Source organism: Marinomonas vaga, from assembly GCF_055388305.1.
The window spans coordinates 3,112,913-3,169,092 of the sequence record NZ_AP043903.1 but is presented as its reverse complement, the minus strand read 5'-3'; the positions used below and the strand labels follow the sequence as shown (position 1 = coordinate 3,169,092).

Genomic DNA, 56,180 nt, shown 5'->3' with positions numbered 1-56,180 from the left:
TGTTTGGCCATGAACGCTGACAAACTAGGACAAGGTGAGCACTGTGCATCAACGTCTAACCGTAACTTCGAAGGTCGCCAAGGTTTTGGTGGTCGTACGCACTTAGTAAGCCCAGCCATGGCTGCCGCTGCAGCGATTGCCGGTCACTTTGTTGACGTAAACGAATTGGTTAAACAATAGGAGTCTAGAATGCGCCCATTTACGAAACACACAGGTATCGCAGCGCCGCTAGATTTGGCCAACGTCGACACCGACATGATCATTCCAAAGCAGTTCTTGAAATCCATCAAGCGTACTGGCTTCGGTAAAAATTTATTTGACGAGTTACGTTACGAAGACGAAGGCCAGCCTGACCAAGAATGCACTGGTCGCCCATTGCGCCAAGACTTCGTATTGAACTTGCCTCGTTACCAAGGTACCAGTGTTTTACTGGCCCGTAACAACTTTGGTTGTGGCTCTAGCCGTGAGCACGCGCCTTGGGCACTGGATGATTACGGTATCCGTGCTGTGATCGCCCCGAGTTTTGCAGACATTTTCTACAATAACTGCTTTAAAAACGGTCTATTGCCGATTGTTTTGAAGGAAGAAGAAGTGGATCAGCTATTCAAAGAAGTGGCTGCATCCGAAGGATACGAGTTAACCGTAGACTTAGAGTCACAAAAAGTTGTCACCCCAAGTGGCACCGAATTTGAATTTGAAGTAGATGCTTTCCGTAAGCACTGCTTGCTTAACGGCCTAGATGACATCGGCTTGACGTTACAAGAGTCTGATGCGATCCACGCCTACGAAGAAAAACGCATGAAACAAGCGCCTTGGTTGTTCGAAGCGCGCTCATTGTAAGGAATGAACATGTCTAAACAAGTATTAGTTTTGCCGGGTGACGGTATTGGTCCAGAGATCGTAGAGCAGGCGGTACGCGTATTGGACGCCGTAAACGCTTCATTTAACTTGGACATTGAGCACTCATCTGCTTTGGTGGGGGGTTCTGCTTATGACGAAACGGGCTCGCCACTTCCAGAAGAAACCCTTACTAAAGCGAAAGCAGCAGATGCCATCTTGCTTGGCGCAGTAGGCGGCCCGAAATGGGATGGTCTGGATATGTCTGTACGTCCAGAAAAAGGCCTACTAGGCTTGCGTTCTAACCTAGAGTTATTCGCTAACCTACGTCCTGCAATCCTTTACCCACAATTGGCAGATGCGTCCAGCTTGAAGCCAGAAATCGTAGCGGGCTTGGATATCCTGATCGTACGTGAATTGACAGGTGGTATTTACTTCGGTCAACCACGTGGTATTCGCACCCTAGAAAATGGCGAGCGAGAAGGCTTCAACACTTACGTGTACAGCGAATCTGAAATCCGCCGTATTGCACGCTCTGCATTCGAAGCAGCACGTCAGCGTGGCAAACGTGTTTGTTCAATCGATAAATCCAACGTACTGGAAGTCACCGTGCTTTGGAAAGAAGTGATGGAAGAAGTCGCTAAAGAATACCCAGACGTAGAGCTTTCTCACATGTTGGTGGACAACGCAGCAATGCAATTGGTCCGCGCACCGAAACAATTTGACGTCATGGTGACCGGTAATATGTTCGGCGATATCCTATCTGACGCCGCTGCCATGTTGACAGGTTCTATCGGTATGTTACCTTCTGCATCACTTAACGCAGAAGGTCGCGGTATGTACGAGCCTTGTCATGGCTCTGCACCAGACATTGCAGGGAAGGGCATCGCTAATCCATTGGCGACAATCCTTTCTGTTGCTATGATGTTGCGTTACTCGCTGGACGCTAAAGACGCAGCTGATGCGATCGAAAAAGCGGTGAGCGATGTATTAGACCAAGGTCTACGTACAGCAGATATTGCTTCACAGGGAAGCAAACCAGTAAGCACGTCCCAAATGGGTGACGCTGTGCTTGCTGCATTAAAAGCCTAAAATAGGCATTAACTCGGGATACTGCTCTTGGTATGAGTGGGCCCACCCAAAAAAAGGTAAAATAACCATGTCAAAACAAACTGTAGGTTTAGTCGGCTGGCGCGGAATGGTTGGTTCTGTGCTGATGAAACGTATGCGTGATGAGAACGACTTTGATCATATTGATCCGGTGTTTTTCTCCACGTCCCAAACGGGCCAAGCGGGCCCAGATATTGGTAAGGACATTCCGCTTCTTCAAGACGCAATGGACATTGAGTCATTAAAGAAGATGGACGTCATTATTACGTGTCAAGGTGGTGACTACACCAAAGCGGTCTACCCACAGTTGCGTGAGGCTGGTTGGAATGGTTACTGGATCGACGCGGCGTCTTCACTTCGTATGGACAAAGACGCCATCATCGTACTGGATCCAGTAAACCAAAACGTTATCAAGCAAGGTCTAAAAGATGGCGTTAAAACCTACGTGGGTGGTAACTGTACTGTTTCATTGATGCTTCTTGCGCTTGGTGGCCTGTTTGAAAAAGGTCACATTGAGTGGATGACTTCCATGACATACCAAGCAGCGTCTGGTGGCGGTGCCCGTCACATGCGTGAGCTACTGAACCAATTTGGTTTGCTTAACGCAGAAGTGGCAAACGAGCTTGCTGACCCAGCCAGTGCGATCCTGGATATCGACCGTAAAGTGGCAGAGAAAATGCGCTCTGGTACGCTTCCGACTGATCAGTTCGGCGTACCACTAGCAGGCTCTTTGATCCCATACATCGACAGCCAACTTGATAACGGCCAAAGCCGTGAAGAGTGGAAAGCACAGGCTGAATGTAACAAGATCCTAGGTATCGACGGCAACCCAATCCCAGTTGATGGTCTATGTGTTCGTATCGGTGCAATGCGTTGTCACAGTCAGGCGTACACCATCAAGCTAAACAAAGACATCCCAGTAGCGGATATCGAAGGCTTGCTTGCTGAGCACAACCAATGGGTAGACGTAGTGCCAAACGACAAAGAAGCAACAATGCAGCGTCTAACGCCAACTGTTGCGACTGGTACTCTAAACATCCCAGTGGGTCGTATCCGTAAACTGAACATGGGGCCTGAGTACATCAGCGCCTTCTCAGTAGGTGACCAACTACTTTGGGGGGCTGCAGAGCCACTTCGTCGTATGTTGCGTATTTTGATCGAAGACTAATTACCAATAGTCTTGAAACAAACACCAAAGCCCGCTTAACCAAGCGGGCTTTTTTGTGCAATCTAAAAACCTAACAACCAACTACAGTGGGAAATAAGATGGACTCGCCCTCCTAACTATGTGCCATGCTTAGTGTGCAAACAAAAGCCTGTTCGGCATCTAAGTTAAAAGGAGCGAGTCCTATGAAGAACATTAGCATCTTAAGCATCGATTTGGCGAAAAATGTTTTCCAATTGCATGGTCAGAATAAGCAAGGGAAACAGGTTTTAAAGAAAAGGCTGCGACGGGAAGAGCTTGGAAATTCAGTCGCTAATCTGTCTCCTTGTTTAATCGCCATGGAAGCCTGCATTGGTGCTCATGCATGGGCACGACAATTTATGGCGATGGGGCATCAAGTTAAACTGATCTCCCCTCAATATGTAAAACCCTTTGTTCAGGTTAATAAGAATGATCAGCGAGATGCTGCCGCAATCGCTTTAGCAGCTTCACTGCCATCGATTCCATCTGTCTCGGTTAAAAGTGAGGAGCAATTAGATCTGCAAGCGATTCATCGAGTGCGAGAGCGGCTGGTTCGTGAGCGGGTGGCAACCAGTAATGAAATACGTGGTTTGCTAGCAGATATGGGCGTCGTCATCCCAACCGGCGAAGCCGCAATCAAGAATTTACTTCCTGCTTTGTTGGAAGATGCTGAGCAGCCTATTACCTATCGAGGGCGATTGTTATTGGCTGACTTACGATCACAATGGTTAGAAAAAGAAGCACATGTTAAGCGTTATGACCAGATTTTGAAGGAGTACTCAAAAGACAGTACGGAGTGTCAGAAACTCATGGCAGTTCCTGGATTAGGAGTAATCAATGCTTCATTGCTATGGTGCTATATCGGTGATCCAAAGCGTTTTGCTAGTGGCCGTCACGTGGCCGCTTCACTAGGCCTAGTCCCCAAGCAAGCATCGAGTGGTGAAAAAGAGCGTTTAAATGGCATAAGTAAGCAAGGCAATAAACACCTGAGAAAGCAGTTGGTGCACGGTGCTAGAGCGGCCTATCGGGTTTTACTGAAGGAAGAATCCACGGGTCGCCTAGCTGACTGGGTGAAACGCATGAAAAGCAATGGAAAACACCCAAATAAGATAGTCGTTGCGTTGGCCAATAAGCTTGCAAGAATTGCATGGCGCTTACTGAGCAGCTCTGAATCACAGTATCAAAGTTAACAATTGAATAACGAGTTAAGAAACATAAACCGTTTGTAACAGGCACACCCAAAGCGTTGCGCAGACTATTAAAACAAAGCAGATAAAATCGACTCACTTACCCTAGGCAATTCGATGGCTCATTGAAGCCGAGTGGGAGTTCAGAGGAAGTGAGTGCACATCTTTTAATGGCCGAGCAGATATGCTCAATTAAAGTAGGCCGAATATAAGCGTGCAACTTTATTCTGTGACGTCTAGATAGCTTGCAACAGTCGGGCGGGTCCATATAAGCGAATTTCATTCGCGACAAGACTAGCAACCCAGATGCCAGCCAGAAGCACCAAACAGACTATCATTTGTAGGTCGAACTTTAGCTCGACAGAGTTGGTGCTCTGAGACTACTGTTGGTGGCGCTATCCCATGTACTTCAATTGGCTTGCGCCTGTCTCTTCTCGAGCCACGAATCAGACAATTACCAATTAAAAAGTGCGCCAACTAAACACATGGCACATCGCTATTTAGCCATCTAAGGCTAATTTCTGTCATTCTGCTGCTTCTGATCCTCTTCCGCATCCTGTTTAACTTTCTCAGCTGCTTCATGGGTCACTAGGTTAAGCGACCGAGCGTGTTCTACGGCATCTCCCGCATCTCGGATAAAAGCGAAGGGGACTTGGTAATCAGCATATTCAGACACCGCTGCCATCATTTTTTCAGAGCGGTTATCAGGTGTTAGGTCACGGATGTAGACGGCCAAGATACGGTCGGGGAAATCTTTTGCTACCTGAAGGTAGGCGTATACGTCTTTTTGCCCAGAGTCGCCAATCAACACCAGTTTGAGACTAGGGTAGGTCTTTAATATGGCTTCAATACGGCCTGTTTTGTAACTCTCGTGGCCGCTCTTGAACCAGCGATCTTCACGCAAACCAAAGTCTTTTAGTAGGACTGGGCCTTTGGGTAAACCATTTAGATGGATGAATTCGGCAATCAGGTCGTAGATGTTCCAAGGACTACTGGAGACATAATAAAAAGGGTTGTTCGCTTTCCCAGAGACACCTTTTTGAAGGGCTTTGTAGAACTCAGAAGTGCCGGGAAGCAAGACACGGCTGTGGGCATTGTTAAGTAATACGGTTTTGGCGTGACGCAGAAAGCTGGTTGCGCCGGTTTGCATGATAGTGTCGTCCACATCGCTGACAACACCAAATTCTACGTTGTCATTAGGTACGGACACTTCCGCAATGGTATAGGGTTGAGCTTTGGCGATTTCAGCATCCGTTGGCTGTAGCATCAGCTCCGTCCATGGCTGCTTGACGCTGTCTTTCGCTGGTCTTTTCCAATGGTAGTGGAAATAGCCGTGGGCATCGGTTTTCGCCGAATGTACTTCACCTTCAAGTGTGATATTGATCCGGGTGAAGGGGATTTCGCTACTGCGGTAGCGGCGCATCATGTGGAGGAAGTTTTTCCAGTTGCTGTCTTCGATGTGCCCTTGAATGCCTTTCGCTTCGAGGAGCCTGCCAGCTACCCAAAGTTCTTCAGAGGTGCCGTAGGTCATATAAGGCTGAACAGTCACAGGAGAATAACCACGCCAACGTTTGTAGCGATGTATGAGGGTGGCGCAACGTCTAAGGGAACGATACAGCAACCTTCGAGTCGTCTTTTGCATTGTGGGCCTTATATCAGTCTCAGTGCTATCTGAATGCTTAGTGCGGTCTGGAAAATGGGATTGTATCAGAGGCTTATAGGGTATTCTAACATCTCATCCCCGCGATTATTCTTTTGCTAAATATCATTGGAATGATGCATGACTTGTGCCGCCATGAAACAACCTTAGCTATAATTCAGAAAACCGCTTCAAGAGTAGGAATCATGGAACATAAAGCGCTAAATGATTTGATTGGCAAACATGTTATCGGTGTGCTGGGCACATATCAGGACAGTATGTTTGGAATGGATGTTTACATCTGTGGTGTGGAAATTCTTGATGATGTGCATCTAAAAGTGCGTTTCGCTAATGGTCATGCTTTATCGGTAGAGCAAGCGGTAACTCTTCATCTGGATAATCGCACAGGTGTTTCTGAATACGATGCTGATCTGTCGGTTTATCGTTCATCTTTTAAAGGAACTGTTCAGTCAGTGAGTGAACGAGAGGTAATCGTTAAGGCGTTGGATTATCAAGTCTATTACGGCGTCTCTGTTGTTAAGGAAATTACCGAGGACGGTTACCAATTTCCAGAAGATGACAGAGAGTTGAAGCCACTACCGATTTCTCCTCTGACTAAGGCGCCAGTTATGGATTTAGAAGAGCAGGAGAATAAGATCGGTGTTCTACTAACCTATGCTAATGGTCAGCCTCACTCTACGGTCATGGCTTTTTTATCCTCCGTAGACGACGATATCTTTTTCATAACTTTACCTAGTACATTTAAAGGGCAGTTACTGCAAAAGGATAATCGCTGTTATTTCGCGATAGACGGTCGCTCAACATTTACTTTTGAACATGCCATTGAATGGAATTACAGTATTGTGCGTGGTCAGGCGTATCAAATCCCCAAGCAGTCACCTGTATTCACCCAAATCCAAGAGTTGTTTATTGCTAAGAATCCGTGGGAGATGGGATTCTTTAGCCATCCAGAAATCGAGATGTATCACGTCAAAGCTGGACAGGTGGTGTGCCCGAAAAACGCTGAGCTTTAAACCACTAAGTGACTCTTTGACTTCCATGGAAGTCAGGCGAGCATTATTCAATGAAAAAGGGAGCCAAATATGGCTCCCTTTTGTTTTTCATTTGTATGTATTAGTCCGTTACCGTGTTCCAAGGCAATTGCCCTGGTGCGGCATCAACGAAATTGAAGTATTGCTCAAGCTGATCAATGAGGTCACGGATGACTTCATCTTTACTACAGCCAAACAACTCGTAGCCTAAGGCACCATTACGGATATAGACGTCTGCTTGCCAGTGAGTGTCATATTTAGAGTGATCACTGTGGGCTTCCGGTATTTCATGCTCGGTGGCAACGACCTGGTAGAAAAAGTCCAATTTCTCATCACGCTCAAGCTGAAAGGTCACGCCTTTTTCTTCTCGTGTGATATTGGCATTCCAGCCATGTACTGCCAGTTCCTTTTGTACTTCTTCCATAGCAGGCTCTACCACTTCCTTAATGAAGTGAGTGACCTTGGCTTCCCCTGGGAATTTAAACAAAGTGCTAAGACGCTTGCGCCAGTTACCGTCATTACTGAAGGCTCTGGCTGGTGTGGCAGCGGCTTCCACTGCAGCACCTCGGTGTCCTTCGATGACTAAAGCACGCCAAAGTCCAACCGCAGAAATCAGCATTATGATGGCAAATGGTAGGGCGGCAAGGATACTCATGGTCTGTAAGGCGCTTAAACCGCCAGCCAAAAGTAGGGTTGCAGCAATTGCACCTTCTAAAGATGCCCAAAATACTCGTTGCCACACTGGTGTTTCTAGAGCACCCCCTGAGGCCAAAGAATCCACGACCAAGGAACCTGAGTCCGATGAGGTAACAAAGAAAGTGATGATCAAGAACACTGTTACCACAGACAAGAAGCTTGACCAAGGTAGCAAATCATAAAACTGGAACAGGGCCACAGAATGGTCTGCTTGCACTTCGCCTATTAAGACATCTTTACCTTCCGACATGATGAGGTGTAAAGCAGTGTCACCAAAGATGGAGAACCATAAAAACGTAAAAATGGTCGGCACAGCCAAAACACCAAAGATAAATTGGCGAATAGTGCGACCACGGCTGATTTTAGCGATAAAAAGACCAACAAACGGTGCCCATGCAATGGTCCAAGCAAAGATAAATAGGGTCCAATTACCGATCCAATCACTTTGGGTATAGGCTTGTAAGTTGAATGTGCGCTCAACAATATTGCTTAAGTAAGAGCCTGTGTTTTGTACGAAGGCATCCAAGATATGAATACTTGGCCCGACTAAAAACACTATGGTCATGATGAAGACTGCTAACACCATGTTTAAGATGGATAGGTTTTTGACCCCTTTATCCATACCGGCAACGACTGAACCAATGGCTGCAATAGTGATTAGAACGATGGACGTTATCTGAACTGTGGTACTGATTGGTATGTCTTCCCACAAATAGTGTAAGCCAGCGTTGATCTGAGTAACGGATAGGCCAAGAGTGGTAGCCAAGCCAAAAAGGGTACCCAAGATGGCGAAAATATCCACAACATGGCCAATAGGGCCGTAAATGCGGTCACCAATAAGGGGATAAAGGGCTGAACGAACCGATAAGGGTAAACCATGACGGAAGGTGAAATAGGCCAGCACCAGCCCCATCAGTCCATAGATGCCCCAAATATGAAGCCCCCAATGGAAGTAGGCGATTTGCATGGCTTCCCGGGCAGCGCCAATGGTTTCTGGTACCGCATTAGGGGGTTGAGAGAAATGTAATACTGGTTCAGCGACGCCAAAGAAAAGTAAGGCGATGCCGTAACCGGCAGAAAACAGCATGGCAAACCAAGCAGGGAAGCTGTAGTCCGGGTCGGCGTGATCCGGCCCCAACCGGATGTTGCCCCAGCTACTAAAGCCGATACAAATTAGGAATACTAAGAATATGGCGGTTGCTAGCATGTAGAACCAACCAAAAGTATTCGTTATCCATGCGAGAGCACTTTGAAATGCTTGTCCAGCGAGTTCTGGATTACTTAGAGTTCCAATGATTAAAAGTAGTGTCACAATGGCCGTGGGAACAAATACTGGTAGTAGCATTGCCCCTATCCTTGCCTGCTTGAAATGGGTCATAAACGATCCTCCTTTTTGACATGACTGTCACAAAAGAACAGATAATTATCAAGCCCAAGACTGAGTAAATAATTAGATATCTAAGTAATTTTTGAAATAGTAGGGTATCTCAAATGAAAGGTAAGGGATTTGTAATCAGGGGGGAATCCATAGTGAGGTGACATGTTCTGGTGGCCGTGTTCTGTCCAATTGAGAGAACACGGCCTACCAAATACCTCGGAGAATTCTGCTTACTTAGCGGGGATGCCATCAGTGTTTACGTAAGGCTTGTTGATCTTTGCAATGAAAAACCAAGACAAAGCACCAAGGGCATAACATGTCAAAACGACGATAGACATAGAAATTAAACTGGTACCGTTAATCCCCGTTAAAGGAGATGAAACTCCACCAAAGGCGAACATTGTCGCCCCAAGGACAGCTGAACCCACCCCAGCGTTTTTGTGGAGTTTCTGCATGGCCTTGGAGTTGATGAGGGTTGCCAATGCGCTGGTAAAAGCAATGGTTACAAGCAGAACAGGCACAACCAATAACAAAGGGGAGTCAAGCAAACTCACAGCAAACAGACAGGCAGCACTTAATACAGCAAGAGAGATTGTGTAGTTAATGACAGACGTTTCCCCATGATGGCGTGCCAGTTTGGCGACGATACCTGCCGAAATGATCATACCAAAGCCATTTAATCCGAAGACATAACTATAGGCTTGAGGTGACAACTCAAACTGCTCTTGAAACACGTAGGACGATGCCGCAATGTAAGCGAACATGCCTGCAAACACAAAACCTTGGGCGAGGCTCATCCCAATAAAAGAACGGTTACTTAAAACTTCTTTTATCCCCTTAGCCATAGATTGCTGGCTGATATGCTCTGGTTTAAGAGTTTCTTTAAGGCCCACTGTAGATACGAGCGCAAGACCCCCTGCAATAACGGCTAGGCTAATAAATAATCCCTGCCATGGGGTGTACTCTAATTGAAAGCCACCAATGATAGGGGCGGCAATCGGAGCTAAGCCATTCACTGCCATGAGTAGTGCGAAAAAGCGTGTTAAATCTGCTCCTGAATACAAGTCCCGAGCGATGGCGCGTGATAATACTGCTCCTCCAGATCCTGCTAAACCTTGTATGAAGCGAGCAATAATCAGTTGCTGCATATCTGTTGCCAGAGCACACCAAATAGAAGCGCCAACAAACAGCAGTAGTGACATTAAAAGAGGGATTTTACGCCCAAATTTGTCACTTAATGGACCAAAGACTAATTGCCCGATACCCAGCCCAAAAAGGGCTGTCGTCAGAGTAAATTGCGAAGTCGCTGTGGTGCTGCCTAACTCAGAGGTGATATTGGGTAATGCTGGCAAGTAAAGGTCGGTACACAATGGACCTAAGCCTGCAAGTAGCCCGAGAAGTATGATTAAAAAGCCGTGATATTTGTTCATAGATGTCCGTTTTTAGTTAACTGGTTGATAAAGTCAACTATATATCCATTTTAAAGTCTATGTAAGCCATAACATGGGGAATAATCGTGGTTAATTCCAAACTTCGACTAGAAAACAGCACTATCAGCGAGTTGTGCAACAAAAGACCTAAGAGTAAGATTCAGATTACTTTTTAATCAAGGAAGATACTATGGTTACTCCTATCTATGCTGCATTGCTGGCATTGCTTTATATATTCTTGAGTCTTCGTGTAATTCGATTACGCATCGCATTTAAAGTAGGGATCGGTGATGGAGAGCAAAAGCAATTAACCCGGGCCATTCGTGTACAGGGAAATTTTGGTGAATACGTTCCATTTGCGCTTTTGTTGTTGTGGATGTATGAAACCATGAATGGCGCACCACTGTTGGTTCATATCCTCGGAGTTCTATTGTGTCTAGGTCGTGTACTTCACGCTTATGGCGTTAGTCAACGTAGAGAAACGCTGGCTTTTCGTCAAACAGGCATGGTAATGACTTTTTTAGTTATGCTCATCTGCTCAGCTTGTATCCTAATAAAATATTTTCTGTAGCCGTATAGGACTTATAGATAAAAAGGGGCTCGTAAAGAGCCCTTAAATTTATTAAAGGGTTCTCAAATGACAAATCAGAATTTAATGCGGGTTCCCATCATATAGCCCAATTCTGAATCGTCAGCATCTGAATTAGAAAGCTCCCCAAAGACTCTAACATTTTTAAATTTGCTGAATTCGTAGGTGACGTTGGCGTACCACTCATTGGTTTCTTTATCGTCAGTAGGCTTATTGTTAACAAAACCAATGGCCATGCGAGTTCGGTCTGCCACATCAAATAAGCTCACCACGTTATACACCTCGAGTTCGTCTTCTGCTTCAGAATAATCCGCTGCAAAGGTAGCAAACCCTGCATCAAAGGCTGCACTGATACCATAGGCGTGCTTTTCGTCACCATGCAGGGATTGCTCTCTTTTTTGGTAGGCAACGGCTAATTCAAAGACATCTGTTCCGTAGGAAGCAAACAGGTCAAATGACTGCTCGTCCTCACTGTCTTCCTCTTCTGCTCTGAGTTCTGTGGACAATACGATATTGAGGCGGTTTAGATCGATATCCAGCGCCAAGACATCATCGCCTTTAGTTTTCCCAAATGCGACGTCTTCAGATGACATTTCATAGTCTTCGGCAATACCAAAGTGGTCCGATGCATAATCCTGCTTACCAATGGTAGCGGTAGTGTTGTGGTACTTAAAACCTAAGAAGGCTTCATCAAGGTCTGAGGTTTTACCTTTTTTATCATTGGCTGAATCTTTAAAGTCAAATTTGATGCGACCTAAAGCCGTTAGGTGGTCATCAAGTTGGTAGGAGATTTTATTATCGAACTCTACATCATCAAAGTTAACGTATAGGTGTTTATCGTCACCGTTATCTTTTTGGAGTTGTACCTGCAAATCGCCATTTAACTCATATTTGAAGCCATCTTTTTCAGCGATGGTCGCCGCCGAAGCCGATGTACCCGTTAGCGCTGTCATGATACTCGAGGCAATAAGCGTCTTTTTCATATTAAAATTCCCTTTTCAATTTGAAGTTTGGCAAATCAGAATTTCCACATCCTATAGAAACTCTCTGGTTCGCTTTGCTTAGTTAGGTGATCTCTTTCAAGATCGATATTGTCCTTCTATGGAAGGGTCAATTCTTCGCTGTAGCACTGCTCTAATTCCGTCAGACTGTAATAAAACTGAGTGCCGGGGACCGGCTGACAATCACTTTTAAAGAGGGTCTCTTTTTCGTTGTAGAGCATTTTGACTAATGCTTGGCCACTTATGGGGTTGCGGTACAAATCCCATTGTATGTTGGCGGAATAAGGGGTGACCCAATCACCTCGCCATGGGTTGTTTTCTTGGCTGTAGAGCTCATCGGGGTGAGCGGGTTGTTGGCTGCCATTCACTTTTAGCAAGGCTGCTAGGGGCATGATTTGTTCCGCGTGGGCAAAGCGTAGTTTAGCGAGCTTTTTAGGTTGGCCTTCATTATCGAGTGCGCGCTTCATTTCACTAAACATGTCTGCAAGCAAAGGCTTGGCAATATTGAAAGTTACCCCGTTATTATCTGAAAAACTTGGGCCTTTTTCGTAAAAGTCTTCAGCATCAGAAAGGTAGGAAAACCATGCGGATTCTTCAGGTGTGATGAACTGCTCTAGATTCCAGATATTACCTTGCTGTTGAGCTTCACGTAGCATGCCTGGTCCAATGATAAACATGTTATAAAGCATGAGTGCGGCATCAACTTCGTGTTGCACGTATTTCCAATCATCTTCCGTTTCGCCGGGCATCCTAGTATTGGTCTTGAAGCAATTGTCGGCTTTAACATCACATTGCTTATCCTTCGATACCTGGTGCTCTAAAAAATCAACGTATTCCTTGGTGTAAAGGCGCTCAAGCATTTGCCGTGCTATGGCTTTGGTTTGTGGTAGTTGGTCCAGTTGATCCAGTACGTCATTTAGCTTGTCAGATTCTTGGAAGGCTTTATAAGCTTGATAGTTATCAGAATAGGCTTGGTATTTTGTGCTCTTTTGTGGGTCTGTTTTATGGGAATAGAGCTCAAATTTGTTTATCAGTTGGCTATCGATCTGGTTTGGGTTTGGTTGATTCTGATAACACTTTGCTGGGTCGTCGTTTACGAAGTCCACGTTATTAGCCAGTGCCGTCATAAAGTAGTGGGCAGTTTGGTTAGCACGTTCTTTACCGGATGTCTGGACTTGGATGCAGATAGGAGATTGGATGCCACTTTGAGTGAGTAAAGGTGACAATCGTTGAGCCATACGGTGTGCTATACCAGCGGTCTCTTCTTCTCCGATTTGAGTTAACAACCCATAACCTAGGGTGTTATTCGCTGCGATGACTTGATCAGTGATAGGGCCGAGTTTTTGACCTAATGGCGTCAATTGACCACGTTCTTGGGCAAGGTTCCAAACTTGTTTGGTGAGAATGTCATATTTAGGGCTGGAAAGTCCCCGGGCACCATGTCGTTGTACAAGTTGAGTATAGAAGGGCTCAAAACCATCTGGAGCAGCTTCGTAGCGGGCAGAGTTCTGTTCAGCTTTGTAGATGGCTTTGCTGCTATAGAAATACTCACTAGAGTGAGCGCGCTCAAGGTTGAGGCCCAAAACTGAAATGGCTGTAGTGAATAATATGGGGTAACGCATATATCTTCCTTGATATTAATGTAACGGACTCGGTAACTGCCCATTTTCAAGCAAGGAAGATTAGTGGGATAAGGTGACAGTCATATTACGATCAAGATGTTTTGTGCTTCCCTTGGTGTGTTTCAAAGGTTGTTCACTAGGGGCCATCGTTTATGAGAGCCCCCAGTGAAAAGCCTGAAACTTCAGAGATGCGGCCGCGCCACCATACGCCACGATTTTCAGGTACGGGGGTGCCAGAGGTATGGAAAAAGTGAGCGTTCTTAAGATGAATATAGCTAGGGGCGAGGGCGGGTTCGCTTTTGTTAGCATACACATCGCCGTTCTTTGAAAACGCCGCTTTAACCTTCTCAGCGGCTTCGCCTTTTAAGCCAAAAGAGAATTCTTCACCAAAACCTTGGAAGTATTCTTTGCCGCCAATTAATGTGCCAGAGACAAGAAATCCACCAACGGTTAGGGTGATATCGAAACTCATTTTACCGCTATTCGCTATTTCAATCAGATCCTGTAAAAACCAATCTTTATCATCTACGTTTACCACTTCGGTGACTGATGCTTTATTTTCGCTCATGTGATCCCTACATATTGATCTAACAAGGTTTAACGTTATGCTGTTTTTAAATTTAGTCTATTTGGCAAAAAGTACAAAGAAGGAAAGGCGTTCCTATGTGGCAAGAAGTATTAGATTTTTGGTTTAACGAAATCACTCCTAAGCAGTGGTTTGAAAAGGATGACGCCTTCGACAAATTGATTACATTCCGTTTTACAGAGCTTCTCGCTCAGGCAAAAGCCGGTGAGTTGGCCCCATGGCGTAGCGAAGCCAAGGGAGCATTGGCAGAAATAATTCTGCTGGATCAGTTTTCTCGTAATGTTTATCGAGATCAGCCGGAATCTTTTGCAGCGGATCCTATGGCGTTAGCTTTGGCGCAATGTGCTATTGAAAAAGGGCAGGATCTTGAACTGTCAGAAATTGAGCGAAGCTTTCTCTATATGCCGTTTATGCATTCTGAGTCATTAGTGATACATGAACAGGCAGTAGGGCTATTTGAATCCCTCGGTTTAGATAACTCTCTGGAGTTTGAAAAACGTCATAAGGCAATCATAGAAAGATTTGGTCGATATCCCCATCGTAATGAGATTCTGGGCCGTGTTTCTACTGACGAAGAATTGGAATTTTTAAAACAGCCTAACTCTGGGTTTTAATCTAGTATCAAGGCGACTTAAGGAACCTTTTATGTTCACAAATACAATGCTTGCTGAAGAGGTCATCAAGCAACAATTTTTAGTGGTTGAGCGTCTAGAAAAGACACTTAGCCAAGTAAAAGAACACGTTTCAGAAGATGAATACAGAGATTACCGATTGCAAATTGGTAAAGTCATTTTCGAGATTTGGGAAAACATTATTAATCCGTTATTTGAGCAGCACCCTACACTAGATCGTGAAAACCTTACCGCTCAGGTAGCAAACTCTAATATCTAGTTATTAACCTTTATGAGAGCACTTCCTTAATAGCCTTCTTAACAGTATTCACCGCTTTAGTGTAGGGCTGATGTTTACCTTGGCATATGAATAGGGGTTCCCAAATAGGGTGGGTCAAAGTGTGTTGCCTAATCTTTTCTGCTGGACTGAAGGCGGATACCGCGTGGGCAGGCAGAACAGTGAACCCTAATCCTCTACTAACGGGTTCTAAAATTAATCCTATCTGATTAGAAAACCCTCGATTGGGCAATTGATTCACGTGCTGAAATTCAGGGTAGTTTGCCCCCAATAGGAGGTTTCCATGATACGCGCCATCTGGGTGATGGATGAATCCGATCGTGCTCAATGCGTCCCAGCTAGGTGCTGTGATGAACTCTGGGGTCACTAATAGTAGGGGTTCCGATGCAAGGGGGTCATAGGTTAAAACATGTTGATCCACCTGTTCACTGGTAAGGCCAATGTCAATCTGTTTTGTTTTCACTGCTTCTGCAATGTCTTTGTTTGGGGCAAATCGATACTCAATCACTAATTCGGGATGTGATTGCTGCAAGGTCAATAAAACTGGATATAGTTTTAAGCCCACACTTCCAGGGGACATGATTTTAACTGTCCCGCGATAAGGTTCGTCTTCTCTAATTTGCTCTGGAAGCTCAGTGAGGCACCCTAATATGTGCTGGGCTTGCTCCAATAAACGTTCACCTGCAGGCGTTAATTCAAAACGCTTTGCGTGCCGATGAATCAGTTCAACATTGAGTTGAGATTCCAGTTTTTTAATATGCTGGCTCAATCCGGATTGGGTCATATGACATTGCTCCGCAGCGAGGGTAAAGTGCTTTGTCTCGCATAGTGTCACGAAGCTCTTCAATAAATTCGGATTAATCATTAGCTAGATTACTCAACTTTATTATTAATGATAATTTCACGAGATGATGCCACAGAGGTACGCTTTCTCCAATACATAAACGAGGAGGCATTATGTCTAATACGACCACACAGTCATCATACCCAAGAAGCTTTTCCCATATTGGCATTTCTGTACCGGATTTAGAGAATGCAGTTCACTTCTATACGGAAGTACTGGGCTGGTACCTAATTATGAAACCTTCCGAAATTATCGAAGATGACAGTGCTATTGGTGAAATGTGTACTGACGTTTTTGGCGTTGGATGGAAACGTTTTCGAATAGCTCATTTGTCTACCGGAGATCGTATCGGGGTAGAACTGTTTGAATTTGATAACCAAGAAAACCCAGAGAATAATTTTGAATACTGGAAGACAGGGGTATTTCATTTTTGTGTGCAGGACCCAAATCTAGAAGAGTTAGCTGATAAAATCGTCGCTGCAGGGGGCAAAAAACGTATGAAGGAGCCCCGTTACTATTACCCAGGGGAAAAGCCTTATCGAATGATTTATATGGAAGATCCTTTTGGCAATATTCTTGAAATTTACAGTCATAGTTATGAGTTGACCTACAGTGCAGGGGCATACTAAAGCTACCCAATTGTCTTATAGGTCTGTCTTGTCCAAAAATCAAAAGGACTGGTGTGTCTGGTGAGGATGATTTAACGTGATGATATTCTTGTTTCAATAAGGAAGCTGATGATGTACAAATTTTTAATCACTATTGAATTACAACCAAATACACTGGATAAGATTCTTGAGGTGGCCCCTAAAGCTCAGGCCGCCACTCGAGCAGAAGAAGGCTGTTTAGCCTATGACTTTTTTACCTGTACCGATGACCCGAATAAGCTTGTGTTCATAGAATGCTTTACTTCTAAAGCAGCCCATGATGCCCATATGGAAGAGGCCCATACGAAAGAGTTCATTGCCTTTCATGAGCAGTTCCACAAGTCATTGACCTTTGAGGTCATTGAAGAAAGTTAAGCCTGTATCGACTGATTAAAAAGGCCCCTTGTAAGATCAAGGGGCCTTTTTTTATGTCTTTTAAAAATGTGATAGTAGTTCTTGACCACCACGGAATAACAAAAGAATGGAAAGGATGAACAGCAAGATCTGTATGACTTTTATGTAGGTTTGATCTTTTAGTTTTGAAGTTAACCATCGGCCAAAGAAAGTACCTAATATCCCTGTACCGGCGAGGATACTGACTAGCCCCCAATTCAAACCATCTAATTGACCAATAGCAAAATAGGCTGGGATCTTCACCACATTACCAATGGCAAAAGAGATGGCGATAGTACCTGCGAATTCTAACTTTGGGAGTTTCTGAGGCAATAAATAAGCTTGTGCTGGTGGCGCGCCAGAGTGGGTGATAAAGCTAGCAATACCAGTCAAAGTGCCCCAAAAAATACCTGGGGCAATGTGCGCTGGTTGAGGTGAACTATCGCCGGATCTATTCCCAAGCCAAGATTTAATTCCGTACCAGAGACCAATGGCACCGGTGAAAATGAGTAGGGCATATTCTGGTGTGTAGGGGGTAATCAAGGTTGCAATCCCAACACCCAGTAAGATCGATGGGGTGAGTATCAGTACATTGCGTAGAGAAAAATTATGGCGATAGAGCCAGACACCAATCCAGTCTGTGACGATGTAGACGGGTAATAAAATCGCTGCCGCTTTAACTGGATTCATAAACAACGCTAGCATTGGCACGGCAATGGCGGCAGCAGAAGACAAGCCACCCTTTGAAACCCCTACAATGAGGGCTGCTAGGATAAGTAATACTGTATCTGACATGAAAACTCCTTTTCTTAACGGCGTTTACCTATCACTTTGTCAACACCAAAATTAAATAAATATTCCGTAATGCTATATCGTGGAATATTTTATTCCCATTCTTATGTGGCGTATTTTGTCACTGTCCATAGAATTTCCTTTGTGTTGAATTCAAAACCTACAAAATACCTATCCTTGTAATGCCATTAGAATCTCTTATCAGTTACCTGTGGTGTTTATGGTTAGGATTGTTTAGACTCAAGCCTGTTTAGGGGAGTAGCCTTCTTTGGGAAACCGAAGAGTAAACGCCAACAGTCTCCGAGCCTACGCTCGTGGTGTTTACGTACTAAGTGTATTGGCAAGACTTAAGCAATATTCGCGTGCGGACAGGACGTGGGTGTTGCTTAGGAATCAAGCCTGTCCGCTAACAAGAGTACTTATCGTGAAAACCTACCTATCATCGGCTGACGCCTATTTTGCTTCGCCTTCCGTACTTTACGTACAAGGAGGTGTCTTATGATCCTACCTATTATTGCCATCATTGTTGGTTTTTTCTTACTGATAAAAAGTGCTGACAAGTTTGTCGAAGGGGCTTCATCCGTTGCTCAATACAGTGGCATGCCGCCTTTGTTAATCGGTATGTTGGTGGTGGGTTTTGGTACCTCTGCCCCTGAAATGGTGGTATCGGCCATGGCTGCGATTGATGGAAATCCTGCCTTAGCTCTTGGTAATGCCATAGGCTCTAACATCGTTAACATCAGCTTGATCTTGGGGGTGACGGCGGTTATCGCTCCGATTGCTGTGCATTCCACCATTGTTCGTAAAGAGCTACCCATTCTACTGCTGATCTCTTTTATTCTTGGTGCCATGTTATGGGATTTTGAAGTAAGCACCTTAGAGGCTGTTGGCTTATTAGTGGTGTTTTTCTTGGTGTTCGGCTGGCAGATTTATGCTGCTTTGAACGGCAAGGGGGATGCGTTAGAAGCGGATATGGAAGCAGACCTACCGGAAAAAGAGTCCTCATTAACTAAATCCATTATTACATTAGTTCTTGGTCTAGTGGTGTTGGTCATCAGTTCACGAATGCTGGTTTGGGGCTCTGTAGAAATCGCCTCTCTATTAGGTGTCAGTGATCTTATTATCGGTCTAACGATTGTGGCGCTGGGTACTTCTCTACCAGAGTTGGCGGCCTCCATCGCTGCGGTTCGTAAAGGTGAACACGATCTCGCCATTGGTAACGTGGTCGGTTCTAATATGTTTAACACTCTCGCCGTTGTCGGTATTGCTGGGGCGATTGAGCCAATCGCAAATATCGGTTCTGAGGTCTTCTGGCGTGATTGGATGGCTATGATTGGCCTAACGGTTTTACTCTTGTTGGTATCTGTACGTTTACGTCAGACTCGCGTAATCAACCGTTACGAGGGTGGCTTATTGTTACTCTGCTATGTGGGGTATAACGCTTATCTTGTGTCAGGCAGTTTATAAAAGGAGCAAGTCGTGGAAAGTTTGATGTCATTTTATCAAACCTATGAGAGCCAAATTTTTGATATGGGACGCAATGCACTATTGACCCTGGTTATTCTGGTTGCTGCATCTATTTTATCTAAAGTGGTGCGCAAGGGGGTCTTCGCCAGTGCTTCGCGCATGAGCAAGAATGACGAGATCGTTTCTAATCTATTGTCAAAGGTTGCGGCATATACTGTTTATTTAGTGGCCTTGGTGATCATACTAGACTTGTTTGGTGTGAACACTGCGAGTCTGGTTGCTCTGGTGGGTGCGGCGGGCTTAGCCGTAGGTTTAGCACTTAAAGATACCCTAAGTAATATTGCTGCGGGTATTATGATCTTGTTTCTAAAGCCTATTAAAAAGGGCGAGTTTGTCGAATTTAGTGGCATTATGGGCACGGTGAAAGACATCGGCTTGTTTACGTCCATTTTTGAAACGGCAGATGGTCTCTACATTTCTAGCCCCAATAGCGTGGTGTGGGGTTCTACGATCAAGAACTTTACTCGCAATAGCCGTCGCCGTATGGATATTACGGTAGGGATTTCTTATGAAGATTCTATTGATGTAGGTATGAAAGCGTTACTAGATCTGGCGGCTGAATACGAGGTTCTACTTAAAGATCCTGCGCCACAAGTGATCGTTCATATGCTGGCTGACAGTTCTGTCAATTTGCAGTTGCGTGCTTGGGCACCGACTGACAAGTACTGGGACGCCTATTGGGCGATTCAAAAAGACGCCAAGCTACGTATAGAAGCGGCAGGCCTTACTATTCCATTCCCGCAACGGGATTTGCATGTGTACAACCATGCACCAAAGAACGTGGCTTAATTGCCCAGTTTTATGTCTCTAAAGGCCTCCTAGGAGGCCTTTTTTCATGTCCTGTCATATGGATTATTCGATCAATTGGAAGATACATAGACTATAAGAAAGGTGTAGGATCTGTGGTAAGAATGATCAAAATAACAGGTTAGCCTTTTAAGTCATTCGTTCGCCCTTTAACCTCTAAGTTACATATTGAATTTGTGACAATAAAGGGCATGCGCATTGATAAAAATAGTGAAAAAACTAGAGCATAGCACTCAAAAAATGGTGGATTCGAAGCGCATGTTGCCAGCAATTATGGTGGCATCGTTTTTAGAATCGACTGTGGTGCCCATTCCTTTAGAAGCTGTGATGGTACCACTGATGCAAGCTAGTCGAGAAAAGCTATGGCTGATTGCATTGATGGCTACTTTAGGCTGTCTTATTGGCGCATTGGCAGGTTATGGCTTAGGCTATTTTTTATTTGATTTGGTGGGAGATTGGGTCATCGAAACCTTTTCTAATCCAGAGCAATTTGAAATGGTTAAGAGCAAAATGGAAAGCCAAGGTTTCTGGTTTGTTTTAACGCTAGGAATAGTACCCATACCTTTTCAAATTGCTATGTTAGCTGCCGGTGCGACACAGTATTCGATCATAGGTTTTCTTGCCGCAACAGTCATTGCGCGGTCTATCCGATATTTTGGTTTGGCGTCAGTGGTGTACTTTGCTGGTAACAAAGCAGAAGATTTGATTAAGCAACACAAAACAAAATCCATGGTGATGCTAACCCTATTAGTACTAGGGGCTTGGGCTGCATCCGTCCTGTTGAAATGAGTCTACGTAGTGAGTTGTAATGACCAGTGTTCAGGGCGAACTTTAGAGTGCAATTACGTTAGTTTATATCTCTAAAACGGGGCATTGGCCCCGTTTTGTATTTTAAAACCATGAAGAATCTGCTGTCATAGGGAGTACTGCTTAACCGAGATGAGGTGTCTATGATAATTCGTGATGTGCATGATTTAGATATCGAAGGGATCACAGCTCTGTACAACCATTATGTGATTCACACGAGTATTTCCTTCGAAGAAGAGCCGGTGACACCTTCGCAAATGGCACAACGTGTGTCAGAAGTCTTAGAGAAAGGGTTGCCTTGGCTGATTGCAGAGAAACATGGAAAAGTCCTTGGTTACGCTTATGCCAGTCCTTGGAAATCGAGATCCGCCTATCGCTTTACGGTTGAGCCTTCTGTTTACGTTTCGAAGGATGCAGTCGGTGAGGGGGTTGGGTCTAAGCTATATCGGACGCTACTTTCCGGCTTGAAAGAGCAAGGTTTCCAGCATGCTATTGGGGTTATAGCCTTACCTAACGAAGCAAGTCTTAAGCTGCACCAATCATTTGGATTCAAGGAAGCCGGTGTGTTCCGAGATATTGGTGTCAAATTTGGTCAGAAATGGTCGGTGGCATATTGGCAATTATCATTACAAGAATGGAACTAGAAGAGATTATTGGAATCCATGTAATGTCCAATATGAACAACATCATAAACCAATTCATGAAACGAACGCCGCTTATCTCTATTTTTATTCTGATGCTGTCTTTTGCGCTCTTAGTAAATGGTGCAAAAGCGGTTGAGATTATGACTGCAAGTCAACCTGCTACGGTCTTCAGTATGGGGATGGACATGTCTATCCATGATAAAGAGGATTGTTGTGTGACCGAAGCTCATGACAATGACTGTGGATGTTCCGTGTTTGGTGCTGTGTTGTCACTGTTCAAACCTCCGTCGTTCCCTAGGCATTCTATGGCGCACTGGCTGCCATATTCCAAACCCTTGAATCGTATTGAGCCACTAGAGCGCCCTCCAAAGCAGAGGATTTAACCCTTTTGTTAAATCTTTTTATAATCAATTTGGAGAAAAGCTATGAAATCAATGACATCGTTGGCGTTTGTCGCTGTAGTTACGTTACAAGGTTCTTTGTTTACTGGATCAGTCCACGCCACGGACTCATCAGAGGTATTTACGAAAGGTGAAATGCTGCTGGTGCACAAGAGTCCTACATGCGGTTGTTGCAGTGGTTGGGTTGAACATATGCAAATGCATGGGGCTCAAACCAAAGTGAGTCATCCTGCTAACCTTAATCTATTGAAGTCTGAGTTAGGAATTCCAGGGAATGCACGCTCTTGCCATACGGCTGTGTCAAAGGATGGGTATGTATTTGAAGGTCATATTCCAGCTAAGTTTATTCAGCAATATTTGGCTAACCCAACGCCTAAGACAAAAGGGCTGGTTGTGCCCGCCATGCCAGTGGGCTCTCCTGGAATGGAATATAACGGTCAATTCATGCCTTATGCGGTGCATCTTTTGCACGACGATGGCAGCCTCAGTGAGTATGCTAACGTCATGTCACCGGAAGATCAGGTCTAATTTATTTAAGTTTTAGATCGTTTTATAAAAGGCAACGTCAGATCGACGTTGCCTTTTTTGACTGAATTATTTGGGATACATGTTTTGATTACAGGCATCAATCACATCACCTTGGCAGTGAGCGATTTGGAACGCTCCTTAGGGTTTTATATTGAGTTATTGGGGTTTAAAGGTCATGTGGCATGGGATGGTGGAGCGTATCTGTCAGCTGGAGACCTTTGGCTGTGTTTATCTTTGGATTCTCCTGTTCCAAGTGAAGACTACACACATTTAGCATTTGACGTTTCTGAAACCAATTTTCAGTCATTTTGTGAACGATTATGTCAGTCAGGAGTCTCTATCTGGAAGGACAACCGTAGTGAAGGCCAATCTTTGTATCTTTTGGATCCAGACGGGCACAAACTTGAAATTCACGTAGGCTCCCTTGAGACACGTTTAAGCGCGTTAAAGTCCAAACCCTACAAAGGTCTAAAATGGCTATAAGCCACAGCATTTAAATTACTGAAGGAGAAAGGTGATGAAAGGTTTTTTTGCTGGCTTGTTGATGTTAATGCTCGTCCCAGTGGCTAATGCCAGTTATTTAGTGACAGACAGCTATGTTCTAACCATTAAGAAAAAATGTGGGGAAGGACATGTGACATGTGATAAGGCCCTATTGGTGATGAAATCTAAATCATCTGGCAATACATTGCTCATGCGCGGTCAAACGTTGCATCGAATGTGCGCAGATGGTATCACCCCCTGTCAATTCGTTGGCTTTCGATTTCAACATGCGGGTGTAACCTACACGGTATTTGAGCCGGGTACTTTAATGATTACCCAGGCAAACGAAACCTTATTGGAGGAACGTGGTCACTGGTATCGCTAACCGGTTGACTTTGTTAACTTAATTGCTGTTTTTGTTTGTTATTTAGACAGTAATATGTGTTCTGATCAATTACTTCAAAAATATGTCGGTGTTTTTACATATCTCCTGTTGAAAAAGCCTTACATCACCCCTAGGTTTATTAGTGTGACAATGAAACGCTAAACGTCCCCGAGCAAAGGGGATAGGAAGAAGGAAACAAAATATGTACACACTAGATATCAGCGGTCACCATGTTCACACTACTGAAGAAGTTCAGGCGATTATCAAAGAGGGAATGGATTATTTAGCTGAAATCAACAGCCATATTACTTCAATAAAAGTTATCGTTAACTCAGAGAACCATCACAACAAAAGCGAGCTTATTGTAGAAGCTCGAGTACATATACCTGGTCACGATTTATTTGCGACCGTCACCACAGACAAACAATTGAGCCTTGCGGTTGATATGCTAGCCGAAAAGCTTGAAAAGCAATTACTCAAACATAAATCAAAACATGAAGGGCGCAAGCATCACCCTGATGCCCGTGATGTTGAATCAGTCGAAGAGCGAGAAGAGCAGGAAGAATTTAATGAGCTCGAACGCCGTGATGCTATCTAATAGCATCCACGATAATAGTACCTACTAAAAAGAAACCCGCTAAGGCGGGTTTTTTTATGATCGGGAATTAAGAAATAGGGCATTTATGATCGGATCACTTATGGCTTTTTTGGAGCACAGCATGCGCACTGATAGTGCAAAAAAAGATCACACTCCTTCGGTGTGATTAATCTTAAATTCTATATTATTGAAATAAAAGGGTTTTATTGTTTTGGCACGGAGTGTGCTTACTATTAGATGATTAAAAATTGATAGATGTGGTGCCAACGTAGGCATGACATCAATGTCTTTAAGCATTCAAAGTAGAATGTTAACGACTGGCAAAGGCGCCTGAGAAACCACCTAAGTGGCATTCTCAGGCGCCTTTTTTTTGCTTTTAAAACACCGAAAACGGAGTTTGACCATGACGTTAAATGCCTTGAAAACTGTTCTACCTACTTCTAATTATCGAACAATGAATAAACTTAGCGCGGCAATCATTGTCGGCGCTGGGTTGTTGTCTGGTGTGGCGCAAGCTGAACTAGGCTACCCAGAAAAAGAAGAACTGAAGTTTGGCTTCATTAAATTAACAGACATGGCGCCATTAGCGGTGGCATATGAGAAAGGCTACTTCGAAGATGAAGGCCTATACGTAACTCTTGAAGCGCAAGCCAACTGGAAAGTGCTTTTGGACCGAGTCATTGACGGTCAGCTTGATGGCGCGCACATGTTGGCGGGTCAACCTTTAGGTGCAACCATCGGCTATGGTACCCAAGCACACATCATCACAGCTTTTAGCATGGACTTAAATGGTAACGGTATTACCGTATCCAATGATGTTTGGGATGAAATGAAGAAAAACATTCCAAATGGACCGGATGGAAAACCTGTTCACCCAATCAGTGCCAGTGCATTGAAGCCAGTGATTGATCAATACAAATCTCAAGGTAAGCCATTTAACATGGGCATGGTATTCCCAGTATCGACCCATAACTATGAACTGCGCTACTGGTTGGCGGCGGGCGGTATTAACCCAGGCTTTTATGCGCCAGCAAAAGGCGATACTAGTGGTCAAATCAATGCAGAAGCTTTCCTATCTGTCACACCTCCACCACAAATGCCAGCGACTATGGAAGCCGGAACCATCTATGGTTACTGCGTAGGTGAGCCTTGGAACCAGCAAGCCGTATTCAAAGGGATCGGTGTACCAGTCATCACGGACTATGAAATCTGGCGTAATAACCCTGAGAAAGTATTTGGCGTGAGCGGTGACTGGGCAGAAGAGAACCCAATTACCCACATCCGTGTTGTAAAAGCCATGATTCGTGCAGCGAAATGGTTGGACGAAAACAACAACGCAAACCGTCCTGAAGCGGTAGAGATCTTGTCCCGTAGTGAATACGTTGGTGCAGATTACGATGTCATCGCTAACAGTATGACGGGTACCTTTGAATACGAAAAAGGTGACAAGCGTGAAATCCCTGACTTCAACGTATTCTTCCGTCACAACGCAACCTACCCGTACTACAGCGATGCTATCTGGTACCTAACGCAAATGCGTCGTTGGGGGCAAATTTCAGAAGGCAAGTCTGATCAGTGGTACATGGACACAGCGAAATCTGTTTACCGCCCAGACATTTATGCTGAAGCAGCGAAATCCTTGATTGAAGAGGGTGTGATGATGGCGTCTGAATTCCCTGATTTCGAAACAGAAACTGGCTTCAAACCACCTCAAACCGGTTTCATCGATGGCAAAGTCTACGATGGTACGCGTCCTAATGAATACCTAGGTAAATTTGAGATCGGTCTAAAAGGCGACGAGCAGATTTAAACCTCTGGGGCTTGGGTCTTGCCATAGGCCCAAGCTCAAGTTGCACGTTATTTAGAGAGAGAATGACATGACCTTATCAATGTTTTCAAAATCGTCTATCAAAGACTGGTTAACAGGAATTTCACTTAAGAAAGCCCTGTTTCCAGTTATAGGTATCTTAGTCTTTTTAGTGCTGTGGCAGGCTGGCGCTAGTCGAGTTGATACGTCTCTGGGTACTTTTCCTGGGCCTGTAAAAGTATATGAACAGTGGAACAGCCTCGTAGATGACCATCAGCGAGAACGAGTAAAAGAGTCGTCCTTTTACGAGCGTCAAGAAAAACGTATTGCTGATCGCCAAGCAAAAGATCCAAGTTATGTGGGCAAAATTCGTGCTTACACAGGTAAGCCTACATTTTTTGATCAGATCTTTACCAGCCTCTACACGGTACTAGCAGGCTTTGGTTTGGCTACTTTGATCGCGATCCCAGTGGGGATTTTGATTGGGTTAAATAGCTCTGTTTACAGCGCGCTAAATCCTGTGATTCAGGTGTTTAAACCCGTATCTCCACTCGCTTGGTTGCCCCTTGTGACCATGGTGGTAAGTGCGTCCTATGTGTCGGATGATCCAATGTTTTCTAAGTCGTTTTTGACTTCTATGTTCACCGTAACGCTTTGCTGTATGTGGCCAACTTTGATCAATACTGCTGTTGGTGTGGCCGCGGTGGAAAAAGATCTTCTAAACGTTTCTAAAGTACTGCGTTTAGGTTGGATGACTCATGTAATCAAGATTGTTATCCCTTCTGCTATCCCACTGATGTTTACGGGTTTGCGTTTGTCATTAGGGATTGCGTGGATGGTGTTGATCGCGGCAGAAATGCTGGCTCAGAACCCGGGGCTAGGCAAATTTGTATGGGACGAATTCCAAAATGGTAGTTCAGATTCTTTAGGTCGCATTATGGTGGCAGTACTGATGATCGGTTTCATTGGTTTCTTGTTAGACCGTGCAATGCTGATGCTACAACGCTATGTGTCTTGGGACAAAACCCAAGTACTACGTTAATCACATGGCATATACGAGGAAAAAATTATGACAACGCATTTAGACATCAGCCAAGTTTCCATTGAGTTTCCAACCCCTAAAGGCCCCTTTAAAGCCCTTGATGGTGTGAACCTAAAAATTGAGAAAGGTGAGTTTGTCTCCCTGATTGGCCACTCAGGCTGTGGTAAATCCACAGTATTAAATATCGTTGCAGGGCTTTATGACGCCACGTCTGGTGGGGTGTTATTGGATGGTAAAGAAGTCCGCGGCCCTGGCCCAGAGCGTGCGGTAGTGTTCCAAAACCATTCTTTACTGCCTTGGTTGACGTCCTATGAAAACGTGGAGTTGGCGGTTAAGCAGGTGTTTCGTAAAACCAAGTCCAAAAAGGAAATGCATGATTGGATCATGCACAACCTTGAGTTGGTGCATATGACCCATGCAGCGGATAAACGCCCTGATGAAATTTCTGGTGGTATGAAGCAGCGTGTGGGCATTGCCCGAGCCTTGGCGATGGAGCCGAGTGTACTGCTGATGGATGAGCCATTTGGTGCTTTGGACGCTTTGACCCGTGCCCATTTACAAGACTCATTGATGGAAATTCAAAAAGATCTTAACAACACAGTGATCATGATCACTCACGATGTAGATGAAGCGGTATTGTTGTCTGACCGTATTGTAATGATGACTAATGGTCCAGCGGCGACTGTGGGTGAGGTGCTACATGTAGATCTTGAGCGTCCACGAGATCGACTTGCTCTAGCAAATGACCCTAAGTATGTGGATTACCGTGCGCAAGTGCTGACATTCCTATATGAGAAGCAGCGTAAGGTAGAGCCTATCGCAGCGGCTTCTAATAGCAAAAAAGCAAAGGCAAAAGTAGTCAATGGTTAGTTTAGTGGCTGTTGAGTCATTGCCTCGTCTTATCATCATTGGTGGTGGTATGGCGGGTAGTCGTTTGGCCCATGATCTTATGGCAACGGAGGCGGGTTATCAGGTTACCTTGATCAGTGAAGAAGCCCAAGTTGGCTATAACCGCATCATGTTGTCTGCACTGCTGGCTAAAGAGATTGACGCCAAAGACATGCCTTTGGTGGATATTCAGGGCATGCGTGAAAAAGGCCTAGAAGTGGTTGCTGGGGATGCGGCTGCCAATATTGATACTCATAGGCGCTTAGTTGTTTTAGCAAGCGGGCGTGAGCTTCAGTATGACAAACTTGTTTTTGCTACGGGTTCTAGGGCCAGTATTTTGCCAATTGATGGCAGCAAAGCTTCAAACGTGATTGGTTTTCGTAATTGGCAGGACACACAAGTTCTGTCGGAGTTACCGAGCACAGCACACGTTTCTGTGATTGGTGGGGGGCTTTTGGGCTTAGAAGCGGCAGTGGGATTGGCAAAAAAAGGTCACCCTGTCACTGTTTATCACCGCTCTGGATGGATCTTAAACCGCCAGTTGGATGAGGCGGCAGCTAAGATGCTGCAAGCACAGCTAGAAAAGTATGGCGTTACGTTCCGACTAGGGCAGACACCAGAAAAATTTAAGTGTAACGCTGTGGGTAAGGTGATTGCCATCCTTGGCAAAGATCATATTCAGCCAGCGGATTTAGTTGTAATGGCTGCTGGTATTACCCCAGAAATTGAGCTCGCTAAAGCGGCAGGAATAACTACGAATAAGGCGATCATTGTAGACGCCCAGCTTCGTACGTCCCACGACGATGTGTATGCCATTGGTGAATGTTGTGAGTTTGAATCTCAAACCTTTGGCTTGGTTGCTCCCATTTGGGATCAATTGAAGGTCTTGCTAAAGACACTGGGGAAGACCCCTTCAGTTTTTACCATCGAAGCTGTACCTACAAAACTGAAGGTATCGGGTGTCAATGTGTTTTCGGTAGGTCGCATTGTGGCAGACGAAGAAGACCAAGAAATTTGCTACACCGACGTAGCAACTGATCATTATCGCAAACTACTGATCAATGGTGATCAGCTAGTGGGCGCAATTCTTTACGGCAATGTCGCCGATGGTAGTTGGTATTTCCAACTGATTCAAAACAAAACGAATGTCTCAAGCATGCTTGATACGTTGATCTTTGGTGAGGCTTATTGCCCCCAAGACGTCGCGTAATAGAACAGAGGCTTCTTATAGCCATCGCTTTGACAGCACCTAAGGTGAGGTAAACATAATGACGACTTCTACTAAAAAATTGAATCTTGTAGTGGTAGGTAATGGCATGGTTGGCCACCACTTCATTGAAAGCCTAATTGAGCAGGGCGGCCACGAGCAATTCAGTATTACTGTGTTTGGTGAAGAACCACATTTAGCATACGACCGTGTGCATCTGAGCGAATATTTCCAAGGTAAAGGCGCTGCAGATCTTGCTATGACCGATGGCAGCCTCTACGACGATAATGGCGTGAAATACGTTACTGATTGTCTTGTGACGGGGATTGACCGTGAAGCCAAAAAGGTGGTTTTAAAGGACGGTACAGAAGTGGCTTATGACAAGCTGGTATTGTCCACTGGCTCATTTCCATTTGTTCCGCCTATTCCTGGCCATGACCGCGCCAACACATTTGTTTACCGTACTTTGGAAGACTTGGATGCGATCCGCGATTGCGCAGCTAACGTTAAGACAGGCACCGTTGTCGGGGGTGGCCTGCTGGGTCTTGAAGCAGCTAATGCCCTACAAAATTTGGGTCTAACCACTCATGTGGTGGAGTTTGCGCCACGCTTAATGCCGGTTCAATTAGACGAACAGGGTGGTGAAGTTCTAAAAGGCATGATTGAGGGACTTGGGGTTGCCGTACATACCGCAACAGCGACCAATGAAATTGTCGATGGAGAGCAAGCGTTCCACCGAATGAACTTCGCAGACGGCTCACATCTTGAAACCGATCTTATCCTATTTTCGGCGGGCATTCGTCCTCAGGACGCTCTGGCTAAACAATCAGGCCTAGAAGTTGGGGAGCGTGGCGGTATCGTCATTAACAACGACTGCCAAACATCAGACGAAAATATCTATGCCATTGGTGAATGTGCCCTTTGGAACAATCGACTTTATGGTTTGGTTGCCCCGGGTTACACCATGGCAAAAGCGGCAGCAGCAAATCTGCTAGGCCAAAGTGACAAAGCCTTTATGGGTGCGGACATGAGCACCAAGCTTAAATTGCTAGGTTGTGATGTGGGTTCTGTGGGGGATGCCCACGCCGCCACTCAAGGCAGCAAAGTTTTTGTTTATCAAGATCAGTTAAGTAATGCTTACCGCAAAATGGTCGTATCCGAAGATGGTAAGAAGCTCTTGGGAGCAGTGCTGGTGGGTGATAACAGTTATTACGACACCTTGTTGCAGTATTACTTGAATGGTATTGATCTTCCTGAGCAAGCTCAGTCACTGATTCTTCCTGCTGGCTCTGGTGCGCCTGCAGCCTTGGGAGTGGATGCTTTGCCTGCGACAGCGTCCATCTGTAGCTGTCATAACGTGACCAAGCAAGACATCTCTGATGCCGTATGTGGTGGGGCATTAAGCCTTGGTGATGTGAAAGGCGCCACTAAGGCAGCGACTGGTTGTGGTGGCTGTGCTGCCTTGCTTAAAAAGTGTGTTGATCATGAGCTCCTTGCTCTTGGGGTTGAAGTCAGCACGGATATTTGTGAGCACTTTGCCTACACCCGCCAAGATCTATACAACTTGGTCAAGGTAGAAGGCATCAAGAGTTTCCAAGAGCTTTTAGACAAACATGGCAAAGGGCACGGTTGTGAAATTTGTAAACCAGCTGTTGGCTCTATCCTAGCCAGTGTTTGGAATGACTATGTATTGAAAGATAATCACATTGCCCTGCAGGACACTAATGATCGTTTCTTAGCAAACATGCAGAAAGACGGAACCTACTCCATCGTTCCTCGTGTACCGGGTGGCGAAATCACCGCGGAGAAGCTCATCGCCTTAGGTGAAGTTGCAAAAGAATATGGCTTATACACAAAGATCACCGGTGGACAACGTATCGATTTGTTTGGGGCAACGGTGAGCCAACTGCCAGAGATTTGGGGCAAATTAATCGACGCAGGCTTTGAAACGGGCCAAGCCTACGGTAAGTCTCTACGTACAGTGAAGTCATGTGTGGGGAGTACTTGGTGTCGATACGGGGTTAATGACAGTTTGTCCATGGCCATTGCATTGGAGAATCGCTACAAAGGTCTGCGCGCTCCTCACAAAATCAAGTTTGCCGTGTCTGGCTGTACTCGTGAGTGTGCGGAAGCACAAAGTAAAGACATTGGTGTCATTGCTACAGAAGGCGGCTGGAACCTCTATGTATGTGGTAACGGTGGTATGAAGCCACGTCATGGGGATTTGTTTGCTAAAGACTTAGACGACGACACGCTTATTCAATACATAGATCGCATCTTAATGTTCTATGTGAAAACAGCGGATCGTTTACAGCGTACCTCTGTTTGGATGGACAACCTAGAAGGTGGTTTGGATTATCTAAAAGATGTGGTTATCAACGACAAACTGGGTCTGTGTGAAGAATTAGAAGCACAAATGACGCATGTGGTTGATACCTTCCAGTGTGAATGGAAAACCACTTTGGAAGATAAAGAAGCCCTTAAAAACTTCCGTCAGTTCGTTAACTTAGATGCCAAAGACGAAAACGTTGTATTTGTTCAAGAGCGAGACCAAATACGCCCAGCAACGGCCGAAGAAAAAGCCCAATTGATTGCGAAAGCAGTATAGGAGACATCATTATGCAGTGGACTAAAGTCTGTGAAAAAAGTGACCTTATTGCGGGTGCAGGCGTTGCGGCACTGGTTCAAGGTAATCAATTAGCGTTGTTTTACGTGCCACAAAGTGAGCAGCAAGTCTTTGCGTTATCTAACTGGGATCCAGCGGGTAAGGCTAATGTGTTGTCTCGTGGCATCGTTGGTCATTTGGGTGGCCAATGGGTGGTAGCGAGCCCGCTTTATAAGCAACATTTTGCGTTAGAAACAGGCCTTTGTATGGAAGAGTCTCTGAATGTTTCGACTTGGCAGACAAAGGTAGAGGACGATGGCATCTATGTTGGTGTGATGAATTAAAGTGGTGCGAGGTGCCATAAACCTGTGCAAATTGGTGCAAATAGGAGGGGCGCTCCACGTTAATCTCATTAAGTGTTACCCGAAATCTCAAGAAATAGGGTGTTTCAAAGAAGATTTCAAAGTTGGCCTGCGGATTGCATTAATAAAAATAACTGTCGCACCGTAGGCCGATGAAGGTTTACACATAAAGCATACAGATACTACAAAAGGCAACGGAGCCCGATATCTTCCTAGAAGGTGTCGGGCTTTTTTATGCCTAACGTTTTAGTTTTTAATCGTGAGTGTGAGGAGAAAGCCTATGTCTGCTTCTGCCGTCAAGACCACCTGTCCCTATTGCGGTGTAGGTTGTGGAGTCAACTTATCGAGCCGAGCATCAAATAGAGTTGTCCCTCCTGTCTCTGGTGATAAATCTCATCCAGCTAATTTTGGTCGCTTGTGTGTGAAGGGCAGTAGCTTGGCGGAAACCATCACGCCAAAAGGTCGTTTGTTACAGCCTATGATCAACAACAAAACGGTCACTTGGGAGGCTGCTACGGATGCAATCAGTGCAAAGATTAAACAGGTTACTGAAGAGTTTGGTCCCGATGCTTTTGCGTTTTATCTATCCGGTCAAATCCTGACAGAAGATTACTATGTGGCGAATAAGCTGGCGAAAGGATTCATCGGCACGGCAAATGTCGATACAAACTCTCGTTTATGCATGGCTTCAGCCGTTGTCGGTTATAAACGAGCCTTTGGCTCTGATACGGTGCCATGTTCTTACGAAGATCTAGAGCTTTGTGATCTATTGATCATGGTTGGCTCTAATGCTGCTTGGACACATCCGGTGTTGTTCCAACGTATTAGTGCTGCTAAGGCGAAACGCCCAGATATGAAAATCGTGGTGATTGATCCAAGAAGGACGGCCACTTGCGACATTGCGGATCTTCATTTGTCATTAAAACCCGGTACCGATGCCGCAATATTCTCTTATTTACTGCAAGACAGTGCCCATGAGCACCTGTTAGATGCTGAGTTTGTTTGCACCCATACCGAAGGCTTTGATCAGGCCTTAGCCCAAGCAGAACAGTCAACACCAACACTGGAGGCAACCGCTGATTTCTGTGGTTTAGCAGCGGATTCACTTCTTCAGTTACGTGACTGGTGGCGTAGCACCCCTAAAACAGTCACTTTCTACTCCCAAGGCGTTAATCAATCTTCTTCAGGAGTAGATAAGTGTAATGCCATTATTAACTGTCATCTGGCCACTGGGCGCCTTGGTAAAGTCGGAGCAGGACCATTTTCCATTACTGGTCAACCTAACGCTATGGGGGGCCGCGAGGTGGGTGGGTTAGCAAATCAATTGGCTGCCCACATGGATTTTGCGACGCCTGGTGCAATTGATTTAGTGCAACGATTTTGGCAAGCGCCTAATATGGCAACGGAAAACGGTTTGAAGGCCGTTGATATGTTCAATGCCATAGAAGCTGGGGATATAAAAGTCCTCTGGATTATGGCCACTAATCCCATGGTCAGTTTGCCGAATACAGCACAAGTTAAGCGAGCGCTGGAAAAGTGTGAGCTCGTAATCGTTAGTGATTACAAAATGGGGACAGACACTTCGGCGTTTGCGGATATTTTACTGCCAGCAACGGGATGGAGTGAGAAAGACGGCACGGTGACAAACTCGGAACGCCGACTGTCACGTCAACGGGGCTTACTTCCGCCTGCGGGTGAAGCTAAGCATGACTGGCAGGCCATTTGTGACGTCGCGACTAAGTTAGGTTTTGGGGAGGCGTTTAACTTCAAAGGCCCCCACGAGATTTTTGCAGAACATGCGGCCTTGTCTGGGTTTGAGAATGACGGAAAGCGTGACTTTGATATCAGTGCTTTTGAATCCATTACTAAGCAAGAATACGATGCGTTAGTACCCGTACAGTGGCCAGTAAACAAGGCTAACCCTCAGGGAACAGCGCGCATGTTTACCGACAAGCGTTTCTTTACGCCCTCTGGCAAAGCTCGATTCGTGCCGATTACCCCTGCGCTGCCTAAACAGCTTCCAAATGATGAATACCCATTTACCCTGAATACCGGGCGAGTACGTGACCAATGGCACACCATGACACGTACGGGAGATGCGGCCTCATTAAGTCGTCATCTGGCTCAACCCTTTATCGAGATACATCCAGAGGATGCGCAATCTCAAGGAATAAAAGACAAAACCCTGGTTAAAGTGTTTTCACCTTATGGCCGAGCTTTGCTGAAGGCTAAAGTGACGGATGCTGTTGCAAAAGGCTCCGTATTCGTTCCTATTCATTGGACTCAGCAGTTTTCTAATGCATCCATTGTCTCTGCTTTGATTCCAAGTGAAGTGGATCCTTTGTCTGGTCAACCTGAATCAAAGCACGCAAGAGTCACGTTAGAGCCATTTAAACAGGTGAAGTACGGATCAATTGTCTCAGAGGTGCCATTAGATTTGTCTGACTGTCTGTACTGGTGTGCTGTGACCAGCGACCATGGATATCGCTATGAAGTGGTATGGCCCACTGAAATGCCCATAAAAGCATTCAAAGATCGATTCGCTCGATTATTGCCTAAAACAGCACAATGGGTGGAATACACTAATCCCCACAATCAGCAAATTCGTTTGGCTGGCGTCACAAAAGACCGCTTAAAACTGGTGGTTTACATTAGTGATAATCCCATGGTGGCGACGACAGATTGGCTAACGTCTATGTTGGCACCAAAGCAAACCTTAACTGAGATGGATCGCATGGCGCTGTTAGTGGGCACGCCAGCTAATGTAGAGGATAAAGGCGAAATCGTATGTGCTTGCTTCCAAGTGGGGACTAAGCAAATAAATCAAGCCGTAGAGGGCGGTGCTCGTTCCCCTGAAGCTTTAGGTAAAACCCTTAAATGTGGCACGAATTGTGGTTCCTGTATTCCAGAGCTTAAAACACTGATTGCTAGTAATAAGGAGACGGCAGTATGAGTAGAGGATTCACCCCCTACATTCAAACCCTTGGTCGCGGTAAAAAAGGGGCCCGTCCTTTAACCACTGATGAAGCATATACCGCCATGACCATGATGCTTAATGGGGATGTGGCGCCAGAGCAAGAAGGAGCGTTTTGGATGCTCATCCGTATTCGTGAAGAAACCGCTGACGAAACCGTTGGATTTACCAAAGCGGTACGTGAATACTTAGGGGCAACTTCTGGGGCAGATTGTGTGGATCTAGATTGGCCAGCCTATGCGGGTAAACGTAATGAGTTGCCTTGGTTTCTGTTAGCTGCATTGGCTTTGGCTGATTCTGGGATTCGCGTTTTGATGCATGGACACTCTTTTGAAGGGGAAGACCGGCTCTACGTTGATGAAGTGATTTCATCCCTTGGTCTGCCAGTTTGTTTAACCAAAAGTTCCGCCTCTAGGGCATTACAAGAACGTCAGTTTGCCTACATGCCATTAGCCAGTATTAGTCAAAAATTGGCGCAGATGATGGATCTTAAATACATTCTAGGACTGCGTTCCCCGGTCAATACAGTGGTACGAATGATGAATCCGTTCCAAGCCCCCCACAGTGTTCATGGGGTATTTCATAAAGGCTATGACGAATTGCATATCGAAGCCTGCGAAAAGCTAGGTGATCCGTCTGTATTGGTATTCCGTGGCGGTAATGGTGAAGTGGAAGTCAATCCTGAGCGTGACGTGGTATTAGGTAAGCGCCAAAGTGGGGAAACTTCATGGTCCACTTGGGAAAAAGCAGAACAGCAACACAAACGCATGAAAGGTAACCTAGATTTAGGTCGCCTGATTAGCCACTGGCGAGGGGACGCAATTGACCCCTTTGGCGAACAGGCTGTTCGTCAGACTTTGGCTTCGGTAGTGGGGTTAATACATCACCGAACAGATCATCAAGAATGCTTAGATCTTGCAGACCAAATTTGGCGTAGCCGACAGCTAGATAAATTGTGATCTGCGGGAGTTATCTATAAAAAAGCCCACCTAGTCTTCTAGGTGGGCTTTTTGTGTATTGGGCACCTGTTAGGCTGTGGCATCTGTTGCAATAACAGATGAAGCCTTTTTGACATAGTCGCCCATTTGGTCGAAGTTCAAGTAATCATAAATCTCTGCAGACATGCTGTTAATCTTACTTGCGTATTCTAGGTACTCTTCAGGGGTAGGGAGCTTACCTAATAAAGAGGACACCGCTGCTAATTCCGCAGAAGCAAGATATACGTCAGCACCATTACCCAAACGGTTTGGGAAGTTACGGGTAGAAGTGGACACCACAGTGGCTTTGTCCGCTACGCGGGCTTGGTTACCCATACATAATGAACAGCCCGGCATTTCCACCCGTGCACCGGCTTTACCAAAGATACTGTAATAGCCTTCAGCCGTGAGTTGTTGTTGGTCCATCTTGGTTGGTGGTACTACCCATAGACGGGTTGGTACAGTTTGCCCAGCCGCATCTAACAGTTTGCCCGCTGCACGGAAATGTCCGATGTTGGTCATACAGGAGCCAATAAATACCTCATCAATACTTGCCCCTTGTACTTCTGACAGTAGGCGAGCATCGTCTGGATCATTTGGCGCACACAAGACAGGTTCCTTAATGGTATCCAAATCAATCTCGATAACGGCAGCGTATTCTGCATCCGCATCAGCGCGCATCAAGCTTGGGTTGGCTAGCCATTCCTCCATGGCTTTTGCTCGACGTTCTAAGGTACGAGGGTCCCCATAACCTTCAGAAATCATCCAGCGCAACATGACGATGTTGGATCTTAGGTATTCTGCTACGGATTCTTCCGATAGGTTAATGGTACAACCTGCCGCAGAACGCTCAGCAGAAGCGTCGGAAAGCTCAAAGGCCTGTTCAGCAGTAAGGTGTTCTAGGCCTTCAATTTCTAGAATACGACCAGAGAAGACGTTTTTCTTACCTTTCTTTTCAACAGTAAGATGACCTTCTTTGATGGCTTGAAGGGGGATGGCATGAACCAAATCACGTAGGGTGATTCCGGGCTGCATGGTGCCTTTGAAGCGCACTAAGACAGACTCAGGCATGTCTAATGGCATCACACCTGTGGCAGCAGCAAAGGCCACCAAACCTGACCCCGCTGGAAATGATATGCCTAAAGGGAAACGGGTATGAGAATCGCCACCCGTGCCGACCGTGTCAGGCAGGAGCATCCGATTTAGCCAAGAATGGATAATGCCATCACCGGGGCGTAAAGACACACCGCCACGGTTCATAATAAAGTCAGGCAATGTGTGATGGGTGTTCACATCCACAGGTTTTGGATAGGCTGCAGTATGACAGAAGGACTGCATCACAAGATCTGAGGTGAAGCCAAGGCAGGCCAAGTCTTTTAACTCGTCACGGGTCATTGGGCCGGTAGTATCTTGGGAGCCTACTGTGGTCATTTTCGGTTCACAGTAAGTGTTTGGGCGAACGCCCGGTAAACCACAGGCTTTACCTACCATTTTCTGAGCAAGGGTGAACCCTTTACCGGAATCTTCAATGTCACCTGGTTTCAAGAATAGATCAGAGGCTCCTAATCCTAGTGACTCGCGAGCTTTGGTTGTAAGACCGCGACCCACTATTAACGGAATCCGACCGCCTGCACGCACTTCATCAAGAAGCACTTGGGTTTTTAATGAAAATTTAGCGATCACTTCGTCTGTGTCATGCTTCTTAACAACCCCTTCATATGGGTAAATATCAATCACATCACCCATTTCCATGTTATCTACGTCCATTTCGATGGGGAGTGCACCAGCATCTTCCATGGTGTTAAAGAAGATGGGAGCTATTTTGCCACCGATACAAATACCACCAGAACGTTTGTTTGGAATAAACGGAATGTCTTCACCCATATGCCATAACACAGAGTTGGTGGCAGATTTACGGCTAGAGCCTGTGCCCACAACGTCACCCACATACGCAAGTGGGAAGCCTTTTTCTTTTAATTTTTTGATCTCTGTAATTGGGCCGATTTCACCATCTTTGTCTGGCACTATGCCATCACGTGACATTTTGAGCATGGCGTTAGCATGGAGCGGAATGTCTGGGCGAGACCATGCATCCGGTGCGGGTGATAGGTCATCAGTGTTGGTCTCACCTGGTACTTTAAATACCGTAACCGTGATCTTTTCTTCAAGTTTCGGCTTTTTGGTGAACCATTCGCCATCCGCCCAAGACTGAATAATCTGTTTGGCAAAGCCATTACCAGCATTTGCTTTTTCTTCTACATCATGAAAAGCATCAAAGATAAGAAGGGTGTGGGAGAGGGCGCTTGCAGCAATGGGGGCGATCTCTTCATCATCTAAACATTCGATAAGTGGTTGAATGTTATAACCCCCTAGCATGGTTCCTAGGATTTCAGTGGCTTGTTGTTTATCAATGAGTGGAGAAGAAGCGTCACCTTTGGTGATGGCCGCAAGGAAACCGGCTTTGACATAAGCGGCTTCATCAACACCCGCTGGAATACGATTTTTAAGCAGATCAAGAATAAATTCCTCTTCACCTGCGGGTGGGTTCTTAAGAAGTTCAACGAGGGCTGCGGTTTGTTCTGCGTCTAGAGGTGTCGCGGGTATTCCTTCCAAGGCGCGTTCTTCGACATGTTTACGATATGCTTCTAACACAATAGATCCCCTTATTTTGACATCAGTCTATTTAACCGATGTTGTTTAAGCGTTAGCTCAACAACCTTACTGACTCGGATAAAAGTGAGTAAGTTGAGCCTAGCACTGGCAGAAATATTCGTAGTTACATTCTATATAAAAATTTATAGCGCAGGGTTTGACCTGCCATACAAATTTAGAATGAGTGATATTTACCTTACTTATTACATGGTAATTAGGTAAGGGGAACTCATCCATTTATCAAGCGAACAACGCGAAAACCCCAATTACTTGCACGAAGTGTGGGCTCTGCACGATAGCGAGTAGCGCTACGCCCCACCGCAGGAATGTCGAACCAAGAACCTCCTCGCAGTACGCGTCCGGTGCATTGGTCTGAGAGCCAGACTTGGTTTGTGGTGGGGGCACCTTCGTAGTTAGGGTGATAGCAATCCTCGACCCATTCGGCCACATTACCATGCATATCAAACAAACCGAGTGGGTTGCTGGCTTGAGAGCCAACTGGGCCAGTGGAGACACCGTCCCATTGGCTTCCACAGCTTTCACATACGCTGTAACCTGGGCGTACTTCGTTGCCATACCAGAAGGCAGTATCTGAGTTCGCTCTAGCGGAGTATTCCCACTCTATCTCTGTAGGTAATCGGTATTCACTGCCTGTTTGATCGGATAGCCATGCGGTATAGGCTTTTGCATCGTACCAGCTGACATTTATGACAGGGCGGTTGCCTCGCCCCCAGCCATTGTCAGGAGGTAAAACTCTTCCTGTGGCTTTGGCAAAACGGTCATACTGAGCAAAGGTGACTTCAAATTTACTGAAATAGAATCCCGTCGGAATGTCCACTTCTCGCACAGGGGATTCGTTGTCATCACCAACACCATTAATATCCCCCATTTGAAATTTAGCAGGTTCGAGTTTTTCTACCTTAGGTGCGGTGCCGCCATCTTTTAAAGGCTCTTCCAGTATTTGGGGGAGCGCATCAAAAGATCGAGTAGTCGAAGGTGTGGTATTAGGGGCTTCTGCGACACTTGCCTCCGGTGTTGGCCAAAACATATAAGAACCAAGTGCGACGACCGCTATCGCCGAACCAACGCTAGAGGCCAGTATCTTTGTCGGTAAGCCAAAAGTCCGATGCGGGATAGGGGCAGGAATTCTCGCTTTACGTTCCACATTAGGAGAAGCACTTGCCACAAATAGATCAGCACGCAGCAGGCGCATCACCTCCACTAAAGATTTAGGACGGTGGCGCTCGGCGGGTTTAAGCCATTGTTTAATTTTGCTCCAGGTGGCATCGCTTAGGGATTCAATGCTGGTAGGAAGTTTTGCCATGTTACTGGAATCGAGCCAGGATTCTCCAATTAAGGTCGCTACTAGCAAGCGCATAAACATATAGTTGTCAGATAGAGGTGTACTGCTTGAACGGCGCTTTTTGTACTCTGGAGGAATAAACCTTTCATCCATGTCTGTGGCAGTGATTTTTTCCAACCAATGGTGTGATCCAAACCCCGTCAACACGCCAGCACCATTTACAATATGAACACCGTTAAGGTCCATATGCCCATGAACGAAACCCCGTTCATGCACTTGATCCAAGGCTTTAGCAATCGGATCAAAAATACTCAGCACGGTTTTCAAAGGGGCGCCTTCAGGATATTTGCCTAAATAACTGTACAGCCGTTCACCACCACAGAGTGCAGAACTAGAGAAAACCCATAAATCAGAATAAAAAGGAGGGTAATTAGGCGTGATTGCTGAATGCTTAATCTTGGCGTATTTGCGAGCTAAGCTCAAAAATTCATTAACATCGCCTCTTTCTGGCTGATAAAAGCGCAGCACAAAAGACCGGCCTCCTTGGTCAGCCACCCAGACACTTTTATCTTGGCTAAGGGGATAGTTAAGAACGTAGGGATCAACTTCCACTCCGACATGCTGTCCAATAGCAAGTTTGGTAACGTCGTAATACTGATTCATCGGTTAATTGGCATCCAAATCAATGCGTTGCTTATGCTGATTATGTATCTTATCCAGAGTATAATCCGATTTTTGCGATAAAAAAGGTAGACTTGATGTTAACTGATTACCCTGAATTGGTAGAGTTTTTACCCTGTGAGTCCCCAAAAGAGTGGGTAAACTGGGCATTAGAGAACGAAACCATACTATTAACTGATCATGCTCATTGCGAAAAAAAGGCTGCTTCCACAGCCATGAGTCTTATGTATCGTTATGTGGATAGGGAAAATCTGCTTCATAAGATGTCGCGTCTCGCCCGAGAAGAGCTGCTGCATTTTGAACAAGTCTTAAAAATTATGCGCAATCGTGGCATTCAATATGAGCATATGACTGCCGCTCGATATGCGGATGGTATGCGTAAGCACATCCGTACCCATGAGCCTGCACGCTTGGTGGATACATTGATTATTGGTGCTTTTGTAGAGGCTCGTTCTTGTGAGCGTTTTGCCGTACTCATTCCTCACTTAGATGAGGAATTGGCCAAGTTTTACCATTCATTGTTGAAATCTGAAGCTCGGCATTTTAAAGATTACCTAACCTTAGCGGAAGAGTACGCTGGCCACCCCATTGATGACCGTATTCAGTTTTTCCGTGAGCTGGAACATAAACTGATCACTGAGCCAGATGTTGAGTTCCGAGTACACAGCGGACCACCACAAGCGGCCTAGTAGCCTACTGGTACATTTGTTTACCTTTTAAAACAAACATTTGTGTGATTTCTTCTTCACAAACCCATTTACGGTGCTACACTCGAAAGAACTGCTCTAACAAGAGGAGGGCGTGAAGATGAGCACTCAAATGAATGATTTGCTGCCTGATGTTACCTATTGGCTAACATTGCAGATTGCGAAAAGCGATCCAGGTATTGATCTTGAACAAGTGTACCAAGGAACGGTTGAACTGGATTATCTTTATCAGGTATTGACCAGCAAGGCTCAACAACATTGGTGGACCCGTTACGGCGTTGAACTAAGTCCTGTGACCATCAATAACGCCTTCTTCCGAGCTATCGCCGTACTGCACGATCGCAATCTCGAATACAAGCGATCAAGAGTTCGTACGGAGACGGATTGGGTGCGAGAACTTCTGCATTTATAATGAAAAAGAGCAGCTTTAGCTGCTCTTTTTTTGTCTCAAATTTGCTATTAGTTAAAAGCAAATGTGTGCTCAGTTAACCACTGAGAATAGGGTGTTTGCTCAGCCAAATACTCTGTTGTTTCTATGCAAGATTGAATCAATCGCCCATTGCTTAACTGGGCTAGCCAGATCTTTTTGTCCCAATCCCCAAGTACCAATCTTGGCACGGCTTCATCCTCGTGCAATGCGGGACGATGGGTGTGCCCATGGATCAGTAAGTGAGTGCCCTTAGAGACGGTCTGTACGATGGCCTGTTGATTGACATCCATAATGTCTTGGGATTTATCCGCGGACATGGTTTTAGAGTCGTCTCTAAGCTTCTGTGCTAACGCCACCCTTTGCTCTAAGGGCATGCCCAATACTTGTTGTTGCCAAGCGGGCTGGCGAACCATAGCTCGAAACTCTTGGTACGCTTTGTCATCCACACAGAATTCATCCCCATGGGTTAAGACCAGTTGGGATTCATTATGAGCTAATAGATGTTGCTCGTTTAACTCAATAATGCCGGTACGATCAAACCATTCTTGGCCAACCAAAAAGTCTCTGTTACCAGCAATAAAGTAGGTGGTAATGCCTGCTTCAGTGAGTTGCTTTAACTGATTATCTAGGGTGAGAATCCATTCAGGTTGATAATCATCACCGATATAGGCTTCAAAGAAATCACCTAAAATATAGAGTTCACAGGGCGTATTCTTGGCTAAGATCTCATCTGTTAAACACACAAACGCCCGGATAAGATCCGGGCGTTTGTCACTCAAATGTAGATCTGAGATGAAGAATTGCTGCATGCCTTATTCTTTAACTAGCTCAGCAGATTCGATAACGATGTCTTCTACAGGTACGTCTTGGTGACCTGCTTTGATCGTTGTTGGCGCTTCTTTCATCTTGTTCACAACGTCCATACCAGCGGTTACTTTACCGAATACAGCGTAGCCCCAGCCGTCTGGCGTTTTGCTACGGTGGTTCAAGAAGCTGTTGTCAGCAACGTTGATGAAGAACTGTGCTGAAGCAGAGTGTGGGTCCATAGTACGAGCCATAGCCAAAGTGCCTACTTTGTTTTCTAGGCCGTTGTCCGCTTCGTTTTCAATTGGAGCACGAGTTTCTTTTTGCTTCATGCCTGGCTCAAAGCCACCGCCTTGTACCATGAAACCATTGATAACACGGTGGAAGATAACGCCGTCGTAGTGACCAGAAGTTACATATTCTTCGAAGTTTTTAGCGGATTTAGGGGCTTTTTCGTAATCTAGTTCGATTGTGATATCACCGAAGTTTGTGTGAAAAACGATCATGTAACTTTCCTTTAAAATGGTTTGGTTTAGCTCGATTCTAATCGATACCGAGCATTTTATGTGTTTGTAAACTTAGACGCCACTGCGGATTCTGCAAACAGTATCGAAGTGTCTGCGCTTGGGGAGAATCCACACGTTGCTGATCATTCGGTAAAGCGGCTTGATCCATAGCTTGTAAGTAAAAGTGATCAAACGCTAGATGCTCAAAATCCGATGGTGGTAAATGGGATTGTGGGAATACCAGCTTTAATTCATTTCCTTGGTTAACCACCAAAGGTTTGCTGGTTTTAGGGCTGACACAGATCCAATCGATGCCTTTAGGTAAGGGCAGAGTCCCATTGGTTTCTATGGCTAGGGTGTATCCCCTTTTTTTGGCTTCCAGTATCAAAGCCTCATCCAGCTGTAATGCAGGTTCGCCCCCTGTGAAAACGATGTATTTGTGAGATTTGTTGGTTGGCCATAGGGTATCAAGGTGTTTTAGCAAGTCTGAGGCGGTTTTAAAACGCCCACCATTCTGGCCATCGGTACCCACAAAATCTGTGTCACAAAAGGTGCATTCTGCAGTGCTGCGATGCTGTTCTTTGCCGCTCCATAAGTTGCAGCCAGTAAAGCGGCAAAATAAGGCAGGGCGGCCAGCGTGCGCGCCTTCTCCCTGGAGGGAATAAAACGCTTCTTTAATATTGTACATATCTATTCCTACAATCATCCGAATACAGTCGGAGATAACAGTGAATGTTGCATCAGTCGTCCGCAGATTGCTTGGCAAAAGCCGACGAAATAGGTTTTTAATTAGACTTCGTAAGCCAGTGGGTCTTGGGTGTTTTGTTCTGCAAAGGCTTCAAGGCGCTCATTACAGGCTCCGCATTTACCGCAGGCTTTCTCTCGACCGTTATAACAAGTCCAAGTTTGATTGTAGTCTAAGTTCATCCCTAGACCCGCTGCTAGAATCTCCCCTTTGCTGCTGTTTAAAAACGGCGTAACGATCTCGACCGCTTGATAATTAGCTATTTGCGAGACTGCGTTCATAGCGTGTACGAACTCAGGACGGCAATCTGGGTAAATATGATGATCACCAGCGTGTGCGCCGTAATGCACCTCAGGAGCTTCTAAGGAAACAGCGTAGGCAATGGCCATAGAGAGCAGGACCATATTGCGATTAGGCACCACGGTATTCTTCATGCTTTCTTCTGCGTAATGGCCCTCAGGAATGTCCACGTCACTGGTGAGGGAAGACCCCGCCATAAGCTGGTTGATGGCAGAGATGTCGACGATCTTGTGTGGCACATTTAGAGATTTACACACTTCTGCTGCGACCAAAAGCTCTTTGCTATGACGCTGACCGTAGTTAAACGACAGAGCATAAACCTCTCGACCTTCTGCAATGGCACGGTGCAGTACCGTGTAAGAATCCATGCCGCCTGAATAGACCACGACGGCTTTAATTTTGTTAGACATAAGTTCTCCTCAGATTTGCGGTGGCGGAGTATAGCAAATCGATGGGATTGTGCGTGATTTGTTTAGAGGGGGATTGTTTTTATTTGAGAATGAATTAATATCCGTAACCAGTTACGCATATTCTATTTTATGTTGGAATCATCCCTATGGAACAGTTTGGTGTGCTGTCTTTGGGCAGCCGATTGAAGCGCCTAAGTGATCATTTATATAACGAAGTGCAAAGTGTTTATTTGTCTGAGTCCTTGGTCATCTCCTCTACTTATTTTCCCATTCTTCGACTTTTACAGCAGTGTGGTGAATTGTCGGTAGTGGAGATGGCTGAGCGCCTTGGTTTATCTCATCCCGCCGTAAGTAAGCAAGTTTCTAAGATGATTAAAGAGACATTACTGATCAAACGCAGTGATCCACATGATCAGCGTCGTTCTGTGCTGGCTTTATCTGAGCTGTGTGCTCAGCAAATGGCTTTGGTTGAGCCTGTTTTGGAAGTTATCGGTGATGAGTTAGAAAACTACCTAAATCAAGTTGAGGGAAGTTTTTTAGAGCAGCTAGGACAGTTAGAGAAATCATTATTAAACGCTCCTTATTCTGATCGCGTTGTGCTAAGGCTACACCCAGAAAGACTTAGGTTTGAACCTGTTTCAGAGGCGACCGCGCCAAGTTTTAAGGCTCTTAACCTTGCTTGGCTCACAAAGTTCTTTCCTGACGATATTTACCCCCAGGACATGACAACCCTTAATGATCCAATTGGCAAAATACAACAGTACGGAGGCCAAGCCATCTGCGCTTTGTATAAGGACAAAGTGCTTGGTACCTACATTATGACGCCGTCTGACGTGGGGGAATTGGAGTTGAGTAAGCTGTGTGTTGATCCCGCTTACACTGGGTTAGGTATTGGCGAGCGATTGATGGCTCATGGGTTAGATTACGCAGAAAAGCAGGGGGTTCAGCAGGTAATGCTGGAGTCTCACACATGCTTAACTCCTGCCTTAGGTTTATATCGAAAGCTGGGATTCAGTGTATGTAAGCAAGATAAGCCTTATTCAGTGCCACGTGCCAACATTCGTTTGGTGAAAACGTTGGAGGCTGATTCATGAGAGAAGCATTGAATAATGCGAAACGAGGCGCCGTGGCCTCCATTCCGATGATTGTCGGTGGGCTGCCATTTGGTTTGTTGTTTGGCTCTCTTGCATCGGCAAATGATCTGAGTATTTGGTTTGCTATTGCCATGTCCAGCATTGTTTTCGCTGGGTCTGCCCAGTTTGTTGCGATTGGCCTGATCGCGGCAGGTGCCCCCATTTGGATCATAGTTGTTACGACCTTTGTGGTGAATCTTCGTCATATTCTATATGCCGCAGATATGGTGAGATTTATTAAGCATTTGCCCCTTAAGCTTCGGGCTCTGATGGCGTTTGGCTTGATCGATGAGACCTATGCAGCAGTTCGTCCTATGTATGATCATGGCTCGGCCACCAGAGAAACAGGTCATCAGGTCTACATTGGTTCGTTCGTGAGCTTTTATTTAATGTGGAACGCCAGCACCATCATTGGTGTTCTAGCTGGGGAATATATCCCGGGTATCAGTGAATGGGGATTGGAGTTTGCGATGGTGGCCACTTTTATAGGTATCGTGACTCCTTACTTAACGTCTGTTCCATATTGGGGAGCATTCATTGTGGCGATTGTTGCTTCTGTGGCATTCAGAGATTTGCCTAATAACCTAGGTTTAATGGTTGCGACGCTCTGTGCGGTTTTGACTGGAATGTTATTAGAGAGGGCGAAATTGCGGGAGGTACAGCATGTCCAATCTTAGTTTGGTATTAATTGTATTGGGAATGTTTGTGGTGACCTTTTCCATTCGGTTTGTGCTGTTTGCATCCGCACAAAAGGCGGCTATGCCCTTATGGTTGGAAAGTGGTCTCAAATATGTGCCCGTATCTGTACTGACAGGGATCATTGCGCCTATGTCATTAACGGATAATGTAGGACTCAATATTTCCCTCACAAATCCTTGGTTTGTCGGCGCCTTGGTCTCCTTAGTGGTGGGTGTGTTATTGAAACGTCAGTTACTGACTATCAGTATTGGTGTTGCTGCATTTTTTCTGGCGAAATTACTGGTAAGTCCATAGAAATCTTCTAAGGGCGTACCAATCACTTCTGAAAATCAGATATACTTGATCGTTAATTTTTCTAACCGTTACACGAACACCAATCGGGATTCACATATAACATGTCAGAAGCGTCAAAAACTGGGAACTTCATTACCCAAATCATTGATAAAGATAACGAAACTGGCAAGCACGGCGGCAAGGTGCTGACGCGCTTTCCACCTGAGCCAAATGGTTATCTTCACATCGGTCACGCCAAATCTATTTGCTTAAATTTTGGCATTGCAGAGCGTTACCAAGGGCAATGTAACCTGCGCTTTGATGATACGAACCCTGAAAAGGAAAACGTTGAGTTCATCGACTCGATTAAAAAAGATGTCGAATGGCTTGGTTTTGAGTGGGCGGACCAGCCTAAGTATGCTTCCGATTACTTCGATCAATTGTTTGCCTACGCTTGCAAAATGATTGAAGAGGGCACGGCTTACGTTTGTGAGCTAAATGCAGAACAAATGCGTGAGTACCGTGGCACACTTAAAGAGCCAGGTAAAAACAGCCCTTACCGTGACCGTACACCAGAAGAAAACATGGCGTTGTTTTTAGACATGCGCGATGGCAAGTACGCGGATGGAGAAAAAGTACTGCGCGCCAAGATTGATATGGCGAGCCCTAACATCAACCTGCGCGACCCTATCATCTACCGTATTCGCCATGTACACCATCATCAAACAGGTGATAAGTGGTGTGTATACCCTATGTATGACTTCACCCATTCATTGTCCGATGCCATTGAAGGGGTAACACACTCGATTTGTACTCTTGAGTTCCAAGATCACCGTCCTTTATATGACTGGACTTTGGATACCTTGGGCACATTCCACCCACAGCAGATTGAATTTGCGCGTTTAAATCTGAATTACACAGTAACCAGCAAACGTAAGCTTAAGCAACTTGTTGATGAAGGCCATGTTGAGGCGTGGGATGATCCACGTATGCCAACTATTTCGGGTATGCGTCGTCGAGGCTTTACTCCAGCGGCTATTCGTAATTTCTGTGAGCGTATTGGTGTGACCAAGTCTGACAGTATTGTTGACTTTGGTATGCTGGAACACGCCATCCGTGAAGATTTGGATGCTAAAGCTAACCGTGCTATGGCAGTGCTAAATCCCATTAAGGTGACATTGACCAATTACCCAGAGGATAAAGAAGAAATCTTCACGTTGGGTAATCACCCTAAAAATGAAGAAGCGGGTACCCGTGAGGTGCCTTTCAGTAAATACCTTTACATTGATGCGGCGGACTTCGAAGAAGTGCCACCTCGCAAGTGGAAGCGTTTGAGTTTAGGTACTGCTGTTCGCCTTCGCGGTGGCTATGTTATTACCTGTGATGAAGCCATCAAAGACGCAGATGGTAACGTTGTTGAACTATTGTGTTCCTACGATGAAAACACCTTGGGTGTTAACCCAGAGGGTTATAAGCCTAAAGGCGTGATCCATTGGGTAAGTGCTAAGCATGCAGTGGATGCAAATGTACGTTTGTACGATCGTTTGTTCAGTCACGAAGCGCCTGATGCCAAACACGAGGACAAAACCTTCCTTGATTTCATTAACCCAGAGTCTATGACAGTGGCGTCTAACGCTAAGGTTGAGCCTTCCCTCGCCCAAGCTGAACCCGGAGTGGGTTATCAGTTTGAGCGAGAAGGCTACTTCTGTCGCGACCTAAAAGAAGACGGCATGGTATTTAACCGTACCGTAACACTACGTGATTCTTGGGCGAAAATTGAAGCGAAAAGCTAAAGGCATAGCATGTTAAAACTGTTTAATACTCTGACAGGTAAAAAAGAAGTCTTTAAACCTATCGAGGAAGGGAAAGTAAAAATGTATGTATGTGGCATTACAGTCTATGACTACTGCCACATAGGTCACGCCCGTGCGATGATTTCATTTGATGTGATTACGCGCTTCCTGCGTCACATTGGATACGATCTGACATTTGTGCGTAACATCACAGATGTAGACGATAAGATTATCAAGCGTGCAGAAGAAAACGGTGAAGCTCCCTCAGCATTGACTGAGCGTATGATCGCAGCCATGCATGAAGACGAGCTTGCCCTGGGTAATAAGCTACCTGATCAGGAGCCTAAAGCGACTGAGTTCATGCAACAGATCATTGATATGATTCAAGTGTTGGTGGACAAAGGTTTTGCTTATCAAGGCGAAAGTGGTGATGTTTATTACCGCGCCAGCAAATTTGAAGACTATGGTAAGTTGAATAACCGTAAGTTAGAAGAAATGCTTGCTGGTGCTCGTATTGAAGTAGAAGCCGCTAAAGAGCATCCAGCAGACTTTGTGTTATGGAAACCAGCAAAAGCCGGTGAGGTTTCTTGGGAGTCCCCTTGGGGGAATGGTCGTCCAGGTTGGCACATTGAATGTTCTGCCATGTCAACACACTGCCTAGGTAATCATTTTGACATTCATGGTGGCGGTCCTGATCTTAAGTTTCCTCACCATGAGAATGAAATTGCTCAGTCTGAAGCAGCAACAGGTGAACAGTACGTTAATTACTGGATGCACTGTGGCGCCGTTCGCGTGAATAACGAGAAGATGTCTAAGTCCTTAGGCAACTTCTTTACTATTCGTGAAGTATTGGAAAAATTCAATCCTGAAGTAGTCCGTTACTTGATGGTTTCAAGTCAGTACCGCAGCAGCATTGATTACTCTGATGCTAGCCTGAAGGAAGCTAAGACCGCTCTAGAGCGTCTATATACCGCTTTGCGAGGTCAAGAGGTTGCGGACAGCTACCAAGCAACTGACTACACAGCGCGATTTGAAGAAGCTATGCATGATGACTTCAATACGCCGGTTGCTCTGTCTGTGTTGTTTGAGCTGGTTCGCGAATTGAATAAAGCCCGAGCTGAGGGTGCTGACAACGCTGCCTCATTAGCGGCAGAGCTGAAAGCGCTAGCAGACTTGGTGGGCCTACTGTCTCAAGATCCTGAGTACTTTCTACAAAACAGTACTCTAAGTGATGGTTTGTCGGCTGAGGACATTGAGGCTTATATAGCTGAGCGCGCTCAGGCACGAAAAGATAAGAACTTTGCTCGCAGTGACGAAATTCGTAATTTGCTGGATGAGCAAGGGATTACTTTGCTGGACAGTCGTGAAGGCACAACTTGGACCCGTGGTTAATCCCTAAGGTCCAATAAAAAAGGGAGGCTTGGCCTCCCTTTTTAGTGAGCGTTTCTTATTCCGGTTTATCAGACTTGTGTACGCGAACGGCCAAAACGTCACATGGAGCTCCATGAAGAACGCCATTTGCTGTTGAGCCAAGTAATAGGGCTAACCCATGGCGACCATGACTACCTACGACAATCAGGTCTGAGTTGTTTTCTTCGGCAATGCGATGGATTTCGCTTTCGATTCCGCCTTGGGTGATGATGGTTTCTTGTACAGGAATGTCTAATTGGTCAGCTAAAACAGACATGCGTTCTTTCGCTGTGGTTTCTAGCTGTTCTTGAATATCGCTAACATCGATGGGCACATCGCCACCGTAGGCGTAGTTAAGGGATTCTATGACATGGACAATAGTTAGGTTGCCACCAAAGGCTTTGCAAATTGCTGCAGCTTTATTGGCTACCAAGATGCTGTAATCAGTTAAATCAACAGCTAAAACAATATGTTGGTATGACATGGGATACCTCCACTTCAGGGTTCCATTTATTTATATTAATACACCAAGAGTAAAACAATGACAGCGCTAATTGTAGTTTTTATTGTGGTTTCCTTGATGGGATCGGCCTTGTGGGTCATGCCATCAAAGCGTGAACGGGAGAAAATGGAGCTTCGCATGCTGGCTCGAAAATTGGGGATCACTGTTAAGTTAACCTCTGTTAATTTGCCCGATAAATGGGACAAGGTAACAGAGCCCAAAAAAGTCTGTGCGTACCATCTGTACCGCGAAAAACCCCTTAAAGAGTTCACTGAAATTAACATATACCCTTACGAAGTATGGAAACACCCAGAATTGTGTAAAGGTTGGGTTAGTAGCAAAACTATTGATCTAAGTAGGGAAGTACAAGCAAAGCTGGAGAAACACCATGGTGTATGGGTTGCCCTAGAGGTAACTTCAGATCGTGTTAGCTTATTTTGGAATGAAAAAGGTGATGCAAGCGCCGTTCATGACGCTTGCGAGGTCATGGCTGATCTTTTAGCTCTTCGCTAATGGCTGCAGCGACAGCGTCAGGGGTCTTTGCCTCCAGCATCAGGTCGGCAAGGGCTTCTTCAGGGTTTTCAGACTCCTGAATGGCCGCTATCTGAGGGGCAATGATTTCCTTGATGCGCATGTCCACGTATTTTTCGAGCTCTTTTTTTTCAGGGCGGTCGATGTTGTTGGATTTCAAGTGCGAATTAATGACACCAAATAAAGTGGATGCCACACGTGTTTGGCCACTATGAAAGTGTTTGTTGGCTTGCACTAGTTGTCGATTTAGCTGAATCCAAAGGTTTAGCCAGCGTAAATAGGTGTAGCAAAGCTTGTAATGGGTGTTGCTAATTCGTCCTTTGCGACGCAAGTAGAGCAGCATTTTTGCCGCTTTGGTTAGGCGTTCCTTGTATTTGGTCTTTTCGGGAAAGCTCATTTCCCCTGGTTCTAAATTTAAGGGAGCGGGCTCTTGTTCTCGATCTTGCTCTGCTCTAGCAATTCGAGCTTCGACTTTTTCAGGGTCGTCAGTGTAAGACAATAGCTCTCGTAGGTTTTCTAAATAAAAATCGTAAAATGCGTCACTAACAATAGTGTCGGTGTGAAGGTCTTTTAGGCCAATAATGTGTTGCTCCATTCGATCAGCACGATTTTGTAACTGAAGGAATTTAAAACGTCTTTCTTTTATTTCACGTTCTTTTTGATGGGCGCGTGAGCCGATCACTACTGAAGCCAGTACGATTATGAAAAGAATGACTATAGTTAGTATCTGTAACGTGGCCATGATTGTCCTTTGTATGTGATTTCAGTATGTTAAAGGGCAAATACATGGCTCGGCAATAGGAATGTTGCGAATCTGCTTAGGGATAGCTTGTCATATATATGTGGTTTGCTTAATATCTGCGCCCCATACAACACTCTTATTCTCAAGCTCATCAAAAATTAAGTATTAAGGCTCAAACAACTCAATGGCTAAATCTCTGGTAATCGTGGAATCGCCAGCCAAGGCGAAAACTATTAACAAATATCTCGGTAACGACTATGTCGTAAAATCGAGTGTTGGTCATATCCGAGATCTGCCGACTGGCACCACATCGACGACGACACCAAAGGAACGTGCGCAGCAGGCGGCTTTAACTCGTAAGATGAGCCCAGAAGAGAAGGCTGAATACAAGCGTACTAAGTCCCGCAAGCAGCTTATTAATAGAATGGGCGTGGATCCAGAAAATAATTGGAGCGCCCATTACGAAATCTTGCCCGGTAAAGAAAAGGTGGTAGATGAATTAAAGCGCCTTGCTAAGAATGCCGACACCATCTATCTCGCAACCGATTTGGATAGAGAGGGAGAGGCCATCGCTTGGCATCTTCGTGAAGCCATTGGTGGGGACGACTCACGCTATAAGCGCGTGGTGTTTAATGAAATCACCAAGAATGCCATCAAGTCTGCCTTTGATACGCCTTCAGAATTAGACATGGCTCGGGTCAATGCCCAGCAGGCACGTCGTTTCTTGGATCGGGTTGTTGGCTTTATGGTGTCACCTTTGCTTTGGGCAAAGGTTGCTCGAGGCTTATCTGCAGGCCGAGTTCAATCCGTAGCGGTTCGCCTTATTGTTGAGCGTGAAAAAGAAATTCGTGCCTTTATCCCAGACGAATTTTGGGAATTGGATGCCAATTTAGCGACTCAGGACAAGACTAATATCACCTTTGCTACGGTTAAGTACCAAGGTAATGAGTACCGACCGACCTCTAAAGCAGAGTCCGATGAGCATGTTAAACGTATCGAGTCACACCCCTTTAAGGTAATAAACCGAGAAGATAAGCCTACTCGCTCTAAACCTTCTGCACCTTTTATTACATCTACTTTGCAACAGGCCGCAAGTACTCGTTTAGGTTTCGGTGTGAAAAAGACCATGATGCTTGCCCAGCGCTTATATGAGGCGGGTTACATTACCTATATGCGTACCGACTCTACTAACTTGAGCCAAGAAGCCGTTGAGTCTGTTCGAGAGTACATTCAGAGCAACTTTGGGGATGCCTACCTACCCAAGGAGCCGTTACGTTATTCAAGTAAAGAGGGCGCTCAGGAAGCCCACGAAGCAATTCGTCCCTCTGATGTCACAGTTACGCAAAATGTACTACAGGGCATGGACAAAGATGCCCATCGTCTTTATGACCTCATCCGCGCGCAATTCATGGCCTGTCAAATGACGCCAGCCGAATACACTTCAACAACAGTGTTTGTGGCTGCGGGCGATTATGAACTTCGTGCCAAAGGCCGAATTTTGCGTTTTGATGGTTACACTCGCGTGATGAGTGCATTGGGTAAAAAATCCGAAGACACTATTTTGCCTGATGTACAAACCGGTGACCTGCTTACTCTTAACGAACTTCTTCCGGAGCAGCACTTTACTAAGCCACCTGCTCGATACAGTGAAGCTAGCCTGGTTAAAGAACTTGAAAAGCGTGGTATTGGCCGTCCATCTACTTATGCTTCGATCATTTCTACGATCCAAGACCGTGGTTACGTCCGTGTTGAGAATCGTCGCTTTTACGCGGAAAAGATGGGCGACATTGTCACAGATCGCTTGGTGCAAAGCTTCAGCAGTTTAATGAACTATAGTTTTACCGCTGAGATGGAAGAGCAGCTGGATGACATTGCTGAAGGCGATAAGGACTGGATTAAGACCTTAAATGACTTCTACAGCAGCTTTAGCGACACATTAAATAAGGCAGAAGCTGACGAGGGTGGCATGGCTCCTAATGAGCCGACACCAACGAATATCGAATGCCCGACCTGTGGTCGTCCGATGCAAATTCGAACGGCAAGTACTGGGGTGTTTTTATCCTGTTCTGGCTATGCATTGCCACCAAAAGAGCGCTGTAAAGCGACCATAAACTTGGTGAGTGGTGATGAGGCCGTTGCTGTTGATGACGAAGAAGGCGAATCTAAAGCTCTTATCAATAAGCGTCGTTGCTCTATTTGTGGTTCAGCCATGGATAGCTATTTAGTGGATGAACACCGCAAGCTGCACGTATGTGGTAATAACCCATCCTGCCCTGGTTACGAGGTTGAGGAAGGGGTGTTTAAGCTTAAAGGTTACGATGGCCCGGTTATTGAATGTGATAAGTGTGGCTCTGAAATGCAGCTTAAAACGGGGCGTTTCGGTAAATACTTTGGCTGTACCAATGAGGCTTGTAAAAATACCCGTAAGCTTCTTAAAAATGGCGAAGTGGCACCGCCAAAAATGGACCCTGTGTCTATGCCGGATCTTCCTTGTCAAAAGGTTGAGGATCACTATGTGCTCCGTGACGGAGCAACGGGTCTGTTCTTGGCTGCGAGTCAGTTCCCTCGTAAGCGTGAGACTCGTCCGCCTTTGGTGAAAGAGCTTAAGCCTTACATGGATCAGATTGATCCTAAGTATCATTACTTTGATAAAGCTCCCCTTCAGGATGAAGAGGGAAATCCTACTGTTATTCGTTACAGTCGCAAAACGAAAGAGCAGTACATTATGACTGAAGTAGAAGGCAAGCCTACGGGCTGGAAAGCTTTCTATGTCAATGGTAAATGGGATGTTCAACCAGGGAAGAAAAAATGAGTGGATCCAGCTTAGCAAGTTCAACGAATCAACGTCTTGATGCCGCGAGGCGTCTATTGAGCCAAAGCCAGCAAGGGGAAGACAGTTGGCTTGCTTCTAGCTTTGAAAACTCTGCCTTATTTCAGCTTCGCAGTGCCCTGAATGGCTTACTTCAGGAAATTCAATCTGTGTATAGCTTGAAGGGCGAGTTGTCTGTGACAGCCATGGTCCAGCTTGCGGCGACTAAAGGTGTTATCGTGCCAGCTCTACAAGAGCTACAGCTGCTACAAGAAAATCGTCAGTCATGGCTGTCTCAGCTTTACTCTGGCTATGTGGCTGCCCTTGAGTGTACCCCGAATGTGGGTGCCGTATCGGCTAATTCTGGATCTGACCTGATTGGTAAGGGGTCAGACTCTGGTGCAGCGACAAAACACATCCTCAATTCACTGGTGGACATTGTACTGCGGTTTCGTGAAGATTCCGCAGAATATTAAGAATGAAAGATACGTATTTAGAAATTGTTGAATTAGAAAATGGAGACATTGTGCTCCGTCCTGCAAGCGAGGATGAGGACGATAAGACGCCCCTTGCAACCCTTAAAATCTCAGATGACACCAAGGCATTCTTAAAAGATCGTTATTTTGAATTGGCTAAGTGTATGTTCCATGCGGGCATTGACTACGTGTATTCAGAGGATTTCGATTCAGGAGAAGGGCATGATGCCCATGATGAAGAGTTTATGCCTCGTATTCTTCACTGATGTTCTGTGTTGTCTATCTAAAACAAAAATGGTTGCTTAAATAAAGCAACCTTTTTTGCTTTTGGGGACTAGATCCCACGTCGAATAACACCCACTGATAGACCTTCAATGACAAATTCTTCGCTTTCAAGATCAACGACTATGTCATTAAATGCTTCATTTTCGGGCTGAAGTCTGACTTCGCTGCCCTTTTGTTGGAAGCGTTTTACTGTTACTTCGTCACCGATTCGAGCGACAACAATTTGACCATTACGCACAGTGGTGGTTTTGTGCACAGCGAGTAGGTCGCCATCATAAATGCCAACATCTTTCATGCTCATGCCATTTACCGAAAGCAGGTAGTCGGCTTTAGGAGAAAACATGTCGGAGGGGACCTTGATGCGTGAATCAATATTCTCTTGTGCCAGAATAGGGTATCCTGCTGCCACTTGACCAACGATGGGTAGAGTGCCGTCTTCATCGTTTGCACTTTCGGCAGGTTGTTCAATTAAGCGAATGCCACGTGAAGCACCAGATAGCATTTCAATAGCGCCTTTTTTACTTAGGGCTTTTAAATGTTCTTCGGCTGCATTGGGTGACTTAAAGCCAAGTCGTGCTGCGATTTCAGCTCGAGTTGGCGGAAAGCCAGTTTCATTAATGAATTCGCGAATCGTCTCTAGGACATCAGACTGTCTTTTTGTTAATTTAATCATATGGCATCTGTTTGTTTATACAGTTACTGTTATTATATACAGCTAATCATCTATAGCTCAACTAATTAAATGCTTTCAGACAAGATAAAGAATCAAATTCAGCAAGCCTACCGAGATTATCTAGAGGCAAAAGGCCACAAGGCCCGTGTGGGACAGCGTCATATGATCGCGACCATTGCTCGGACCCTTGGCAATATAAAACAGGGCACCGAAGGTGAGCGGCTAGGTGAAAAGCATGTGGCTGTGGTCGAGGCTGGCACCGGTACAGGTAAGACCTTGTCTTACTGTCTTTCAACGATTCCGATTGTGAAGGATAAGGGTCTTAAGCTAATTATCTCTACTGCGACAGTTGCCTTACAGGAGCAAATCTTACATA

The 56,180-nt window shown here is 45.4% G+C and carries 57 protein-coding genes (2 of these 57 running past the window's edge); 40 read left to right on the top strand and 17 right to left on the bottom strand.

The window, feature by feature from the left end; translation table 11 throughout:
• The 5 genes from leuC to ACZ5DR_RS14805 all read left to right on the top strand — a co-directional run.
• Positions 1-180: the final stretch of a 3-isopropylmalate dehydratase large subunit gene (gene leuC, locus ACZ5DR_RS14825; RefSeq protein ID WP_377368914.1), read on the top strand. It extends 1,248 nt beyond the left edge of the window; only the last 180 of its 1,428 coding nucleotides appear in the window; its start codon lies off the left edge, out of view; it ends in the stop codon at positions 178-180.
• A 9-nt stretch (positions 181-189) separates the two neighbouring features.
• Positions 190-840, top strand: a complete 651-nt coding sequence (leuD, locus tag ACZ5DR_RS14820) for a 3-isopropylmalate dehydratase small subunit (protein WP_377368916.1) — start codon at positions 190-192, stop codon at positions 838-840.
• 9 nt (positions 841-849) lie between these two features.
• Positions 850-1,929, top strand: a complete 1,080-nt coding sequence (leuB, locus tag ACZ5DR_RS14815; RefSeq protein ID WP_377368918.1) for a 3-isopropylmalate dehydrogenase — start codon at positions 850-852, stop codon at positions 1,927-1,929.
• A gap of 67 nt (positions 1,930-1,996) precedes the next feature.
• Entirely contained in the window at positions 1,997-3,115 is a 1,119-nt protein-coding gene (asd, locus tag ACZ5DR_RS14810) for an aspartate-semialdehyde dehydrogenase (protein ID WP_377368920.1), read from the top strand.
• 182 nt (positions 3,116-3,297) lie between these two features.
• The gene (locus ACZ5DR_RS14805; RefSeq protein WP_377370086.1) at positions 3,298-4,323 is read left to right on the top strand and encodes an IS110 family RNA-guided transposase; all 1,026 of its coding nucleotides are present in this window, start codon (positions 3,298-3,300) and stop codon (positions 4,321-4,323) included.
• A gap of 511 nt (positions 4,324-4,834) precedes the next feature.
• Here the strand turns inward: ACZ5DR_RS14805 and ACZ5DR_RS14800 are convergent.
• Positions 4,835-5,962 (bottom strand): App1 family protein, encoded by a 1,128-nt coding sequence (locus tag ACZ5DR_RS14800; protein ID WP_377367563.1) that lies wholly within the window; start codon positions 5,960-5,962, stop codon positions 4,835-4,837.
• Between the two features lie 203 nt (positions 5,963-6,165).
• Here ACZ5DR_RS14800 and ACZ5DR_RS14795 point away from each other — a divergent pair, with 203 nt between their 5' ends.
• Entirely contained in the window at positions 6,166-6,993 is an 828-nt protein-coding gene (locus ACZ5DR_RS14795; RefSeq protein ID WP_377367561.1) for a pyridoxamine 5'-phosphate oxidase family protein, read from the top strand.
• Between the two features lie 100 nt (positions 6,994-7,093).
• On the opposite strand, the gene ACZ5DR_RS14790 is transcribed toward ACZ5DR_RS14795, so the two are convergent.
• Both ACZ5DR_RS14790 and ACZ5DR_RS14785 read right to left on the bottom strand, forming a co-directional pair.
• A complete protein-coding gene (locus ACZ5DR_RS14790; RefSeq protein WP_377367559.1) occupies positions 7,094-9,052 on the bottom strand; it encodes a BCCT family transporter in 1,959 nt (652 codons plus the stop codon).
• A 263-nt stretch (positions 9,053-9,315) separates the two neighbouring features.
• Positions 9,316-10,515, bottom strand: coding sequence for a multidrug effflux MFS transporter (locus ACZ5DR_RS14785; protein WP_377367557.1), 1,200 nt, complete (start codon positions 10,513-10,515; stop codon positions 9,316-9,318).
• 190 nt (positions 10,516-10,705) lie between these two features.
• On the opposite strand from ACZ5DR_RS14785, the gene ACZ5DR_RS14780 reads away from it, so the two are divergent.
• Positions 10,706-11,086, top strand: a complete 381-nt coding sequence (locus ACZ5DR_RS14780; protein WP_377367555.1) for an MAPEG family protein — start codon at positions 10,706-10,708, stop codon at positions 11,084-11,086.
• A gap of 74 nt (positions 11,087-11,160) precedes the next feature.
• Here ACZ5DR_RS14780 and ACZ5DR_RS14775 read toward each other — a convergent pair whose 3' ends face one another.
• From ACZ5DR_RS14775 to gvpU, 3 genes are all read right to left on the bottom strand, one after another.
• Positions 11,161-12,087 carry a porin gene (locus tag ACZ5DR_RS14775; protein ID WP_377367553.1) on the bottom strand — a complete coding sequence of 309 codons (927 nt, stop codon included), beginning with the start codon at positions 12,085-12,087 and terminating at the stop codon, positions 11,161-11,163.
• Positions 12,088-12,203: 116 nt separating this feature from the next.
• Positions 12,204-13,727, bottom strand: coding sequence for a histidine-type phosphatase (locus ACZ5DR_RS14770; RefSeq protein WP_377367551.1), 1,524 nt, complete (start codon positions 13,725-13,727; stop codon positions 12,204-12,206).
• A 136-nt stretch (positions 13,728-13,863) separates the two neighbouring features.
• Positions 13,864-14,295: a gas vesicle accessory protein GvpU gene (gene gvpU / locus ACZ5DR_RS14765; RefSeq protein ID WP_377367549.1), complete on the bottom strand. Its 432-nt coding sequence runs from the start codon at positions 14,293-14,295 to the stop codon at positions 13,864-13,866.
• Between the two features lie 95 nt (positions 14,296-14,390).
• Here gvpU and ACZ5DR_RS14760 point away from each other — a divergent pair, with 95 nt between their 5' ends.
• On the top strand, positions 14,391-14,927 hold the full coding sequence (locus ACZ5DR_RS14760; RefSeq protein ID WP_377367547.1) for a DUF924 family protein: 537 nt from the start codon (positions 14,391-14,393) through the stop codon (positions 14,925-14,927).
• A 31-nt stretch (positions 14,928-14,958) separates the two neighbouring features.
• Positions 14,959-15,204 (top strand): hypothetical protein, encoded by a 246-nt coding sequence (locus ACZ5DR_RS14755; RefSeq protein ID WP_377367545.1) that lies wholly within the window; start codon positions 14,959-14,961, stop codon positions 15,202-15,204.
• A 10-nt stretch (positions 15,205-15,214) separates the two neighbouring features.
• Here the strand turns inward: ACZ5DR_RS14755 and ACZ5DR_RS14750 are convergent, their stop codons facing one another.
• Complete coding sequence (locus ACZ5DR_RS14750) at positions 15,215-16,087, bottom strand: LysR family transcriptional regulator (protein ID WP_377367543.1); 873 nt, start codon at positions 16,085-16,087, stop codon at positions 15,215-15,217.
• Between the two features lie 92 nt (positions 16,088-16,179).
• On the opposite strand from ACZ5DR_RS14750, the gene ACZ5DR_RS14745 reads away from it, so the two are divergent.
• Both ACZ5DR_RS14745 and ACZ5DR_RS14740 read left to right on the top strand, forming a co-directional pair.
• The gene (locus ACZ5DR_RS14745) at positions 16,180-16,695 is read left to right on the top strand and encodes a lactoylglutathione lyase family protein (RefSeq protein ID WP_377367541.1); all 516 of its coding nucleotides are present in this window, start codon (positions 16,180-16,182) and stop codon (positions 16,693-16,695) included.
• A gap of 108 nt (positions 16,696-16,803) precedes the next feature.
• Positions 16,804-17,088, top strand: coding sequence for a putative quinol monooxygenase (locus tag ACZ5DR_RS14740; RefSeq protein WP_377367539.1), 285 nt, complete (start codon positions 16,804-16,806; stop codon positions 17,086-17,088).
• A 60-nt stretch (positions 17,089-17,148) separates the two neighbouring features.
• On the opposite strand, the gene ACZ5DR_RS14735 is transcribed toward ACZ5DR_RS14740, so the two are convergent.
• Positions 17,149-17,901: a sulfite exporter TauE/SafE family protein gene (locus ACZ5DR_RS14735; protein WP_377367537.1), complete on the bottom strand. Its 753-nt coding sequence runs from the start codon at positions 17,899-17,901 to the stop codon at positions 17,149-17,151.
• Positions 17,902-18,396: 495 nt separating this feature from the next.
• On the opposite strand from ACZ5DR_RS14735, the gene ACZ5DR_RS14730 reads away from it, so the two are divergent.
• The 17 genes from ACZ5DR_RS14730 to ACZ5DR_RS14650 all read left to right on the top strand — a co-directional run bounded on the left by ACZ5DR_RS14730 (position 18,397) and on the right by ACZ5DR_RS14650 (position 35,922).
• The gene (locus tag ACZ5DR_RS14730; protein ID WP_377367535.1) at positions 18,397-19,365 is read left to right on the top strand and encodes a calcium/sodium antiporter; all 969 of its coding nucleotides are present in this window, start codon (positions 18,397-18,399) and stop codon (positions 19,363-19,365) included.
• 12 nt (positions 19,366-19,377) lie between these two features.
• A complete protein-coding gene (locus ACZ5DR_RS14725; RefSeq protein WP_377367533.1) occupies positions 19,378-20,214 on the top strand; it encodes a mechanosensitive ion channel family protein in 837 nt (278 codons plus the stop codon).
• A 276-nt stretch (positions 20,215-20,490) separates the two neighbouring features.
• Positions 20,491-21,021 (top strand): YqaA family protein, encoded by a 531-nt coding sequence (locus ACZ5DR_RS14720; protein ID WP_377367531.1) that lies wholly within the window; start codon positions 20,491-20,493, stop codon positions 21,019-21,021.
• Positions 21,022-21,182: 161 nt separating this feature from the next.
• Positions 21,183-21,683, top strand: a complete 501-nt coding sequence (locus tag ACZ5DR_RS14715; protein ID WP_377367530.1) for a GNAT family N-acetyltransferase — start codon at positions 21,183-21,185, stop codon at positions 21,681-21,683.
• A 23-nt stretch (positions 21,684-21,706) separates the two neighbouring features.
• Entirely contained in the window at positions 21,707-22,066 is a 360-nt protein-coding gene (locus ACZ5DR_RS14710; protein WP_377367528.1) for a hypothetical protein, read from the top strand.
• A gap of 42 nt (positions 22,067-22,108) precedes the next feature.
• The gene (locus ACZ5DR_RS14705; RefSeq protein WP_377367526.1) at positions 22,109-22,612 is read left to right on the top strand and encodes a DUF411 domain-containing protein; all 504 of its coding nucleotides are present in this window, start codon (positions 22,109-22,111) and stop codon (positions 22,610-22,612) included.
• Positions 22,613-22,696: 84 nt separating this feature from the next.
• Positions 22,697-23,095, top strand: coding sequence for a fosfomycin resistance glutathione transferase (gene fos, locus ACZ5DR_RS14700; protein WP_377367524.1), 399 nt, complete (start codon positions 22,697-22,699; stop codon positions 23,093-23,095).
• Positions 23,096-23,129: 34 nt separating this feature from the next.
• Entirely contained in the window at positions 23,130-23,480 is a 351-nt protein-coding gene (locus ACZ5DR_RS14695; protein WP_377367522.1) for a hypothetical protein, read from the top strand.
• 202 nt (positions 23,481-23,682) lie between these two features.
• Entirely contained in the window at positions 23,683-24,078 is a 396-nt protein-coding gene (gene hpf, locus ACZ5DR_RS14690; RefSeq protein WP_377367521.1) for a ribosome hibernation-promoting factor, HPF/YfiA family, read from the top strand.
• 454 nt (positions 24,079-24,532) lie between these two features.
• The gene (locus tag ACZ5DR_RS14685; protein ID WP_464543926.1) at positions 24,533-25,888 is read left to right on the top strand and encodes a CmpA/NrtA family ABC transporter substrate-binding protein; all 1,356 of its coding nucleotides are present in this window, start codon (positions 24,533-24,535) and stop codon (positions 25,886-25,888) included.
• A gap of 67 nt (positions 25,889-25,955) precedes the next feature.
• Positions 25,956-26,927: an ABC transporter permease gene (locus ACZ5DR_RS14680; RefSeq protein WP_377367517.1), complete on the top strand. Its 972-nt coding sequence runs from the start codon at positions 25,956-25,958 to the stop codon at positions 26,925-26,927.
• Between the two features lie 27 nt (positions 26,928-26,954).
• The gene (locus tag ACZ5DR_RS14675) at positions 26,955-27,797 is read left to right on the top strand and encodes an ABC transporter ATP-binding protein (protein ID WP_377367515.1); all 843 of its coding nucleotides are present in this window, start codon (positions 26,955-26,957) and stop codon (positions 27,795-27,797) included.
• Complete coding sequence (locus ACZ5DR_RS14670) at positions 27,790-29,025, top strand: NAD(P)/FAD-dependent oxidoreductase (protein WP_377367513.1); 1,236 nt, start codon at positions 27,790-27,792, stop codon at positions 29,023-29,025. The genes ACZ5DR_RS14675 and ACZ5DR_RS14670 overlap by 8 nt, the downstream gene beginning before the upstream one ends.
• Positions 29,026-29,083: 58 nt before the next feature.
• Positions 29,084-31,630 (top strand): nitrite reductase large subunit NirB, encoded by a 2,547-nt coding sequence (gene nirB / locus ACZ5DR_RS14665; protein ID WP_377367511.1) that lies wholly within the window; start codon positions 29,084-29,086, stop codon positions 31,628-31,630.
• 11 nt (positions 31,631-31,641) lie between these two features.
• Positions 31,642-31,971, top strand: coding sequence for a nitrite reductase small subunit NirD (gene nirD / locus ACZ5DR_RS14660; protein ID WP_377367509.1), 330 nt, complete (start codon positions 31,642-31,644; stop codon positions 31,969-31,971).
• A 298-nt stretch (positions 31,972-32,269) separates the two neighbouring features.
• The gene (locus ACZ5DR_RS14655) at positions 32,270-34,942 is read left to right on the top strand and encodes a nitrate reductase (protein WP_377367507.1); all 2,673 of its coding nucleotides are present in this window, start codon (positions 32,270-32,272) and stop codon (positions 34,940-34,942) included.
• Positions 34,939-35,922, top strand: coding sequence for a glycosyl transferase family protein (locus ACZ5DR_RS14650; RefSeq protein WP_377367505.1), 984 nt, complete (start codon positions 34,939-34,941; stop codon positions 35,920-35,922). Before ACZ5DR_RS14655 ends, ACZ5DR_RS14650 begins: the two co-directional genes overlap by 4 nt.
• A gap of 69 nt (positions 35,923-35,991) precedes the next feature.
• Here ACZ5DR_RS14650 and acnB read toward each other — a convergent pair whose 3' ends face one another.
• Both acnB and ACZ5DR_RS14640 read right to left on the bottom strand, forming a co-directional pair.
• A complete protein-coding gene (gene acnB, locus ACZ5DR_RS14645) occupies positions 35,992-38,592 on the bottom strand; it encodes a bifunctional aconitate hydratase 2/2-methylisocitrate dehydratase (RefSeq protein ID WP_377367503.1) in 2,601 nt (866 codons plus the stop codon).
• A gap of 229 nt (positions 38,593-38,821) precedes the next feature.
• Positions 38,822-40,558: an SUMF1/EgtB/PvdO family nonheme iron enzyme gene (locus ACZ5DR_RS14640; RefSeq protein WP_377367500.1), complete on the bottom strand. Its 1,737-nt coding sequence runs from the start codon at positions 40,556-40,558 to the stop codon at positions 38,822-38,824.
• A gap of 95 nt (positions 40,559-40,653) precedes the next feature.
• Here ACZ5DR_RS14640 and ACZ5DR_RS14635 point away from each other — a divergent pair, with 95 nt between their 5' ends.
• Together ACZ5DR_RS14635 and ACZ5DR_RS14630 are read left to right on the top strand one after the other, a co-directional pair.
• Positions 40,654-41,265 carry a MiaE family protein gene (locus ACZ5DR_RS14635; RefSeq protein WP_377367498.1) on the top strand — a complete coding sequence of 204 codons (612 nt, stop codon included), beginning with the start codon at positions 40,654-40,656 and terminating at the stop codon, positions 41,263-41,265.
• A gap of 118 nt (positions 41,266-41,383) precedes the next feature.
• Positions 41,384-41,695, top strand: coding sequence for a hypothetical protein (locus tag ACZ5DR_RS14630; RefSeq protein ID WP_377367497.1), 312 nt, complete (start codon positions 41,384-41,386; stop codon positions 41,693-41,695).
• 47 nt (positions 41,696-41,742) lie between these two features.
• Here the strand turns inward: ACZ5DR_RS14630 and ACZ5DR_RS14625 are convergent, their stop codons facing one another.
• The 4 genes from ACZ5DR_RS14625 to queC form a co-directional block, all read right to left on the bottom strand.
• Entirely contained in the window at positions 41,743-42,522 is a 780-nt protein-coding gene (locus ACZ5DR_RS14625; protein WP_377367495.1) for a UDP-2,3-diacylglucosamine diphosphatase, read from the bottom strand.
• A gap of 3 nt (positions 42,523-42,525) precedes the next feature.
• Positions 42,526-43,023, bottom strand: coding sequence for a peptidylprolyl isomerase (locus ACZ5DR_RS14620; RefSeq protein ID WP_377367493.1), 498 nt, complete (start codon positions 43,021-43,023; stop codon positions 42,526-42,528).
• A gap of 37 nt (positions 43,024-43,060) precedes the next feature.
• Positions 43,061-43,711, bottom strand: a complete 651-nt coding sequence (gene queE, locus ACZ5DR_RS14615) for a 7-carboxy-7-deazaguanine synthase (protein ID WP_377367491.1) — start codon at positions 43,709-43,711, stop codon at positions 43,061-43,063.
• Between the two features lie 101 nt (positions 43,712-43,812).
• Entirely contained in the window at positions 43,813-44,478 is a 666-nt protein-coding gene (gene queC, locus ACZ5DR_RS14610; protein ID WP_377367489.1) for a 7-cyano-7-deazaguanine synthase QueC, read from the bottom strand.
• Positions 44,479-44,624: 146 nt separating this feature from the next.
• Here queC and ACZ5DR_RS14605 point away from each other — a divergent pair, with 146 nt between their 5' ends.
• The 5 genes from ACZ5DR_RS14605 to cysS all read left to right on the top strand — a co-directional run bounded on the left by ACZ5DR_RS14605 (position 44,625) and on the right by cysS (position 49,768).
• Entirely contained in the window at positions 44,625-45,572 is a 948-nt protein-coding gene (locus ACZ5DR_RS14605) for a GNAT family N-acetyltransferase (protein ID WP_377367487.1), read from the top strand.
• Positions 45,569-46,288, top strand: coding sequence for an AzlC family ABC transporter permease (locus ACZ5DR_RS14600; protein ID WP_377367485.1), 720 nt, complete (start codon positions 45,569-45,571; stop codon positions 46,286-46,288). The genes ACZ5DR_RS14605 and ACZ5DR_RS14600 overlap by 4 nt, the downstream gene beginning before the upstream one ends.
• Positions 46,275-46,604 (top strand): AzlD domain-containing protein, encoded by a 330-nt coding sequence (locus tag ACZ5DR_RS14595; protein WP_377367484.1) that lies wholly within the window; start codon positions 46,275-46,277, stop codon positions 46,602-46,604. The genes ACZ5DR_RS14600 and ACZ5DR_RS14595 overlap by 14 nt, the downstream gene beginning before the upstream one ends.
• A gap of 101 nt (positions 46,605-46,705) precedes the next feature.
• Positions 46,706-48,376 carry a glutamine--tRNA ligase/YqeY domain fusion protein gene (locus tag ACZ5DR_RS14590; RefSeq protein ID WP_377367482.1) on the top strand — a complete coding sequence of 557 codons (1,671 nt, stop codon included), beginning with the start codon at positions 46,706-46,708 and terminating at the stop codon, positions 48,374-48,376.
• Positions 48,377-48,385: 9 nt separating this feature from the next.
• Positions 48,386-49,768: a cysteine--tRNA ligase gene (cysS, locus tag ACZ5DR_RS14585; RefSeq protein ID WP_377367480.1), complete on the top strand. Its 1,383-nt coding sequence runs from the start codon at positions 48,386-48,388 to the stop codon at positions 49,766-49,768.
• A gap of 55 nt (positions 49,769-49,823) precedes the next feature.
• On the opposite strand, the gene ACZ5DR_RS14580 is transcribed toward cysS, so the two are convergent.
• Complete coding sequence (locus ACZ5DR_RS14580) at positions 49,824-50,270, bottom strand: universal stress protein (protein WP_377367478.1); 447 nt, start codon at positions 50,268-50,270, stop codon at positions 49,824-49,826.
• 57 nt (positions 50,271-50,327) lie between these two features.
• Here ACZ5DR_RS14580 and ACZ5DR_RS14575 point away from each other — a divergent pair, with 57 nt between their 5' ends.
• Positions 50,328-50,801 (top strand): hypothetical protein, encoded by a 474-nt coding sequence (locus ACZ5DR_RS14575; RefSeq protein ID WP_377367476.1) that lies wholly within the window; start codon positions 50,328-50,330, stop codon positions 50,799-50,801.
• Here ACZ5DR_RS14575 and ACZ5DR_RS14570 read toward each other — a convergent pair.
• Entirely contained in the window at positions 50,773-51,561 is a 789-nt protein-coding gene (locus ACZ5DR_RS14570; RefSeq protein ID WP_377367474.1) for a hypothetical protein, read from the bottom strand. The two genes, ACZ5DR_RS14575 and ACZ5DR_RS14570, sit on opposite strands and share 29 nt — an antisense overlap.
• A gap of 184 nt (positions 51,562-51,745) precedes the next feature.
• Here ACZ5DR_RS14570 and topA point away from each other — a divergent pair, with 184 nt between their 5' ends.
• From topA to ACZ5DR_RS14555, 3 genes are read left to right on the top strand one after another with little or no spacing between them, the layout of a single operon-like run.
• Positions 51,746-54,373, top strand: a complete 2,628-nt coding sequence (topA, locus tag ACZ5DR_RS14565; RefSeq protein WP_377367472.1) for a type I DNA topoisomerase — start codon at positions 51,746-51,748, stop codon at positions 54,371-54,373.
• Positions 54,370-54,846, top strand: a complete 477-nt coding sequence (locus tag ACZ5DR_RS14560) for a DUF6586 family protein (protein ID WP_377367470.1) — start codon at positions 54,370-54,372, stop codon at positions 54,844-54,846. The genes topA and ACZ5DR_RS14560 overlap by 4 nt, the downstream gene beginning before the upstream one ends.
• A gap of 2 nt (positions 54,847-54,848) precedes the next feature.
• The gene (locus tag ACZ5DR_RS14555; protein ID WP_377367468.1) at positions 54,849-55,112 is read left to right on the top strand and encodes a hypothetical protein; all 264 of its coding nucleotides are present in this window, start codon (positions 54,849-54,851) and stop codon (positions 55,110-55,112) included.
• 68 nt (positions 55,113-55,180) lie between these two features.
• Here ACZ5DR_RS14555 and lexA read toward each other — a convergent pair whose 3' ends face one another.
• Positions 55,181-55,804, bottom strand: a complete 624-nt coding sequence (lexA, locus tag ACZ5DR_RS14550; RefSeq protein ID WP_377367466.1) for a transcriptional repressor LexA — start codon at positions 55,802-55,804, stop codon at positions 55,181-55,183.
• 69 nt (positions 55,805-55,873) lie between these two features.
• On the opposite strand from lexA, the gene dinG reads away from it, so the two are divergent.
• Positions 55,874-56,180 carry the 5' portion of an ATP-dependent DNA helicase DinG gene (gene dinG / locus ACZ5DR_RS14545; RefSeq protein ID WP_377367464.1) on the top strand. The gene runs 1,817 nt beyond the window's last position, so only the first 307 of its 2,124 coding nucleotides appear in the window; its start codon is at positions 55,874-55,876; the stop codon falls past the right edge of the window.

What these genes read in the sequence shown, in the direction of transcription:
- ACZ5DR_RS14795 (WP_377367561.1), top strand. Translation starts at nt 6,166, where the DNA reads ATGGAACATAAAGCGCTAAATGATTTGATTGGCAAACATGTTATCGGT.
- ACZ5DR_RS14670 (WP_377367513.1), top strand. Translation starts at nt 27,790, where the DNA reads ATGGTTAGTTTAGTGGCTGTTGAGTCATTGCCTCGTCTTATCATCATT.
- ACZ5DR_RS14650 (WP_377367505.1), top strand. Translation starts at nt 34,939, where the DNA reads ATGAGTAGAGGATTCACCCCCTACATTCAAACCCTTGGTCGCGGTAAA.
- ACZ5DR_RS14730 (WP_377367535.1), top strand. Translation starts at nt 18,397, where the DNA reads ATGATCCTACCTATTATTGCCATCATTGTTGGTTTTTTCTTACTGATA.
- nirB (WP_377367511.1), top strand. Translation starts at nt 29,084, where the DNA reads ATGACGACTTCTACTAAAAAATTGAATCTTGTAGTGGTAGGTAATGGC.
- ACZ5DR_RS14695 (WP_377367522.1), top strand. Translation starts at nt 23,130, where the DNA reads ATGAAAGGTTTTTTTGCTGGCTTGTTGATGTTAATGCTCGTCCCAGTG.
- ACZ5DR_RS14595 (WP_377367484.1), top strand. Translation starts at nt 46,275, where the DNA reads ATGTCCAATCTTAGTTTGGTATTAATTGTATTGGGAATGTTTGTGGTG.
- ACZ5DR_RS14640 (WP_377367500.1), bottom strand. Translation starts at nt 40,558, where the DNA reads ATGAATCAGTATTACGACGTTACCAAACTTGCTATTGGACAGCATGTC.
- ACZ5DR_RS14580 (WP_377367478.1), bottom strand. Translation starts at nt 50,270, where the DNA reads ATGTCATACCAACATATTGTTTTAGCTGTTGATTTAACTGATTACAGC.
- ACZ5DR_RS14710 (WP_377367528.1), top strand. Translation starts at nt 21,707, where the DNA reads ATGTCCAATATGAACAACATCATAAACCAATTCATGAAACGAACGCCG.
- leuD (WP_377368916.1), top strand. Translation starts at nt 190, where the DNA reads ATGCGCCCATTTACGAAACACACAGGTATCGCAGCGCCGCTAGATTTG.
- ACZ5DR_RS14750 (WP_377367543.1), bottom strand. Translation starts at nt 16,087, where the DNA reads ATGATTAATCCGAATTTATTGAAGAGCTTCGTGACACTATGCGAGACA.
- ACZ5DR_RS14625 (WP_377367495.1), bottom strand. Translation starts at nt 42,522, where the DNA reads ATGCAGCAATTCTTCATCTCAGATCTACATTTGAGTGACAAACGCCCG.
- queC (WP_377367489.1), bottom strand. Translation starts at nt 44,478, where the DNA reads ATGTCTAACAAAATTAAAGCCGTCGTGGTCTATTCAGGCGGCATGGAT.
- ACZ5DR_RS14620 (WP_377367493.1), bottom strand. Translation starts at nt 43,023, where the DNA reads ATGATCGTTTTTCACACAAACTTCGGTGATATCACAATCGAACTAGAT.
- ACZ5DR_RS14560 (WP_377367470.1), top strand. Translation starts at nt 54,370, where the DNA reads ATGAGTGGATCCAGCTTAGCAAGTTCAACGAATCAACGTCTTGATGCC.
- ACZ5DR_RS14570 (WP_377367474.1), bottom strand. Translation starts at nt 51,561, where the DNA reads ATGGCCACGTTACAGATACTAACTATAGTCATTCTTTTCATAATCGTA.
- nirD (WP_377367509.1), top strand. Translation starts at nt 31,642, where the DNA reads ATGCAGTGGACTAAAGTCTGTGAAAAAAGTGACCTTATTGCGGGTGCA.
- queE (WP_377367491.1), bottom strand. Translation starts at nt 43,711, where the DNA reads ATGTACAATATTAAAGAAGCGTTTTATTCCCTCCAGGGAGAAGGCGCG.
- cysS (WP_377367480.1), top strand. Translation starts at nt 48,386, where the DNA reads ATGTTAAAACTGTTTAATACTCTGACAGGTAAAAAAGAAGTCTTTAAA.
- gvpU (WP_377367549.1), bottom strand. Translation starts at nt 14,295, where the DNA reads ATGAGCGAAAATAAAGCATCAGTCACCGAAGTGGTAAACGTAGATGAT.
- ACZ5DR_RS14685 (WP_464543926.1), top strand. Translation starts at nt 24,533, where the DNA reads ATGAATAAACTTAGCGCGGCAATCATTGTCGGCGCTGGGTTGTTGTCT.
- ACZ5DR_RS14630 (WP_377367497.1), top strand. Translation starts at nt 41,384, where the DNA reads ATGAGCACTCAAATGAATGATTTGCTGCCTGATGTTACCTATTGGCTA.
- ACZ5DR_RS14605 (WP_377367487.1), top strand. Translation starts at nt 44,625, where the DNA reads ATGGAACAGTTTGGTGTGCTGTCTTTGGGCAGCCGATTGAAGCGCCTA.
- ACZ5DR_RS14790 (WP_377367559.1), bottom strand. Translation starts at nt 9,052, where the DNA reads ATGCTACTACCAGTATTTGTTCCCACGGCCATTGTGACACTACTTTTA.
- ACZ5DR_RS14600 (WP_377367485.1), top strand. Translation starts at nt 45,569, where the DNA reads ATGAGAGAAGCATTGAATAATGCGAAACGAGGCGCCGTGGCCTCCATT.
- ACZ5DR_RS14755 (WP_377367545.1), top strand. Translation starts at nt 14,959, where the DNA reads ATGTTCACAAATACAATGCTTGCTGAAGAGGTCATCAAGCAACAATTT.
- ACZ5DR_RS14555 (WP_377367468.1), top strand. Translation starts at nt 54,849, where the DNA reads ATGAAAGATACGTATTTAGAAATTGTTGAATTAGAAAATGGAGACATT.
- lexA (WP_377367466.1), bottom strand. Translation starts at nt 55,804, where the DNA reads ATGATTAAATTAACAAAAAGACAGTCTGATGTCCTAGAGACGATTCGC.
- ACZ5DR_RS14745 (WP_377367541.1), top strand. Translation starts at nt 16,180, where the DNA reads ATGTCTAATACGACCACACAGTCATCATACCCAAGAAGCTTTTCCCAT.
- ACZ5DR_RS14715 (WP_377367530.1), top strand. Translation starts at nt 21,183, where the DNA reads ATGATAATTCGTGATGTGCATGATTTAGATATCGAAGGGATCACAGCT.
- ACZ5DR_RS14785 (WP_377367557.1), bottom strand. Translation starts at nt 10,515, where the DNA reads ATGAACAAATATCACGGCTTTTTAATCATACTTCTCGGGCTACTTGCA.
- ACZ5DR_RS14705 (WP_377367526.1), top strand. Translation starts at nt 22,109, where the DNA reads ATGAAATCAATGACATCGTTGGCGTTTGTCGCTGTAGTTACGTTACAA.
- ACZ5DR_RS14735 (WP_377367537.1), bottom strand. Translation starts at nt 17,901, where the DNA reads ATGTCAGATACAGTATTACTTATCCTAGCAGCCCTCATTGTAGGGGTT.
- ACZ5DR_RS14635 (WP_377367498.1), top strand. Translation starts at nt 40,654, where the DNA reads ATGTTAACTGATTACCCTGAATTGGTAGAGTTTTTACCCTGTGAGTCC.
- ACZ5DR_RS14655 (WP_377367507.1), top strand. Translation starts at nt 32,270, where the DNA reads ATGTCTGCTTCTGCCGTCAAGACCACCTGTCCCTATTGCGGTGTAGGT.
- asd (WP_377368920.1), top strand. Translation starts at nt 1,997, where the DNA reads ATGTCAAAACAAACTGTAGGTTTAGTCGGCTGGCGCGGAATGGTTGGT.
- ACZ5DR_RS14740 (WP_377367539.1), top strand. Translation starts at nt 16,804, where the DNA reads ATGATGTACAAATTTTTAATCACTATTGAATTACAACCAAATACACTG.
- ACZ5DR_RS14575 (WP_377367476.1), top strand. Translation starts at nt 50,328, where the DNA reads ATGACAGCGCTAATTGTAGTTTTTATTGTGGTTTCCTTGATGGGATCG.
- ACZ5DR_RS14780 (WP_377367555.1), top strand. Translation starts at nt 10,706, where the DNA reads ATGGTTACTCCTATCTATGCTGCATTGCTGGCATTGCTTTATATATTC.
- ACZ5DR_RS14675 (WP_377367515.1), top strand. Translation starts at nt 26,955, where the DNA reads ATGACAACGCATTTAGACATCAGCCAAGTTTCCATTGAGTTTCCAACC.
- ACZ5DR_RS14770 (WP_377367551.1), bottom strand. Translation starts at nt 13,727, where the DNA reads ATGCGTTACCCCATATTATTCACTACAGCCATTTCAGTTTTGGGCCTC.
- leuB (WP_377368918.1), top strand. Translation starts at nt 850, where the DNA reads ATGTCTAAACAAGTATTAGTTTTGCCGGGTGACGGTATTGGTCCAGAG.
- ACZ5DR_RS14590 (WP_377367482.1), top strand. Translation starts at nt 46,706, where the DNA reads ATGTCAGAAGCGTCAAAAACTGGGAACTTCATTACCCAAATCATTGAT.
- ACZ5DR_RS14680 (WP_377367517.1), top strand. Translation starts at nt 25,956, where the DNA reads ATGACCTTATCAATGTTTTCAAAATCGTCTATCAAAGACTGGTTAACA.
- ACZ5DR_RS14775 (WP_377367553.1), bottom strand. Translation starts at nt 12,087, where the DNA reads ATGAAAAAGACGCTTATTGCCTCGAGTATCATGACAGCGCTAACGGGT.
- ACZ5DR_RS14805 (WP_377370086.1), top strand. Translation starts at nt 3,298, where the DNA reads ATGAAGAACATTAGCATCTTAAGCATCGATTTGGCGAAAAATGTTTTC.
- topA (WP_377367472.1), top strand. Translation starts at nt 51,746, where the DNA reads ATGGCTAAATCTCTGGTAATCGTGGAATCGCCAGCCAAGGCGAAAACT.
- ACZ5DR_RS14800 (WP_377367563.1), bottom strand. Translation starts at nt 5,962, where the DNA reads ATGCAAAAGACGACTCGAAGGTTGCTGTATCGTTCCCTTAGACGTTGC.
- ACZ5DR_RS14760 (WP_377367547.1), top strand. Translation starts at nt 14,391, where the DNA reads ATGTGGCAAGAAGTATTAGATTTTTGGTTTAACGAAATCACTCCTAAG.
- ACZ5DR_RS14720 (WP_377367531.1), top strand. Translation starts at nt 20,491, where the DNA reads ATGTTGCCAGCAATTATGGTGGCATCGTTTTTAGAATCGACTGTGGTG.
- hpf (WP_377367521.1), top strand. Translation starts at nt 23,683, where the DNA reads ATGTACACACTAGATATCAGCGGTCACCATGTTCACACTACTGAAGAA.